Genomic DNA, 57,671 nt, shown 5'->3' with positions numbered 1-57,671 from the left:
GGAGTACGCCACGCCGAACAGCACGATGCCGAGCACGAACAACAGCGCGTACGAGCCGATCGAGATGGACCACAGGTACGGGAAGATCAGCAGCCCGCAGGCCAGGCAGCCGGCGATGAACACCGGTTTGCGCCCGATGCGGTCGGCGAGCCGGGCCAGCAGCGGGATCGCCGCCAGCGCGACGACGTTCGCCAGCACGCCGACCCAGAGCATGGGGGCGCGGGCCAGGCCGATCGTGTTCACCGCGTAGCTCAGTGCGTAAACCGTGAAGATGGTGCTCACCGAGGCGATGGTCGCCGCGGCGATCACGCGCAGGACGTCCCCCCAGTGGTGGCGGAACAGCAACACGACCGGCAGTTTCGCGACCTCGGTGCGGGCGAACACCGGCGTCTCGTCGAGCTTGCGCCGGATCACGAAGCCGACGACCACCACGAGCGCGCTGCCCCAGAACGGCAGCCGCCAGCCCCAGGACAGCAGGTCCTCCGCCGGGAGCGCGGCGACCGGGAGGAAGATCGCGGTGGCCAGGATCTGGCCGGCCTGCGTGCCGCTCAACGTGAAGCTGGTGAAGAAGGCACGCCGGTGCTCCGGGGCGTGTTCCAGCGACATCGAATTCGCGCCCGCCTGCTCGCCGGCCGCGGAAAGGCCTTGCAGCAGGCGGAGAACCACCAGCAGGACCGGGGCGAGGACGCCGACGCTCGCGTACGTCGGCAGGCAGCCGACGCAGAACGTCGTGAACCCCATGAGCAGCAGGGTGAAGACGAGCACGCGCTTGCGGCCGAACCGGTCGCCGACGTGGCCGAGCACGAACGCGCCGACCGGCCGGGCGAGGTAGCCGACGCCGAAGGTGGCCAGCGCGAGCAGGGTGCCGGTGGCGGGGGAGGAGGCGGGGAAGAACACCTTGCCGAACACGAGCGCGGCGGCGGTGCCGTAGATGAAGAAGTCGTAGTACTCGAGTGCGCTGCCGATCCAGGCGGCCAGCGCCGCCTTGCGGGGCATCGATCCGGTCACGGGCACGATCTCCTGACGTCCGTGCTTCGTTGCGCAGAGTTCGGCGGAGAAGCAATGTACGGTCTAGTTAGTTAATAGAGAGTGCGAGACCGGGGCGCCGGGTGTCAAGAGATCCTTTTTCGCCGGGTGGGTGCGGGGCTCAGCGAGCCGTCAGGTACTCGATCAGCAAGTCGCCCAGCATGGTGCGGTAGTGCTCGCGCCGGGCCGGGTCGAGCAGGTCGCGGGCGAAGATCGCGCGGAACGTGTGGCGGTTCGCCAGCCGGAACACGCAGAACGAGCTGATGACCATGTGGACGTCGAGCGGGTCGGCGTCCGCCCGGAACAGGCCGGCCTCGCGGCCGCGCTCGAGGATGCGGGTGATCCCGCCGAGGGCCGGGTCGGCCAGTCCGGTCAGGATCTCCGACTGCGCGAGGTGTTCCGCGTGGTGGATGTTCTCGATGCTGACCAGCCGGATGAAGTCCGGGTTGGCCTCGTGGTGGTCGAACGTCAGCGCGGCCAGCTGCCGCAGCGCGTCCTCCGGCTCGAGGTGTTCGACGTCGAGCTGCTGTTCCGAGGCCCGGAGCGCGGAGTACGCCCGCTCCAGGACGGCGATGTAGAGCTGTTCCTTGCCGCCGAAGTAGTAGTAGATCATCCGCTTGGTGGTGCTGGTGCGGGCGGCGATCTCGTCGACGCGGGCGCCGGTGTAGCCCTTGTCCGCGAACTCCCGCGTGGCGACCGCGAGGATGTCGGCGCGAGTCCGTTCCTTGTCGCGCTGGCGCTCGGCCTCCGACGATGGTGCGGCCACCGGGCTCCCTCCGCTGCAGGTGAACGCCCCCCACTCTAGTCCAGCCCTTCCGCCGGGACGGACGCCGCGCTACTGTGAACGTACTAGTTCGTACATTAGCGGCCGGAGGGCGACGCGTGACCAGCTACCTGATCGGACTCGTCGGCACCGGCATCGGGCCGTCCGCCAGCCCGGCCCTGCACGAACGCGAGGCCGACGAGCTCGGCCTGCGCTACGTCTACCGCCTGCTCGACCTCGACGTGCTGCGCCGCCCGGTCGCCGACGTCCTCGCCGCCGCCCGGCTCGCCGGCTTCGACGGCCTGAACGTCACCCACCCGGCCAAGCAGGCCGTCGTCGCGCACCTCGACGAGCTCTCACCGGAGGCCGCCGCCCTGGGGGCGGTCAACACCGTCGTGTTCGACCGGGGACGCGCCGTCGGCCACAACACCGACGCCACCGGGTTCGCCCGCAGCCTCACCCGCGGCCTGCCCGACGCCCGGCTGGACGACGTCGTCCTGCTCGGCGCCGGGGGAGCGGGGGCCGCGGTCGCCCACGCGCTCCTCTCGCTGGGCACCGGGCGCGTCACGGTCCACGACGTCGACGGCATCCGGAGCGCCCGGCTGGTCCAGGCGCTGGAGCGGAAGTTCGGCCCGGGCCGCGCGAAGACCGGCGGAACCGACGCCCTCGCGCACGCCGACGGGCTGGTGCACGCCACGCCGACCGGCATGGCCGCCCACCCCGGCTCGCCGGTCCCGGCCGAGCTGCTGCACGAAGACTTGTGGGTCGCCGACATCGTCTACCGGCCGCTGGAGACCGCGCTGCTGGCCGCCGCCCGCGCCCGCGGCTGCCGGGTGCTGCACGGCGGCGGCATGGTCGTGCTGCAGGCCGCCGAATCGTTCCGGCTCTTCACCGGCGCGGAGCCCGACCCGGCCCGGATGCTGCGCCACTTCGACGCCCTGGAAGGGGAGGCCGCCCGTGCTGCCTGAACCGCGCACCGCGATCGCCACCGTCTGCCTCTCCGGCACCCTGGAGGACAAGCTCGCCGCGGCCGCGGCGGCCGGGTTCGACGGCGTCGAGCTGTTCGAGAACGACCTGCTGGTCTCCCCGTCGAGCCCCGCCGAGATCCGCCGCCGCTGCGCCGACCTCGGCCTGTCGATCGACCTCTACCAGCCGTTCCGCGACTTCGAAGCCGTGCCGCCGGACCTGCACCGGGCCAACCTGCGCCGGGCGGCGTACAAGTTCGACGTCATGGCCGAGCTGGGCACGGACACGATCCTGGTCTGCTCGTCGGTCTCGCCGGAGGCGATCGACGACGACGAACTGGCCGCCGAACAGCTGCGCGCCCTCGCCGACCTCGCGGCGTCGCGCGGGCTGCGGATCGCCTACGAAGCACTGGCCTGGGGCAAGCACGTCAGCGGGTACGAGCACGCCTGGCGCATCGTCCGCCGCGCCGCGCACCCCGCGCTCGGCGTCTGCCTGGACAGCTTCCACATCCTGTCGAAGGGCCACGACCCGGCGCCGATCCGCGCGATCCCCGGCGACAAGATCTTCTTCCTCCAGCTCGCCGACGCGCCCGAGCTGCCGATGGACGTGCTGCCGTGGAGCCGCCACCACCGGCTCTTCCCCGGCCAGGGCGACTTCGACCTGACCGCGTTCACCGGGCACGTGCTCGCGGCGGGCTACCGCGGGCCGCTGTCGCTGGAGGTCTTCAACGACGTGTTCCGCCAGGCCGACCCGCGCCCGGCGGCGGTCGACGCGCTGCGGTCGCTGCTGGCGTTGCAGGAATCCCTCGGCGTGCTCGACCTGCCGGCCGCGCCGGCCCTGACCGGGCACGCGTTCGCCGAGGTCGTCACCGACCCGGGCGGCGGGCGCGTCCTCGCGAGCCTCGGGTTCGCGCGCACCGGCGTGCACCGCACCAAGCCGGTCGAGCTGTGGGAGCAGGGCGACGCCCGGGTGGTGGTCAACGAAGGCGGCGGGGCGCACGGTGCCGTCGGCGCGGTCGCGCTGGCCAGTACCGACCCGGTCCGCTCGGCGCGCCGGGCCGAAGCGCTGCGGGCGCCGGTCCTGCCACGGGTGCGCGGCCCGCACGAGGCGGACCTGGCGTCGCTCGCGGCGCCGGACGGCACCCAGGTGTTCCTCTGCGGCGACGACTGGCGCGACGACTTCGTGCCGACCGGGGAAACGGCAGGCGGCGCCGGCGTCGTCGGAATCGATCACGTGGCGCTCACCCAGCCCTTCGACCACTTCGAGGAGGCGGCGCTGTTCTACCGCTCGGTGTTCGGGCTGGCACCGTCGCCGGTGACGGAGTTCGCCGCGCCGTTCGGGCTGGTGCGCAGCCGCTCGATGGCGGCGGGGGCGGTCCGGCTGACGCTGGACGCGGCCGTGGTCCGCCGCGGCGAATGGGCGCCCGCGGTCCCCGAACCGCAGCACGTGGCGTTCGCCTGCACGGACGCACTGGCCGCGGCCGCGGCGATGCGCGCGGCGGGCGCCCCGCTGCTGGACATCCCGGGCAACTACTACGACGACCTCGAAGCCCGGCTGGAGCTGCCGCCGGGACGGCTCGCCGCGCTGCGGGAGCACTCGGTGCTCTACGACCGCGACGAAGCAGGGGAGTTCCTGCACTTCTACACCGCACTGGCCGGGGCGCGGGTGTTCTTCGAGGTGGTGCAGCGGATCGGCGGGTACCGCGGCTTCGGCGTGGCCAACGCACCGGTGCGGATGGCCGCCCACCGCGCTCGCCGACATGCGGCCCCACCGGTGAAAACGCCGGCCTGACCCCATCACCGCCCCGGGAAGTTCTTTCCCGGGGCGGTTTTCGTCGCGGCAGGTCACCGCGGGCGCACCGGAATCCGGTGCCCCGACGGTGAAAAACGGCCGGGACGCCTTCCTATCCGGACGATTTCTGGCGCGCCCCTCCCGTCGCGCGTAACGACCCGGCTACTCCTCGCATGCGTTTACAACGTTCCGGCAACCGCCTTGACAGGGCCTGTGGTACGTACCACTCTAACCCCAACATTGGTCTACACCATTTGGGGCGTCCGGCCGCGGTGGCCGGGCATGGAAAGGACGGCATCGAGTGAAACGCTGGCTCAAGCTGGCGGCGGGCGCCGCCGCACTCACGCTCGCGACCGCGGGCTGCGCGGGCTCCGGTGGCTCGGACACCGCGGCCTCGTCGAGCGGCAATGCACCGCTGAGCGGGACCGTCACGGTCTGGCTGATGACCGGCTCCGCGCCGGAGAAGCTGACCGACGCGCTCAACAAGGAGTTCGAGGCCGCGCACCCCGGGGTCAAGGTCAAGTACGAAGTCCAGCAGTGGGACGGCATCCAGCAGAAGCTGACCACCGCGCTGGCCAGCGGCGCGCCGCCGGACGTCATCGAGATCGGCAACACGCAGACCGCCGCGTTCGCCTCGCAGGACGGCGTCCTGACCGACCTGACCGCCGACAAGGACAGCTTCAACGGCGCGCAGTGGCTCAAGGGTCTCGCCGACTCCGGCAGCTACGACGGCAAGACCTACGGCATCCCGTTCTACGCGGCCAACCGCGAGGTCATCTACCGCAAGGACATGTTCGAGCAGGCCGGCATCGCCAAGCCGCCGGCCTCGAACGACGAGTGGATCGACGCGATCGGCAAGCTGAAGACCAAGTTCGGCTCCGACCCCGACTTCCAGGCGCTCTACATGCCGGGCCAGAACTGGTACGCGCTGCTGTCGTTCATCTGGGACAACGGTGGTGACATCGCCAAGGCCGACGGCAAGAACTACAAGGCCACGCTGGACACCCCCGAGGCCAAGGCCGGCCTGGAGTTCTACAAGAAGCTCGTCGACACCTCCGGCACCAAGGCGCCGAAGGACGCCGACGAGGCCAAGCCGCAGCAGGCGACCGTCTACGGCGCCGGCAAGGTGGCCATGATGATCGGCCTCCCGTGGGAGCTGGCGACCGCGGCCAAGACCGACGCGAGCCTGACCGACAAGACCGCCGCCTTCCCGATCCCGGGCAAGACCGCCGGCCAGAGCGCCCCGGTCTTCCTCGGTGGCTCCAACCTGGCGATCCCGGCCAACAGCAAGAACGTGGCCGCCGCCAAGGAGTACATCAAGCTGCTCTCCAGCTCGAAGTACCAGAGCCAGCTCGCCGCGGCCGGCGTCGTGCCCGGCACGTCGACCGACCTCACCGGCCTGGACAAGGACCCACTGGGCAGCGTGATGGCCAAGGCCTCGGCCAACGGCAAGGCCGTGCCGGCCAGCCCGAAGTGGGGTGACGTGGAGTCCGGCCAGAACCCGGTCAAGGACATGCTGACCGCGTACCTGACCGGCAAGAAGACGCTCGACCAGGCGACCGCCGACGCCAACGCAGCGCTGAACAAGCTCATCGGCGGATGACCGCGACCGCGAATGTGACGATGCCGGCGGGGGCGACCCCGCCGGCATCGCCGCGCGACACCCGGGTCAAGAAGCGCAGGCGGGGCCGGTTCGGCGACCGGGTGCTCCCGTACCTGCTGCTGCTCCCCGCGTTGGCGGCCATCCTGGTCCTGCTGGCCTGGCCGCTGGTCCAGGTGCTCGCGATCAGCTTCCGCAAGCTCGACATCGGGCAGCTCGTCTCCGGCAAGACCATCTGGATCGGCTTCGACAACTACACGAACACCCTGTCCGACCCGGAGTTCTGGACCATCACCGTCCGGACGCTGGTCTTCACCGCCGCCATCGTGGCCGCCACCATCCTCGGCGGCCTGCTGCTGGCGGTGCTCATGCGCCACCTCGGCCCGGTCGTGCGGATCATGGTGCAGGTGACGCTGGTCCTGGCGTGGGCCACGCCGGTGATCGCCACGACCACGGTGTTCCAGTGGATCTTCGACGAGCAGTACGGCATCCTCAACAAGACCCTGGACCGGCTGGGCTTCCACGGCTTCATCGGGTTCTCGTGGTTCTCCAGCGGCGCGAGCACGCTGACCGTGATCGGCCTGCTCATCGTGTGGCAGGCCGTGCCGTTCGTGACGTTCTCGCTGTACGCGGGCATCATCGGCGTCCCGCGCGAGCAGTACGAGGCCGCGGGCATCGACGGCGCCGGTCCGTGGCAGACGTTCCGCGCGGTCACCTGGCCCGCCATCCGGCCGATCACCACCATGGTGACGTTCCTGTCGGTGCTGTGGGACTTCAACGCCTTCGCCCAGATCTGGGCGATCCGCGAGGGCGGTCCGGACGGCGGGAGCACCACGCTGGCCGTCGTGCTGTACCTCAAGGGCATCGCGGGCAACCACTTCGGCGCGGCGGGCGCGATCGCCACGCTGATGCTGATCGTGCTCGCGCTCATCACCGGCCGGTACATCCAGCTGCTCGTCCGGACCCCGGAAGGTGATCTCAAGTGAGGAAATCGCTGCCGCAGCGGATCGCGCTGTCGGTCGTCGGCGTCCTGGTGGCGCTGGCGATCGCGTTCCCGACGTACTGGATGTTCGTCACGTCGCTCAGGTCGCCCGGCGAGATCCTCTCGCCCAAGTACGACCTGATCCCGACGTCGTTCTCGTTCGGCAACTTCGCCACCGCGCTGGGCAAGGACAACTTCCCGGTCTACCTGATGAACAGCCTGATCGTCACCGTCGGGTCGGTGCTGTGCGCGCTGGTCGCCGGGACGCTGGCGGCGATCCCGCTGTCGCGGCTGCGGTTCACCGGCCGCAAGGGCTTCCTGGTGCTGGTGATGGTGGCGCAGCTGGCGCCGGTGTCGGCGCTGTTCATCCCGCTGTTCCTGCTGATGCGGGACGCCGGGCTGCTCAACACGCTGCCGTCGCTGCTGCTGATCTACTTCGCCACCACGCTGCCGTTCACGGTCTGGATGCTCTACGGCTTCGTCAACGGGATCCCGTACGAGCTGAAAGAGGCCGCGATGATCGACGGCTGCAGCCAGACCGGCGCGTTCCGCCGGGTGACGCTCCCGCTGCTCGGGCCGGGGCTGGTCACCACCTCGGTGTTCAGCTTCATCACCGCGTGGAACGAGTACCTGTTCGCCCTGGTGTTCATCCGTGACAAGCCGAAGGAGACGCTGCCGGTGTGGCTGGCGTCGTTCCGCACCGCGTTCGCCACCGACTGGGGCGGCGTCATGGCCGCGTCGGTCATCTACGCGATCCCGGCGCTGATCTTCTTCCTGCTCGTGCAACGCAAGCTCGTGTCCGGCGCGACCGCCGGCGCCGTGAAGGGGTAGCCGTTGTCTTCACCCGAGAAGCTCGCCGAAGCCGTCCTCCTGCCCGGGTTCGCCGGCACGACCGCCCCGGACTGGCTGCGCCGCCGGGTCGCTGACGGCCTGGGCGGGGTGGTGCTGTTCGGCCGCAACGTCGTGGACGACGAGCAGGTCGCGGCGTTGACCGCGCAGTTGCGGGGTGAGCGCGACGGCGTGGTCGTCGGCATCGACGAGGAGGGCGGCGACGTCACCCGCCTCGACGTGAACACCGGGTCGTTCGTGCCGGGTCCGCTCGCCCTCGGCGCGGCCGACGACCCGGAGCTGACGACGGCCGTCGCGGCCGCGCTCGGCGAACGGCTCGCGGCCTGCGGCGTCACGGTGAACCTCGCGCCCTGCGCGGACCTGACCCTGGCCGCCGAGGACCCGATCATCGGCGTCCGCGCGTTCGGGTCCGACCCGGCGAAGGCGTCGCCGCACGTCGCGGCGTACGTGACCGGCCTGCAGAAGTACGGCGTCGCGGCGTGCGCGAAGCACTTCCCAGGCCACGGTGCGGCGACCGAGGACTCACACGTGGCGCTGCCGGTGCTGCCGCGCAGCGTCGAGGAGCTGCGGGCGATCGAGCTGGTCCCGTTCGCCGCGGCGATCCGGGCCGGGGTCCGCTCGGTGATGTCCGGGCACCTGGTCGTCCGGGCCTGGGGCGACGAGCCGGCCACGGTGAACCGGACCGCGCTCACCGACGTCCTGCGCGGCGAGCTCGGCTTCACCGGCGCGGTGATCACCGACGCCCTGGAGATGGGCGCGGTGTCGGGGGCGTACGGACGGCACGACGGCCTCGGCCGCTCGGCCGTGCGGGCCCTGGCCGCGGGGGCGGACGCGCTGTGCCTGGGCGGCGCGGCCTTCGAGGCCGAACACCTGGACGCCTGCGTCTCGGCGATCGTGGCCGCGGTCGCGGCGGGGGAGCTGCCCCTGGAACGGCTGGCGGAAGCGGCTTCGCGGACGGCGGCGCTCGGGACGGATCCGGCGCCGGCTTCGGTGGGCCCGGTCGACCGGCGGCTCGGCCTCGAAGCGGCCCGCAAGGCGCTCCGGGTGCGGGGTGAGCCGCGGCTCGCCGGGCCGCCGCTGGTGGTCGACGTCCAGACCGAACCGACCATCGCGGCCGGGCCGATGCCGTGGGGCCTCGGCGCGCACCTGGCCGAGCTCGTGCCGGGCACTCGGGTGGTGACCGCGACGCCAGACGACGCCGCGGCGGTGCTCGAAGCGGCCCGGGACTTCCGGAGCGTCGTCGTGGTGACGCGGGAGGCGCACCGGCACCCGGAGGTGCGCGCGCTGCTCGACGCGTTGTCGGCGGTGGACTTCATCCGCGTGGAAACCGGTGTGCCCGGCCCGGGTGGCGGCACCGGCCCGCGGATCGACACCTTCAGCGGCTCCTGGGTGAGCCTGCGCGCCGCGGCGGAATATCTGGCCTGAACCGGACGAAACCCCGCAATTCTGCCGGGGTTTCGTCCGCTTTGCCGTATCTCCAGAACCGCGGCCGCGGTTTGTACGGGGCTTGTACCAGCGGTCCCCATTCTGTCCCCACACCGGAAAACTGGAGGACGGAAGAATGAACTTGGGGATCGTGAAGCGGCTGGCCGGGGTGGCCGGCATCGCCGCGACGATCGCGGTCGTCGGGGCGAGCCCGGCGTTCGCGGCCACGGGCACCGTGCACACCGACTCGGGCGCGGCGCTGACCGTGCGGTCCAGCCCGAGCGCCACCGCGGGCGCCGTCGGCAGCATCGCCGACGGCACCGCGGTGACCATCACCTGCCAGACCAACGGCTCCACCGTGGACGGCAAGTACGGCACCTCGGACATCTGGGACAAGGTCGGCGACGGCTACGTCAGCGACGCCTACGTCTACACCGGCTCCGACGGCCGGGTCGCCCCGGACTGCGCCGGCTCGACCCTGACCTGCTCCACCGCGGGCCTCGGCGACCACCGGACCTGTGACGAAGCGGTCGCCTACGCCAAGACCCGCATCCACACCGACAACAAGGACTCCTACGACGGCTGGTGCGACCGGATCAACGCGCAGAACTACGGTTTCTCCGCGTCCGGCTCGGAGACGGCCTACATCCACTGGACCCAGATCCCGACTTCGTACAAGCACGCGGGTGACTACCAGGTCCCGGCCGGCGGGCTCGCCTTCTTCAAGAGCAGCGGTGCCGGCCACACGATGATCTCGATCGGCGGCGGCGAGTTCCTGTCGAACGACATCCACGGCGCGGGCACCTACACCAAGACGACGATCGCGGAGATCAAGCAGAAGTGGGGCCAGACCTACCTCGGCTGGGCGCAGCCGTGGTTCAAGGTGAACCACTGACGCGCTGACCGTGCACGGGCCCCTGTCCACCTCCCCCGGACAGGGGCTCGTTCGCGTGCTCGGCGGTCACACCTTCTTGATCTGGTGTCCCGGATCCGCCAGGTAGGTGAGCAGGTTCGCGGGCCGGTACGGTGGCTGCATCCGGTCACGGCGGTTCACCGCGCAGGACGACACGAACTCCATTGCCGGGTCCACCCCGCCGAGGGGGCGGTCCATCGAGCCGAACCACCGGAAGAACTTGGCGGGCGATGGGTGCAGTTCGCCGAGTTCGTCGCGGGCGGCCAGGTGCGCGAAGGCGGTTTTCTCGAAGGCGAGGCCGCATTTCTCGGCGCAGTCGGCCATCCATGACCGAGCGATGTCCGACAGCGCCCGCTGCCGATGGCCGCCTCCGACGTCGCAGTGGTCGCCGGCGAACCAGACCTGTTCGCGTTCCTGCCCGTCCGGCCGGTCCGACGGCTTCCAGACGGCCGGGACGAACGACTTCCGGTGCTCGTCCACGGCCAGTGCCTGGAACGCCGACTGCACGATCGACGACAGTTCCGTGTCGTGGAACTGCCAGCGCTTGTTCAGCAGGTGCAGCACCCGGCCGCCGCTGAGCGGGATACCCAGTGCGCCCACGGTGTCCCAGACGCCGACGAACCGGATCGGCGTCCGGTCTTCGTGGGCGTACGCCGCACGGAACTCCCGGGCCCGCGGGCTCTCCGGGCCGGTGGTCTTCTTGTCCTGACCACGGTAGAGCCGGTAGGCGTCCTCGATCCGGCCCACCTCGCCGGGCCGCAGGACGCCGCAGTTGCGGATGAAGCCCACGGTGCTGCGCGCGGTGTAGGCACCGCGGCTGAAGCCGAAGAAGAAGAGTTCGTCGCCGGGTTCGTAGTTGTCGACGATGAACCGGTAGGCGCCCCGCACCTTCTTCGAGAGGCCCACGCCGAACGCGCCACCGGTGAGGTGGTCCCACAGCTTTCCGGTGCCGACCCCTTCGCAGTAGTACACCCGCTGTTCCACCCCGGCCGGGTCGGCGGGCGCCACCACCGCCTGGAGCTGCCCCACGTTCGTCGGAGCCGGCTGGCGGAGGGTGTTCCAAGTGCCGTCGCAGCAGATCACCAGGCGTTTCGCCATGTTTCCTCCCCGGATCCGGACCCTCGTGAGTCGCAGTCGGGGGGTGCCGCGTTACGCCGTGGCGGCCACCCGGAAAGGTGACGTTTCGGAGGTCGTCAGAGGGGGTGGGTCTCCAGGTAGGCGGCCCCGACCTTCTTCGGCACGCACATCCGCCAAGCCTCCACGACCAGCTCGCGCATCTCGTCGGCGTCGATCGCGGCGAGGCGGCAGCGCAGCCACCGGAAGCGCAGGTCCGACGGCTCGGGGAGCAGGAACTTGCCGGGTTCGGCGGCGATCAGCGCGTCCCGCTGTTCCCGGGGGAAGGCGAAGCCCATCAGGGTCTCGTCCGCCGACAGCGCCACGAACACGATCTGTCCCACCCGGAACTTGATCCGGTCGCGCACGACCGCCTCGTAGGCGCGCGGGAGGGTGACCGCGAACGCCCGGACCTCGTCACCGGTGACCATGCCGCCATTCTCGCGCGGAACCGGCGGCGCACCATCCCCGGGTGCGCCGCCGGTCCGCCCGTCACGCCCGGCAGGTGCGGCCGCGGTTCACGCAGTTCACCAGGCCGTTCATGATCCGCTGCGACATCACGTTCGCGAAGTCGTCGTGGTCGGACAGCGGGTTGTGCTTCTCCTGCGGGAAAGCGTCCACTTTGTACTGCTTCTTGACCTGGATGTCGTGCGGGATGTCGTAGGTCAGCGAGATCTGCAGCTGCGGCACCGCCTTGAAGCCGTTGCCGCACCGGCCGAACCGGTCCGGGAACACGATGTGCGTGCGGTGGTTGGCACTGTCGGTGTTCTTGCCGTCCCAGCAGCTCGGGAACGTGTGGACGCGCTTGACCTTGCTGCCGTCGGGGCAGATCGGGTACTTGTCGGTGAGGCGGTTCTCGAACCCGGTGCACGTCCAGCTCGCCTTGGCGTTGGCCGGCCCGTTGGTCGAGACCTTCGCGTCGCCGTAGAGCACGCGCAGGAAGCGCGGCATCGCCACGACCTTGCCGACCGGGCTGCCGCGGAAGGTGATCTGCACCCGCTGCGGCCGCAGGATCTTGCCGTCGTTGCCGGGCAGCTCGTTGTTCTCGTCCTGCCCGGGCAGCGCGCCGCCGGCCGTGGTGCTCGGGGGCGGTGTCGGGGTTCCGGTGTCCTTGCCCGGCTTCGTCGAGCAGGGCGCGAGGCCGCCGAGGTCGCCCGGCTTCTGCGTGAAGCGGCCGATGGCGGTGGCGATCCGGTCGATGATGGCGCTGCGGCGGTCCTTCAGCGGGTCCAGGATCGCGTTGCGCACGAAGTCCTGGCCGCCCTGGCCCTGCGTCGCGGCGATGCGCTGGTTGGCCTCGTCGGCCTGCGTGTCGAGCTGGTCCAGGTTGCTGTCGACCTCGGCCATGGCCTGGTCGGGGATGTCGGTGAGCTTGCTGGCGACGTCCGGGCAGGCGACCTGGACGGTCTTCGCCTCGCGGTCGGCCTGCGCCCGGTCGCCGTCGGGCTTCTTGGCGGGCTCGTTCTTCTCCTCTTCGCCGGTGTCGATCCGGACCACGGGCCAGAAGTAGGCGGACTTGTCGCCGTTGCGGCAGGTGGTCCCGGCCTTGACCAGGCTCTTGTTGTTCGAGTCGGCGTTCGTCGACAGGTTGCCGACGTAGTCGTGCAGGTGCTGGGCGCCGTTGCGGACCCCGGGCTGGGCGATGAAGTTGTCCGGGTTGAAGTGCTGGTTTTCGTTGCGGCCGCAGTCGACGGTGAACGTGCCGGTCGCGGCGCCGCTGACCGGGCGCGGGTCGAACTGGTTCGGCTTCACCTTGAGGATGTCGACGAAGAACGCGGGGTTGGCTTCGTCGGCGCTGGCTTCACCGGTGTGGCCGGTGGTCGTCGCGACGACGATGCCGCCGACGGCGATCGCGAGGGCGAGGCCGCCGGTCGCGATCTTCGTCCGGCGGGAAAGGCGATGCCGTCCTTGGGTGCGGGACATGGGAAAATCCTCCGGTGTCGGGCTGGCGGGAACGCGCGACACTGAGCCGGAACGAGCCCAGGCTCGTCCCGATCAGGCGGGGTTCTGTCACGGGTTTCTTCGATGTGTCGGCAAGGCACGATGCCCGGCTGGTCCACTGACCCGACATCAGTGGGGTGCGCGGTCACCTGCCCGTGGCCGCGCCGTCAACCGGCTGGTTATCGTTCCGTTATGGAAGCTACACGGTCGCTTGACACCGGGCAAGAAGTTCTTTTCGACAGTTACAACCCGTCAGGCCGGGTTCGCGTTTACGTAGTGGAAGAAGGTCCTGACCTGGGGATTGTCTCGGTTGGGCGTGCCACCGGAAAAAACTTTGAACCGAAGTGAACCGGCAGCCGTATCCCTCGGTGAGACCGGTGGAATGCCCGCAGCCCGCCGTCGCGGTGAATTGACGGGCAATCCGTGAATGGCGGCCTCGATTTCCCATTCACGGCGGCGGCCCGTGGAAAGCCGTCAGGACGCTTCTTTGTGCGCGTTCAGACTCCGCCGGAGGGTCGCGAGGGCACGGTGCTGGGCGACGCGAACCGCGCCCGCGCTGCCGAGGCCGACCGCGGCCGCCGTCTCCTCCGCCGTCATGCCGAGGATGATGCGCAGCACGAGGATTTCGCGCTGGCGCGGCGGGAGCGTGTCGAGCAGCCCGGACGACCAGTCGAGCGCCGCGGACCGCTCGACCTCGTCGCCCGTCGGGTCCGGGCCACCGGAGCGGCCGGCCGGCGGCTCGGCGACCGGGCTGGTGCGGTCGCGGGCCCGGCGCCGGTGGAAGTCGGACACCTTGTGCGCGGCGATGCCGAAGACGAACGGCACGAAGCCGTCGGGTTCGAGGCGGTACCCCGGCAGGGCGCCGACGATCGCGAGCAGCACGTCCTGCGCGCAGTCCTCGGCGTCCGACGAACCGTCCTGCCACGTGCGCAGCCGGCCGAGGCAGTAGCGGAAGACGATCGGGCGCAGCGCGCGCAGCAGCCCGGCCACCGCGGCGTGGTTGCCCTGCACCGCCGACCGGACCAGCGCGGGGTCGAGGGAGAAGGTCGCCGCGGGCGTGGAACCACCCTCGGCGGAGTGCGGCGGCATCGGGCCCTCACCCCCTCTTTCGTGAAGATCGCAACGGACGGTCACGACGCTAGGTGACTGCGCGTGGCCGCCGCACCGGCCGGGCGGCCGTCCCGAACCAGGTCTTCCGGCCCTGGTCCGCACCGGCCGGCTGTGCCTGTCCGCCGCCGCCCGAGGTGGCCGGGCCGAACGGCCCTATCGGCGGACCGGGTGAGCCGATCACGCTGGTGGCCGGGGAAATCACAGGAGAAACACAGGGACGCGATGGTGGACGACGTGGGCTTCGGGCTGCTGCTGGACCGGCAGCAGTGCCTCGCCTTGCTGCGGACGGCGAGCCTCGGACGGGTGATCTACACCCACCGGGCCATGCCGGCCGTGCGTCCGGTGCGCTTCACGGTCGTCGACGACGCCGTGGTGTTCGCCGTCCCGCCCGGCAGCCCGCTGTACGCGGGCGCGCGCGACGCCGTCGTCGCCTTCGAGGTCGACGAGTTCGCCGCCGACATGGGCGCCGGCTGGTACGTCAGCCTGCTGGGGCGCGCCACCGAGTCCGTGGCCGTCGACCTCGGCTGCCCCTGCCCGGCGCCCGCCCGCGCCGGCCACCGGTTCCTGCGCGTCCCCGCGGAGACCATCAGTGGTCACCGCCTCGCCTGCCACGCGGAGTGAGCTCCCGATCGCCGTAACGGAGTGACGCCCGTCATCGACCCACCGGATGGAGCAACCGGCTTGGGCCGACACGGGCAGTGACCTGTGGGACCCTTGACGGCCCGGGGCAGGCCCGGGATATCGGCGGAACCGACGGGGTCGACGGGAAGTGGCGGACGAAATCAGCATGCCGGCGATCCTGGCGGCGGTGGGCGGCATCGCCCGCGAGCTGGAGCTGCCGTCGCTGCTGGACCGCGCGGTGACGGTGGTCTGCGAGCTGCTCGGCGCCCGGCGCGGCCGGCTGGCGCTGGCCGAGGGCGGGACCGCCGAGTACGGCCGGGGCCCGCTCGGTGCCGGCGCGGTCGAGCTGCCGGTCCGCGCGGGACCGCAGACGTACGGGACGCTGACCGTCGAGCCCGGGGCCGGCGGGGAGTTCGGCCGCCGCGAGCGCGAGGTGCTCGGCGCGCTCACCGCGGCCACCGGGATGGCCGTCGAGAAGGCGCTGCTGGTGGACCAGATGCGCCGCCGCGAACGCTGGCTCGAGGCGTCCTACGACGTCACCCGCGCCCTGCTCGCGGCCCAGGACCTGCGGGCCACGCTGCGGCTGGTCGCCGAGCGCGCCCGCGTCGTCGCCGGCGGGACGGCCGGGGCGATCGCCCGGCCCGACGGTCCCGGCCGGCTCGTGTTCGACGTCGTCGAGCCGCCGGGTGAGGACGCCGACCGGCTCACCGGCCTGACCGTGCCGATCGAGGGCACCGCCACCGGGATGGCGTTCGCGACCCGGCGCCCGGTCGTCGTGCGCGACTACGGCGAGCGCGTGCAGGAGCAGCAGCGCAACCACGAAGGACCGCTGCCCGCGATGATCAAGGACCTCGACTCGGCGATCTCGGTCCCGCTGATCGTCGGCGAGGAAACCCTCGGCGTGCTGGTGGTCGCGAAGTTCCGCGACCGCTCGCCGTTCACCGACTCCGACGTCCAGCTGGCCGAGACGTTCGCCGGGCACGCCGCGCTCGCCGTCGAGTTCTCCCGTGCGCAGGAGGCGCGCCAGCAGCTGGCGGTGTTCTCCGATCGCGACCGGATCGCCCGCGACCTGCACGACCTGGTGATCCAGCGGCTGTTCGCGACCGGGCTCGGGCTGGAGGGCGTCAGCAGGCTGATCGCCGACGCCGGGGTCGCCGCCCGCGTGGCCGGGTTCGCCCAGGACCTCGACGGCACGATCCGGGAGATCCGCAACAGCATCTTTTCGCTCCAGGCACCCGCGCAGGCGCAGGGCAGCCTCCGTGCGGAGCTGCTGCGGGTGGCCGTGGACGCCCGGGACGCGCTCGGCTTCGAGCCGCGCGTCGGCTTCGACGGGCCGCTGGACGCCGCGGTGCCGGACGCGGTCCGCTCCGACCTGATCGCGTCGCTGCGGGAAGCGCTGACGAACGTCGCGCGGCACGCGGGAGCGAGGTCGTCGTCGGTCGAGGTCACCGTGGACCGGCTCGGCCGGCGGCTGACGCTGGTGGTGCGCGACGACGGGACGGGCCCGCCGGCGGAGGCGGGCCGGATCAGCGGCCTGGCCAACCTCGCTTCGCGCGCGGCCCGGTGGGGCGGTCACTGCGTGCTGGCGGCGGGCGAGGACGGCGGGGCAAGGCTGGAATGGACGGCGGAGCTGCCCGCGATGACGGGTGAGCAGGGGAGTGGACGATGACGATCGGTGTGTTCCTGCTGGACGACCACGAGCTGGTGCGGACCGGCCTGAAGACCGTCTTCGAGCCCGAAGCCGACATCGAGGTGGTCGGGGAGGCGGGGACGGCGGCCGAGGCGCTGGTGCGGATCCCGCAGGCGCGCCCGGACGTGGCCGTCCTCGACGTCCGGCTGCCCGACGGCGAGGGTGTGGCGGTGTGCCGGGAGATCCGGTCCACCGTGGACCCGCCGCCGGCCTGCCTGATGCTGACGTCCTATTCGGACGACGAAGCGCTGTTCGGCGCGATCATGGCGGGCGCGGCCGGGTACATGCTCAAGCAGGTGTCGGGCCGGTCGCTGATCGAGGCCGTCCGCACGGTCGCCGCCGGCGGCTCGCTGCTGGACGCCACGCTCACCGCGTCGGTGATGAACAAGCTGCGCGGCGAGGACGTCGCGGCCGCGGACCCGCGGTACGAGCAGCTGAGCCCGCAGGAGCGGCGGGTGCTGGACCTGGTGGCCGAGGGCCTGACCAACCGGCAGATCGCCGAGCGGCTGTTCCTGGCCGAGAAGACGGTGAAGAACTACGTCTCCTCGGTGCTGCACAAGCTCGGCGTCGAGCGGCGCACCTCGGCCGCGGTGTACATGTCCCAGCGGCGGGCCGAGCCCGGACGATCGGGCTGATTTTCCGACCGATCGGACGAAACCGGTGGGGCGTTCGACGTATCCAGCCGCCGATGGAGTACACCTGTCGGGTGACGCACGAGTTCGCGTGCGCCGGCAGAGGGGACGACATGGCGGGGTTGTCGGGCGGGGACTGTGTCACGCAGGACTATGTCACCGGGCAGATCAAGGCACTGGCGGACGCGGTGCGCCGCGAGGGGGCGGGCGGCGTCGGCACGCGCAGCTTCCAGCTGGCGGAGCACCTGGCGGCGGAGGGAGGCGTCCACCGCGGCGACATCATGACGGCCACGGCGACGCTGCTGGCGATGACGGCCTGGTGCGACGGCGAGGTGGAGGCGGCCCGCCGGTTCGCGGAGCTCGCGGGCGAACACGACGGGGAATCGCGCGAGCTGGTGACCCACCTGCTGCGCCTGGAGGCGGGCGCGGACCGCGGCTGGCTGCCGCGGGACCAGGCGGAGGCGTTGCTGGAGTACGCCCGCCGGGAGCGCCGGGGCGACCTGGCGACCCGGGTGCGCGCACTCGCCGGGGTCCGGCGCGGGCGGCACCGGCGCGAGGACTAGTCAGCCCGCCGGCTCGGCAAGTGCGCGTGATCGTCCGGACGGGACAGTGCCGGATGCGGGCCGTCATTACAGTGGGCGCATGAGCTTGCCGACGGTCGATTGGGAAACCCCCGGCACGGAGGGGCTCCGGGAGCGCAAGAAGCGGCTGCTGCGCCGGCGGCTGACCGACACCGCGACAGCCATGTTCCTCGAGCGCGGGTTCGACGCGGTCCGCGTCGCCGAAATCGCCGCGGCCTGCGAGGTGTCGGAGAAGACCGTCTTCAACTACTTCCCCAGCAAGGAAGCCCTCGTCCTCGACCGGCCCGAAGCCACGATGACCGCGCTGCGCGAGGGGCTGGCCCGGACCGGCCGCACCCCGGTCGAAGCGGTGCTGGACGTCCTGGACGGCGAACTGGACGCCCTGCTGTCCTGGTTGGGTGCCCAGCCGGACCGCGCCGAGGCGAGCGCCCGGGTCCGCGCGTTCGCCGAGCTGGTCCGGTCGACGCCCGCGCTGCGGGCGCACCACCGGGACATGACCGAGCAGCTGGAGGAAGTGGCCGCCGAGGCGCTGGCCGCCCGGACCGGCCGCGACGCCGACGACCCGCAGTGCCGGATCGCCGCGACCGCGCTGCTCGGGCTCTGGGGTGTCCAGTCCGCGGCACTGCGCCGGAGTCTCGACGGCGAACGCACCCCGGACCAGGTCCGCCGGTCGGTCAGCGCCGACGTGCGGCGCGCGGCCCGGCTCCTCGACACCGGCTTGGCGGGGTTGACCGGCACGCGCTGACCTCGCTGGTGGCCATCAGGCGCTCACGCCGGTCAGCGCGAAGAACTCCTGCCGGGTCTTGGGTTCCTCCCGCAGCAGGCCGTGCAGCGACGACGTCACGGTCAGCGCGCCGTTCGCCCGCACGCCGCGCAGGGACATGCACAGGTGCTCGGCCTCGATCACGACGCCGACGCCCTTCGGGGCCAGGTGCTCCTGCAGCCAGTCCGCGACCTGCTTGGTCAGCCGTTCCTGCACCTGCAGGTCGCGGGCGAACATCTCGACGACCCGGGCGAGTTTGGACAGCCCGAGGATCCGCTCGCCGGGCAGGTAGCCGACGTGCGCGACGCCGCGGAAGGGCAGCAGGTGGTGCTCGCACAGCGACTGCACCGGGATGCTCTTCGCCAGCACGAGCTCGTCGTAGCCCTCGTCGTTGGGGAAGGTCGTGAGCTGGAAGTCGCGCGGCTGCAGCATTTCCGCGTAGGCGTTGGCCACCCGTCGCGGGGTGTCGCCGAGGTGCTCCGACGACGGGTCCTTCCCCAGCGCCCGCAACAGGTCGGCGACGGCGCGCTCGGCCGCGTGCAGGTCGACGGCGTCGCGGTCGTGGACGACACCGAGGTGCCGCAGCGGGACCGGGGCGCTGACGGGTTCGACGGTCACGGGGTGCCTCCTTCTAAAACCAAGTCAGGCCGACGTTAGAAGCCTCCCGGGGTTTTCGTCAACAGATCTGTGTTTTAGAATGCAGTGATGCAGGAAACCCAGGCGCTGGCCGCGGTCGCGGCGCTCGACGAGCCCACCCGGCGCCGGTTGTACGAGTACGTGGTCCGCCGCCCGGAGCCGGTGAGCCGCGACGACGTGGCCGCCGCCCTCGGCGTGCCCCGGGCGACGGTCGCGTTCCACCTCGACCGCCTGGTCGAGGAGCAATTGCTCGCGGTGGGCCACGAGCGCCGCACCGGCCGCAGCGGCCCGGGGGCGGGCCGCCCGGCGAAGCTGTACCGGCGGTCCGACCGGCAGGTGAGCGTTTCCCTGCCGGAACGCCAGTACGAGCTGGCGGGCGGCCTCTTGGCGGCCGCGGTGGAGGAGGCCGACGAAACGGGCGGCCGGCCGCGGGAGATCCTGACGCGCCGCGCCCGGGAGCGCGGGGCCTCGCTGGCGGCCGGCGGCCAGGACATCGTGGCCGCACTGGAGGAGAACGGCTTCGAGCCACGCATCGACGGCGGCGAGGTGCTGCTCGCCAACTGCCCGTTCCACCGGCTGGCCCAGGCCCACACGAGGCTGGTGTGCGAGATGAACCTGGGGCTGGTCGAGGGGATGCTGGCGGGCGTCGGGGAGAGCCGGTTGCGGGCCCGGCTGGACCCGCAACCGCAAGCGTGCTGCGTACGCCTGGCGTCGGACTGACGGCCTCGAGCGCCCAATGTGGCCTTCGGGGGGTGTGACGCAACCCAGGCCGCCTTGGGGCGCTACCTCGCCGAGCCGTGCCACCACCGCCGTCGTGATGGCGCCGAGTTCCGTGCCCGGGTTGATCCACGGCTGGTCGGGGGGCGGGCCCCGCGATCGTGCGCTCGCCGATGAACCCGCCGGAACGTCGCGGTCCTGTTTGGAGTGTCGCAGCCGCCCGCGCTCGTCCCCGGTCGCTCGTCCGGATGAGACGCACGCCACATTCCTGGAACGGGCCGGGCCGCTGCGGACAACAGCCGGTATGCGCAGAGGGAACGCGATGCTGCTTGCGGGGACGTGCCTCGGCGCGGCGGCGACCGCCCTGGCCGTGGCGGCCGCGGTGCGGCCGCCGGTGCCTGCGGAGACGCTCCCGCCGCCCGCGCTGATCACCAGCGTGGCCACGACCGCCACCGCGGCCCCGCCGGCCTCCCCGCCCGCCGAGCTCGTGGAACGCGTGCCCGGAAGCTCGGTGTGCCCAGGCACGACCTCGTCACCGGCCGGCCGGGCGCGACCCGCCCCGCCGCGTCGCAGGCCGGGCTGCTGATCGCGCCCGGCAGGTCGTCCCGGGTGGGCTCCGGAGTCCGGCGGATGCCGCCCGGCACGCCTCGCCGGTCGTGAAAGCGCTCTCTGGTCCGCTCGAGTGGTCTGGACGCGGCGCGGGACGTCCGGAAAGCGCCGGTTCGGCGGTACCGTCTCGGAGGTGAGACGGCACGACGTGGAGGGGGCCAGGGTGGTGGACCGGGCGAAGCCGGGGGAGCAGACGAGGACCTCTCCGCCGGGGCCGCGGCAACCGAGCCTGGCCGACGTCGCCGGCATGGCCGGTGTCTCGCACATGACCGTTTCGCGCGTGGTCAACGAGAGCGGGCCGGTGCGCCCGGAGACCCGCGAGCGCGTTCTCGCCGCCGTGCAGAAGCTGGGGTACCGGCCCAACACGGCCGCGCGGGCCCTGGTCACCGGGCGGTCCGGCACGCTCGGCGTGGTGGCGCTCGAGTCCAATCTCTACGGACCGGCGAGCACGCTCTACGGCATCGAGAACGCGGCCCGCGAGGCCGGGTACGGCGTCGCGATCTGCAGCGTGACACGGCCGGGCCGGACGTCGATCGGCGACGCGGTGGAGAGCCTGCGGCGCCAAGCCGTGGAGGGGATCGTCGTGATCGCCCCGCACGTCACGGCCGGGCGCGCGCTCGAGGCGGCGCCTTCGGACATCGCGCTGGTGGCGGTCGGCGGCGGCGAGTCGGCGCCGGTGCCGGTGATCTCGGTCGACCAGTACGACGGCGCCCGCCGCGTCACCGAGCACCTGCTGTCACTGGGGCACCGGACGGTCTGGCACCTGGCCGGGCCGGAAGACTGGCTGGAGGCCCGCGACCGGGAGCGCGGCTGGCGCGAGACCCTGGAGAGCCGCGGCCTGCGGGTGCCGGCGGTGGTGCGTGGCGACTGGAGCCCCCGTTCGGGTTATGAGGCCGGCCGGGCGCTCGTCGGCAAGCGCGGGCTCAAGGCGGTGTTTTCGGCCAACGACCAGATGGCGCTCGGGTTGCTGCGGGCGTTCACCGAGGCGGGGATCCGGGTGCCGGAAGACGTGCACGTGGCCGGGTTCGACGATGTGCCGGAGGCGGAGTTCTTCACCCCGCCGCTGACGACGGTGCGGCAGGACTTCATCGAGGTCGGGCGGCGGACGTTCGGGCTTCTCGAGGAGCGGATGGCCGGTGGGGATGCCGGGGCTCGGCATCTTGTGCCTGCGGAGCTGGTGGTGCGGGAGAGTACTCGGCCGCGGTGATCCGGGGTTGCGCCGCTGGGGGCCGGTTCGGGTCGCTTCGTCTCGCGCGCCGCGTGGCCGCACGAGCGCCGGCGGTGCTGGTGCCGGTGAGCGCGCGTCGGCGATTCTGCCGGCGGTTTCACACTCGGATTCCCTTTCGCCCGAATGATGTTAGCGCTAACAAGACCACCGCACTGATCCATCTTGGTGTTGTATCTTGACCGCTTCTGTGCGGTCGGCAAAGGTTCGTGTTCGATTGTGGTCCCCGCCGCTCCAGGAGGCTCCGCATGCGCCGCCGCCGTTGCCGGACGCTGTTCACCGTCCTGCTCTCCGCCCTGTTCGCCCTCGCCGGAGTCGCCGTTCCCCAAGCTGCCGCGGCCGCGCCGGCGGCCGGCCACACCGTCACCTACGACGGCTACTCCTTCCTCGTCGACGGGAACCGCACCTACCTCTGGTCCGGCGAGTTCCACTCCTACCGCCTGCCCAGCCCCGACCTGTGGCTCGACATCTTCCAGAAGATGAAGGCCGCCGGCTTCAACGCGACCTCGCTCTACTTCGACTGGGGCTACCACTCTCCGCGCCAAGGCGTCTACGACTTCAGCGGCATCCGCGACCTCGACAAGCTCCTGGACATGGCCCAGCAGGCCGGCCTCTACGTCATCGCGCGGCCCGGGCCCTACATCAACGCCGAGGTCGACGGCGGCGGGTTCCCCACCTGGCTGTCCACCACGCCCGGGCACACCCGCAGCGCCGATCCCCTCTACCTGAAGTACTCCGACGAGTGGCAGACGCAGATCGACCGGATCATCGCCCGGCACCAGCTCACCAACGGCACCGGCAGCGTGCTCGCCTACCAGGTCGAAAACGAGTACTACAACGGCAACGCCGACGGCCGCGCCTACATGCAGCACCTCGAAGACAAGGCCCGCGCCGACGGCATCACGGTTCCCCTGGTGGGCAACAACAACGGCACCTTCAACGCCGGGGAGGCCGCGCTCGACGTCGACGCCGCCGACTCCTATCCGCAGGGCTTCGACTGCTCGAACCCGACCCGCTGGAACGGCGTCCCCGACATCAGCTACGACCACGTCCCCGGCAAGCCGCTGATCACCGCCGAGTTCCAGGGCGGCGCCTTCGACCCGTGGGGCGGCCCCGGCTACGAGAAGTGCGCGCAGCTGATCAACGACCAGTTCGCGAACGTCTTCTACAAGCAGAACATCGCCGTCGGCGCCACCGGCCAGAGCTTCTACATGCTGCACGGCGGCACGTCCTGGGGCTGGAGCGCGATCCCGCAGAACTACACCTCCTACGACTACGGCGCGGCGATCACCGAAGGCCGCCAGTTCGACCCGAAGTACTTCGAAGACAAGCTGATCGGGTACTTCACCCAGTCCGTCGCCCCGCTGACCAAGACCGACGGGCTCGCCGGCGCGCCGCTGACCGACGCGGCGCTCACCGACACCGCCCGGATCAACCCCGACACCCGCACGCAGTTCCACACCCTGCGCCACACCGACTCGACGTCCACCGCCACGAACACCACGAGCGTCGCGCTCGACCTCGCCGCGCACGCCGGGTACACCTACGACGATCGCGCCACCGAAGTCGGCTACACCGGCGGCTGGAGCCACGTCGGTCCCGAAGTCGACTACACCGGCGGCGACTACCAGCACACCGAGTCGTTCTCCGACACCACCGGTGACAGCGTCAGCATTCCCTTCACCGGCACCGGAATCCGGTGGGTGTCCTCCAAGGACGGCAACCACGGCATCGCCGACGTCTACCTCGACGACACCAAGGTCGGCACCGTCGACCTGTACGCCGGCAGCAAGCAGAACCAGATCGCCGGCTACGAGGTCCGCGGCCTGCCCGCCGGGGCGCACACGCTGAAGATCGTCGTCACCGGGCAGAAGAACCCCAGCGCCACCGGAACCTTCGTCGTGGTGGACGCCGTCGACCTGCTGTCCGGCAGCGCCGACTACTACCCGGTCGTGCCGCAGCAGCCCGGCACCGGCATCACGCTGAACGGGCGCCAGTCGAAGATCCTCGTCGCCGGCTACGACCTCGGGGCCACGCGGATGCAGTACTCGACGTCGGAGATCATGACGACCGCCGCCATCGGCGACCGGGACGTCGTGGTGCTCTACGGCGACAAGGGCGGAGCCGGGGAGACCGTGCTGCGGTTCGCGAAGCAGCCGGCAGTCCAGGTCCTCGGCGGCGCCGCGACGTCCACTTGGGACGCCGCGCGCGGCGATCTGCGGCTGAACTACACCCACGACGGCCTGGCCCGCGTGCTCGTCACCGCGCCCGGCGCGCGGCCGCTGCTCCTGCTGCTCGCCGACAAGGCGACGGCGGCGACGTTCTGGCGCCAGGACACCGCGGCCGGACCGGTCCTGGTCCGCGGCACCCACCTGGTCCGGACCGCGGCCGAGCAGTACGGGCTGCTGTCGCTGACCGGCGACACCGGGACCGACGGCGGTTTCGAGGTGTTCAGCACGGCGAAAGCCCTGCTGTGGAACGGTTCCCGGGTGGCGGCGCAGCCGACGTCGAGTGGCAGCCTCACCGGGACCGCGCCGGCCGCGAAGCCGGTGACGCTGCCGGCCCTCACCGGCTGGAAGCACCAGGAGGAGTCGCCGGAGAGCCGGCCCGGCTTCGACGACTCGGCGTGGCCGGTGGCGGACAAGGAAACCACCAACAGCTCGACCGCACTCGGCACCAAACCCGTGCTCTTCGCCGACGACTACGGCTTCCACACCGGCGACACCTGGTACCGCGGCCACTTCACCGGCGACGGCAACCAGACCGGGATCACCCTGTCGAGCCAGAGCGGCGGCCCGGCCGGCGCGTTCTCGGCGTGGCTCAACGGCGTCTTCCTGGGCAGCTCGACGAGCCCGCAGCACACCTTCCCCTTCCCGGCGGGTGCGCTGCACCAGGGCGACAACGAGATCTCCGTGCTGACCGTGAACATGGGCCACGAGGAGGACTACGGCGCCAGCAACGGCAACAAGGCCGCCCGCGGGCTCACCAACGCGCGGCTGACCGGCGCCCCGCTGACGTCGGTGACCTGGCGGCTGCAGGGTGTCCGCGGCGGAGAAACCGGCCTGGACCAGGTCCGCGGACCGCTCAACACGGGCGGGCTCTACGGCGAGCGCGCGGGCTGGTCGCTGCCCGGGTTCCCGGACCGAGGCTGGGCACCGGCTTCGCTCCCGGCGAAGGACACCACCCCCGGCGTCTCGTGGTACCGCACCACCGCGGACCTCGACCTTCCCCGCGGCCAGGACACCTCGCTCGGCCTGACCGTCACCGACGACCCGGCGCGGCAGTACCGCGCGCTGATCTTCGTCAACGGCTGGCAGCTCGGCCAGTACGTCAACTACCTCGGGCCGCAGCACAGCTTCCCGATCCCCGACGGCGTCCTGAACCCGAACGGGCACAACACGATCGCCGTCGCCGTGTGGAACCTCGACGGCAGCACGGGCGGCCTCGGCACGATCGCCTGGACGAACTACGGCAGCTACCGCTCGCCGCTGACCGTCCGGCCGAACGCCTCGCCCGGCTACGACCCGGTGCGGTACGCGATGCCGCCGGCACCCACCGCCGGGGTGACGCTGACCGCGCCGGACACCGCGTCCGCCGGGCAGCCGTTCACCGCCTCGGCGACCGTGCGGGTCCCGGCGGGCGCGCCGCCGGCGTTCGACGTCAAGCCGTCGCTCACCGCCCCGGCCGGGTGGGCGGTCGGCGCGGCCTCGCCGCCCTCGGTTCCCCGGATCGACGGCGGGAAGTCGGTGACGTTCTCCTGGACCGTGACGCCGCCGCCCGCGGTGGACACGGCCGCGCTCAAGGTCGCGGTGGCCTACCGGCAGGCGGGACGCGCGGGCTCGGTCACCGGCGAGCGGATCGTGGGGGCGGTGCCGGCCGCCCCGCCCGCGGGGCAGGTGGCGGTCAGCTCGCTGCCGTTCCTCACCGCCACGAACGGCTGGGGCCCGGTCGAGCGCGACACGAGCAACGGCGAAGCGAACGCGGGCGACGGCAAGCCGATGACCATCGGCGGCGTGGCCTACGCCAAGGGACTCGGCGCCCACGCGGCGAGCGACGTCCAGCTCTACCTGGCGGGCGCCTGCACCCGGCTGACGGCGTCGGTGGGTGTCGACGGCGAAACCGGCACCGGGGGCAGCGTGAGCTTCAGCGTGTCGGTGGACGGCGTGACCAAGGTGACCACCCCGGTGGTCCGCGGCGGCCAGGCGGCGGTCCCGATCGACGTCGACGTCACCGGCGCCCAGGTGCTCGACCTGCTGGTGGGCGACGGCGGCGACGGCAACGGGCAGGACCACGCCGACTGGGCGGTGCCGACGCTCACCTGCGTCACGCCGCCCGCCCGGTGACCGCCGGCAGCGGCCGGAGGACGAAGGTGGCGCGGACCTCCCGCCGTTCGCGCCACAGGTGGTACAGCGCGAGCCCGAAGATCACCGAGCCCAGGACGTTCGCGGTGAAGTGCCACCAGACGCGGTAGGTGGTCAGCCCCGGGCCGGGGTCCACGAGCCCGAAGAACGTGGACAGCCCGATCGCCCGGGGCGCGCCGAACCCGACCGACAGCGTGAGGACCAGGTGCTCCAGCCCGTGCAGGCCCTGCATCCACACGCCCATCCTGGCCCAGCGGCGGGTGCGGGTACCCGTCGCCCGGCGGGTGATCACCATGACGCCCGCCAGGCCGGCCAGGAAGAGGAAGTTGCCGGTCAGGTGCAGCAGTTCCATGCCGAACGTCGGCCGCCCGGGCAGGACCATCTGCAGGCCGCCGGCCAGGCCGGTGCCCCACGGCGTCATCCAGGCCGGGGCGTTCGGGTGGCCGAGCCAGTAGCCGACCTGGGCGACGTGCTCCTGGACGTGCCCGAGCTGCCCGAGGACGCCGAAGCCGATCACCGCCACCGCGCCGCGGAACACCCAGGGCCGCACCGGACCGCGGTTGGCGCAGGCCAGCACGCCGACCGCGGTCCACATGGCCAGCGCCCACAGCACCAGCAGCACCGCGCCCGCGGTGTCCCACCCCGACATCGGCATCGCCATGGCCGCCTCCCGAGTCCGTTTCCCCGACGCTAACCGGGGACGGCGACACCGGACGTCTTCCGGCGTGCGCCCGGGAATCGGACAAACCGTTACAGGGCAACGGTTTCCGGCTCAGGAGAGGACAAGGCGGACGGCGAGTGCGGTGATCACCGCACTCGACACGAGCGCCGTCACCAGCCGGCCACGCGGGCCGGTCAGGACCCGCCCGAGCAGCGCCCCGCCGCCGGCCAGCGCGGCTTGCCAGCTCGCCGACGCGGCGAACGCGGCGAGCACGAACACCGCCTGGTCGAGCACGGGGACGGCGGTGCCGGCGCGGTCGCCGACCACCAGCGCGGTGAAGTAGACGACCGTGGCCGGGTTGACGAGCGTGATGCCGAGCAGGCTGACGTAGGCGCGGCCGGGCGCCAGTGGCGTCACCGGCCGCGTGGCCGGGGCCCGGTGGGAGCGCAGCGCACGCACGGCACCGTGCGCGGCGAGCACGACCAGGATGGCCGCCGAGATCCACCGCAGCGGCCCGGCGACCGGGGCGATGAAGCCCGCGATCGCGGCCCCGCCCAGGACGGCGAGCAGCGCGTACACGCCGTCGGCCGTCGCGACCCCCATGGCCGCGGCCAGGCCGGTCCGGAGTGTGGTGCGGGCGGTGAGGGCCACCAGGTACGTCCCGACGGCGCCGACCGGGATCGCGATGCCATAGCCGGCGACCAGGCCGGCGAGCAGCGCCGCGCTCACGGCGCGGGAACGATCGGCCCCCGCGGACGGCACGGCTGCTGCTGGACCGGCGCGGTGGTGGCGGCGACGGTCGGCAGGAGCGGGGTGCGATACGTGGTCATGCGCAGATCGTGACCGCCGCCGAGGCGACGGGCAACCGGATTTCCCAGCCGGTGCGCTCCGGCGAGCTGTGCTTGAATCGCCCCGGGGAGGCACGCGAGCGAGAGAGGGTTTGCACGATGCGGGTCGACCTGAGCGGGAAGACGGCACTGGTCACCGGATCCACCCAGGGTATCGGCGCGGCGATCGCGACCGGCCTCGCGGCGGCGGGCGCGCGGGTCGCGGTCAACGGCCGCAGCGAGACCGGCGTCCACAAGGCCATCGCGCGGCTGCGCGAAGAGGTGCCGGAGGCGGACTTCCTGCCGGCCCCGGGCGACGTCTCCGAGGAGGCCGGCGCGGCCCAGGTGGTCGAAGAGGTGCCGGACGCCGACATCCTGGTCAACAACCTCGGCATCTTCGGTCCCAAGGAGCCCCTGGACATCACCGACGCCGAGTGGCGGCACTACTTCGAGGTCAACGTCCTGGCCGCGGTCCGGCTCACCCGCGCGTACCTGCCGGGCATGACCGACCGCGGCTGGGGCCGGATCCAGTACATCGCCAGCGATTCCGCGATCGTCATCCCGGCCGAGATGATCCACTATGGAGTGTCGAAGACGGCGCTGCTGGGCGTGTCGCGCGGGTTCGCCAAGCACGCGGCCGGCACCGGCGTCACGGTCAACGCCGTGATCGCCGGGCCGACCCACACCGGTGGCGTGGAGGACTTCGTCTACCAGCTGGTGGACAACGACCTGCCGTGGGAAGAGGCGCAGCGCGAGTTCATGAAGAAGCACCGCCCGCAGTCGCTGCTGCAACGGCTGATCGAGCCCGAGGAGATCGCGCACCTGGTGGTGTACCTGAGTTCGCCGTTCGCTTCGGCGACCACGGGCGCGGCCGTGCGGGTCGACGGCGGGTACGTCGACGCGATCGTGCCCTGAGGCGCCGTCACACTTTCCGGTGATGCGGAGCTGAACACGCGTCCGACGGGGAATTCTTCCGCCGAACCCCTTGACACACAGGGGAAAGCTCGGCGGAAGGAGAGCACGATGAACACCCGGATCGCTACTTGGGCAACGGCCGCTGCGCTCACGGTTTCCGCAGCCGTCGCCACGGCCGCCCCGGCCTCGGCGGACCCGGTGCCGGGCAGCTCGACCCAGTTCTACGCCTACTGCTCGGTCGACCTGTTCGGCGTGCCGGTCGCCTGCGCGCAGACGGACCAGGCGCACTCGTCGCACATCTGCCAGTACCTCGCGACACCGCTCGGCCTGGGCCTCGACTGCATCCAGCGCTCCGCGACGTGACCCGGCGCCCGCCGGGACCACCGGCCGGCCTGGGCCGAAGGGGCTCTCCTCGCGGCGGGTGAGGGGGGCCCTTCGGCGCGCCGGGCGTTGGTACAGGATCGGGACATTTCCGGGTCACACCTGTCGAACAAGCCCGACGAACCGGCGATCTTCTCCGGACAAAGTGACCGGTGTGCGCTCCACCGAGCGCACCCGGCACCCGGAGGAGACCCATGGCCCGTACCCGCATCCCGCCGACCGCCGCGGGGATCGGCGCCGCCGTGGCCGTCGCGCTCGCCGCCGCCTGCTGGGTCGTCTTCCCGCCCGAGACGGCCGGCCGGGCGCTCGCCGCCCGGCCCGTCGTCGACCTGCCGTTGCCGTGGCCCGCCGAGGGGCAGGCCAGCGTCGAGGTGCAGAACCTCGGCTCGCTCGGCACCCGCGGCGAGCAGCGGCCGGTACCGATCGCCAGCGTCACGAAGGTCATGACCGCCTACGTGGTGCTCAAGGACCATCCCCTCGGCCCCGGCGAGGCCGGCCCGGAGATCGCCGTCGACGAGCAGGCCGAAGCCGAGTCGGCCTCGGCCGAGGAGTCGAGCGCGCCGGTCCGCGCGGGCCACCGGTTCAGCGAACGCGACCTGCTCGCCCTCATGCTCGTCCCCTCCGGGAACAACGTCGCCCGCCTGCTCGCCCGGTGGGACGCCGGCAGCCAGGAGGCCTTCGTCGCGAAGATGAACCGCGAGGCCGCGGCGCTCGGCATGGCCGCCACCACCTACACCGGGGCCAGCGGCGTCGAGGACTCCACCACCAGCACCGCCACCGACCAGCTCCGGCTGGCCCGTGAGGTGATGAAGAACCCGGTGATCCGCGCGATCGCCGCCACCCCCAGCCTGCGGATCGACGGCGTGCCGGGCACGGTCGTCAACACGAACACCCTGCTCGGCCGCGACGGCGTGATCGGGCTGAAGACCGGCTCGTCGACCGCCGCCGGAGGCGCCCTGATGTGGGCCGCGCGGGCGGGCAACGGCGCCCTCATCCTGGGCGTCGTCCTCCACCAGAGCCCCGGCGGGACCCCGGCGGCCGGGCTGCGGGCCGCGCTGGAGAACAGCGGGACGCTGATCGCCGCGATCCAGCGCGCGCTGCCGGTGGCCACCCGATGACCGCGACGACCGAACGGCAGGTCACCACCCGTGGGACGTGGCGGCGGGGGCGCGTCGCCGCCGCCTTCGCCGTCCTGGCCGCACTGCCGCTGCTCGCGCACCCGCTGGTGCCCAACTGGGCGGGCAACGCCGGCAGCCTGCTGGAGACGTTCCTGCCCTGGACCGGCCTGCTCGTCGTGCCGCCGCTGGTCGCGGCCCTGGTCCGGCGCTCGGCGCTCGCCCTGGTGGCCCTCCTGCTGCCGGCGCTGGTCTGGGGCGGGTTCTTCGGCGGCCGGCTCTTCGACAAGCGCGAGCCCGGCGGCGACCTGACGGTCGTCTCGCACAACGTCAACGACGAGAACCCGGACCCGGCGGGCACCGCACGTGCCCTCGCCGCCGCGGGTGCCCAGGTGATCGCGCTCGAGGAGCTGAAGAAGTCCGAGGTCCCGAAGTACGAGGACGCCCTCGCCGCGGCGTACCCGTACCACTCCGTGCAGGGCACCGTCGGGGTCTGGAGCACCTTCCCGCTGCGCGACACGCGGCCGGTGGCGATCATGCCGTGGACCCGCGCGCTGCAGACCACTGTGGACACTCCGAAGGGCCCGGTGGCGGTCTTCGTGGCGCACCTGCCTTCGGTGCGCGTGCGGCTGGACGAAGGGTTCACCGCGGGCGGCCGTGACGCCGCGATGAGCCTGCTGGCCGACGCGATCGCCGGGGAATCCGCACCGCGGACCGTGCTCGTCGGCGATTTCAACGGCACCGCCGACGATCGCGCGCTGCGCCCGATCACCGCGCGGATGCGGTCCGCGCAGGAGGAAGCCGGCGACGGCTTCGGCTTCACCTGGCCGGCCGGGCTGCCGCTCGCCCGGATCGACCAGATCTTCGTCGCCGGCGTGCGGCCGGTGGCGGCCTGGACGCTGCCCGCGACCGGCAGCGACCACCGGCCGGTGGCCGCCACCGTGGCGTTCTGACCCCGGAACCGGGAGCTGCCGAAAGCGTGTGGTAGACGCCTCGCGGAAGCGGCGAACATGCGCTTGAACACCCGGCCGCGCTGACGGGCGGTGAATTTCAAACGACGCTCCGCGCAGGTCGCGCCGTCGAATTCGTCGGCGGGCCCGTGTGAAGGGCATGTGACTAGACCGTTACGCGACCCGGTCTTGACCGCGTGGGTGTTATCGCTAACACTAACTCCTCGTCGCCACCGGAACAGGTGACGCAGACCATGTCGGAGCGGACGGAAGGGGACGCCGGTGGCCGAACGACCCCGCTCCGGCGGCCCCCTGAAAGCGACCGCCGCCGGGACGCGGCAGCCCAGCCTGACCGACGTCGCGGGCGTGGCGGGCGTGTCCCACATGACCGTGTCCCGCGTGATCAACGGGACCGGTCCGGTGCGCCCCGAGACCCGGGCCCGGGTGCTCGCGGCGATCGAGGAACTGGGCTACCGGCCCAATTCCGCGGCCCGCGCGCTGGTCACCGGGCGGACCGGCACGCTCGGCGTCGTCGCGCTCGAGTCCAATCTGTACGGTCCGGCCAGCACGCTGTACGGCATCGAGAACGCCGCCCGGGAAGCCGGGTACGCGATCACCATCTCGAGCGTCAGCCGCCCCGGCCGGTCGTCGATCGCCGACGCGGTGGAGAACCTGCGCCGCCAGGCGGTCGAGGGGGTCATCGTGATCGCCCCGCACGTCAGCGCGGGCCGGGCCCTGGAAGCCGCACCCGCGGACTTCCCGGTCGTCGCGGTCGGCGGCGGGGAGGCGGCGCCGGTGCCGGTCATCTCCGTCGACCAGCGCGACGGCGCCCGCCGCGCCACCGAACACCTCCTGGCGCTGGGCCACCGCACGGTGTGGCACATCGCCGGGCCGGAGGACTGGCTGGAGGCCCGCGACCGCGAGCTTGGCTGGCGGGAAACCCTGGAACGCCACGGTGTCGGGGCCCCGCGGGTGATCCGCGGCGACTGGAGTTCGCGGTCGGGCTACGAGGCGGGGCGATCCCTCGCCAAGGAAAAGGATCTGGACGCCGTCTTCGCCGGCAACGACCAGATGGCACTGGGCCTGTTGCGCGCGTTCGCCGAAGCGGGCATCTCGGTGCCGCGGGACGTGCGCGTGGCGGGCTTCGACGACGTCCCCGAGGCGGCGTACTTCACGCCGCCGCTCACGACGGTGCGCCAGGACTTCATCGAAGTCGGACGGCGTACGTTCGGCCTGCTGGCCGGGCGGATGGACGGAGGCGACCGGCACGCGCGCGCCCTGGTCGTCCCCGAGTTGATCGTGCGCGAGAGCACCGGACCGCGTTAGCGCCGCGGCCGGCGGGACCGGTGGTTCCCGAGGGATTGTTAGCGCTAACACGCAATTCCCGGTTTTCGACCAGACGCAACACCCCCTGATAGTCCCCACAAAAGTTTTCCCACTGATCATCGTCGATCGAGGAGTGAACGTGCTGAAGAAGCGATGGGCCGCCGCGGCGGCCGCGGCGGCCGGACTCGTGCTGCTCACCGCCTGCGGGAGTGGCGGTTCGTCCGGCAGCTCGGGCGGCGCGACCACGCTCGGGTTCGCCCAGGTGGGCGCCGAGAGCGGCTGGCGGACGGCGAACACGAAGTCGATCCAGGAGTCGGCGAAGGCCGCCGGGATCGAGCTCAAGTTCTCCGACGCGCAGCAGAAGCAGGAGAACCAGATCTCCGCGATCCGCTCGTACATCCAGCAGAAGGTCAAGGTCATCGCCTTCTCGCCGGTCGTCGAGTCCGGCTGGGACACCGTCCTGAAGGAAGCCAAGACCGCCAACATCCCGGTCATCCTGACCGACCGCGCGATCGACTCGCCGGACAAGTCGCTCTACAAGACCTTCCTCGGCTCCGACTTCGTCGCCGAGGGCAAGAAGGCGGGGGAGTGGCTGACCAAGGAGTACGGCAGCGCGACCGGCGACGTGAACATCGTCGAGCTGCAGGGCACCACCGGCTCGGCGCCGGCGAACGACCGCAAGAAGGGCTTCGCCGACGTCATCGCCGCGGACCCGAAGTACAAGATCGTCGCCTCGCAGACCGGTGAGTTCACCCGCGCCAAGGGCAAGGAGGTCATGGAGGCCTTCCTGAAGTCCCAGCCCAAGATCGACGTCCTCTACGCGCACAACGACGACATGGCGCTGGGTGCCATCGAGGCCATCGAAGCCGCGGGCAAGGTCCCGGGCAAGGACATCAAGATCGTCTCGGTGGACGCCGTGAAGGACGGCATGCAGGCGCTCGCCGACGGCAAGATCAACCACATCGTCGAGTGCAATCCGCTGCTCGGCCCGCAGCTGATGGACCTGGTAAAGAAGGTCGCCGCCGGCGAGCAGGTGCCCGCCCGCATCGAGACCAAGGAGACCGAGTTCGACCAGGCGGCGGCCAAGGCCGCCCTGCCGTCGCGCCAGTACTGACAATCGCCTGCGGGTCGTGAGTGGTGAGCCGGGTTCCCACCCGGACTCACCACTCACGACCCCCGCGTCCACTCCGGAGCACACCAAATGCCTGAACCGCAACCCGTGGTGCGGATGAGCGGTATCCGCAAGGAGTTCCCCGGCGTCCTCGCCCTGGACGGGGTCGACTTCCGGATGTTCCCCGGCGAAGTCCACGCCCTGATGGGCGAGAACGGCGCCGGCAAGTCCACCCTCATCAAGGTGCTCACCGGGGTCTACGGGGTGGACGCTGGCACGATCGAACTGGGCGGCGACCAGGTCGCCTTCAGCGGGCCCGGAGAGGCCCAGCAGGCCGGCATCAGCACGGTCTACCAGGAAGTCAACCTCTGCCCGAACCTGTCCGTGGCCGAGAACGTCTGTCTCGGCCGCGAACCCCGCCGCTTCGGCCGCATCCAGTGGGGCCCGATGCGGAAGCGGGCCGAGGAGCTGCTGGCCCGGCTGGACGTCCACGTCGACGTCTCGGCCGAGCTCTCCACCTGCTCCATCGCGGTGCAGCAGCTGGTGGCGATCGCCCGCGCGCTCGACGTCGACGCGCGGGTGCTCGTCCTCGACGAGCCGACGTCCAGTTTGGACACCGGCGAAGTCGAACAGCTGCTGAAGGTCGTCCGGTCCCTGCGCGAAAGCGGGATGGCGATCCTGTTCGTCTCGCACTTCATCGACCAGGTCTTCGCCATCGCCGACCGGATGACCGTGCTGCGCAACGGAAAGCTGATCGGCGAGTACAAGACCGTGGACATCACCCCGGTCGAGCTGGTCACCCGGATGATCGGCAAGGAACTCCAGGTCCTCGAGGACCTGGAGAACTCCGGCCCCACCCGGGCCGAGGTCGCCGGCGCGCCGGTGCTGCTGGCCGCCGAAGGCCTCGGCCGCAAGGGCGGGGTCGCGCCGTTCGACTTCGCCATCCACGCCGGCGAGGTCGTAGGGCTGGCCGGCCTCCTCGGCTCCGGCCGTACTGAACTCGCCCGCCTGCTCTTCGGCGCCGACCACGCCGACAGCGGCACCGTGCAGGTCGACGGCGAGACCACGTCGCTGCGCACCCCGCGGGCCGGTCTGGACCACAAGATCGCGTTCCTCTCGGAAAACCGCAAGGCCGAAGGCCTGGTCGAGGAACTGACGGTGCGCGAGAACATCGTCCTGGCACTGCAGGCCTCCCGCGGCTGGGCGCGGCCGCTGTCCCGCCGCCGCCAGGACGAAATCGCCGAGAAGTACATCAAGGCACTCGACATCCGGCCCGCCAACCCCGAAGCTCTGGTGGGCAACCTGTCCGGCGGCAACCAGCAGAAGGTCCTGCTGGCCCGCTGGCTCATCACCGAACCGCGGCTGCTGATCCTCGACGAGCCCACCCGCGGCATCGACATCGGCGCCAAGACGGAGATCCAGCGGCTGGTCACCCAGCTCTCGGGCGACGGCATGGCCGTCGTGTTCATCTCCGCCGAACTCGAAGAGGTCCTGCGGCTCAGCCACCGGGTCGTGGTGCTGCGGGACCGCAAGGTCGTGGCGGAGCGGGAAAACCAGGCGCTCACCGCGGACGACATCATGGCCACGATGGCCGAGGGGGTGCAGGCATGACCCGCGTGACGAAACACCGGCTCTTCTGGCCCGTGGTGGCGCTGCTGGTGCTGCTGCTGGGCGACCTGATCGCGAGCCCGTCGTTCTTCAAGATCGAACTGCGCGACGGGCACCTCTACGGCAACCTCGTCGACATCCTGAAGAACGGCGCCCCGCTGATCCTCATCGCGATCGGCATGACGCTGGTGATCGCCACCCGGGGCATCGACCTCTCGGTCGGTTCGGTGGTGGCGATCAGCGGCGCGCTCGCCTGCCTTTGGGTCAGCGACAACCCGGACGGTGCCGGCACCACGCTGATCGCCTTCGGGCTCGCGCTCGGCCTCTCGCTGGTGCTCGGGGTGTGGAACGGCTGGCTCGTGGCGGCACTGGGCATCCAGCCGATCATCGCCACGCTGATCCTGATGGTCGCCGGCCGCGGCATCGCGCAGCTGATCACCGACGGGCAGATCATCACCGTCAACTCCCACTCTTTCGAGTGGATCGGCAGCGGGTTCCTGTTCACCCTGCCCAGCGCCATCCTCATCGCGCTGGCGGTGTTCGTGCTGGCGTCGGTGCTCGTCCGCCGCTCCGCGCTCGGCCTGCTCGTGGAGGCCGTCGGCGGCAACCCCGAGGCCAGCCGCCTGGCCGGCCTGCGCTCGGCCCGGCTGACCTGGCTCGTCTACGTCTTCTGCGCGCTGTGCGCGGGCATCGCCGGGCTGATGATCAGCGCGAACGTGCACAGCGCCGACGGCAACCACGCCGGCCTGTTCATCGAACTCGACGCGATCCTCGCGGTCGTCGTCGGCGGCACGCAGCTGACCGGCGGCCGGTTCTCCCTCGGCGGCTCGGTGATCGGCGCGCTGCTCATCCAGACGCTCACCACCACCGTCTACGCCCTCGGCATCCCGCCCGAGGCGATCATGCTGTTCAAGGCGCTGGTCGTGCTGGCGGTGTGCCTGCTGCAGTCGCCGGCCTTCCGCCGGAAGCTCCGGCGCCGCCGGGCCGCCACGCCGGGGCAGCCGGCACCCACGTCCGCTCCGGAGAAGGTGGAGGTCACCGCATGACCACCCTCGCCCGCGTCAAGGGCTACCGGCCGCAGCAGCGGCACCTGCCCATCCTGGCCACGATGGCGCTGCTGATCGGGGCGTACATCTTCGGCGCGTCGAGCTACGAGGCGTTCGGTTCCGGGCAGGTCATCCTGGACCTGTTCATCAACAACGCCTTCCTGCTCGTGGTCGCCGTCGGCATGACGTTCGTGATCCTCACCGGCGGCATCGACCTGTCCGTCGGGTCGGTGGTCGCGCTGTCCACGGTGATCTCCGGCGACCTGATGCAGAAGCACGGCTGGCCGGCGTACGCGGCGATCGCGGTGGTGCTGGTGGTCGGGGCGGTGCTGGGCGCCGGGATGGGCGCGCTGATCCACTTCTTCGAGATCCAGCCGTTCATCGCGACGCTGATCGGGATGTTCTTCGCCCGAGGCCTCTGCTACACGATCACCACCGAGGCCTACTCGATCGACAACGCGACGATCGCCACCCTGGCCCAGACGCAGATCCCGCTCGGCGGCGAGCTGCACATCTCGATCAGCGTGGTGGTCGCCCTGGTGGTCGTCGCCGCCGCGGCCTACGTCCTGGCGTTCACCCGGTTCGGGCGCACGGTGTACTCGATCGGGGGCAACGCGCAGTCCGCGATGCTGATGGGCCTCAAGACCGGCCGCACCAAGATCGCGGTGTACACGATCAGCGGGGTCTGCTCGGCGCTCGGCGGCCTGCTGCTGGTGCTCTACAAGTCCTCGGGCGACCCGCTCAACGGCGTCGGCCTGGAGCTGACGGCGATCGCGGCGGTCGTCATCGGCGGCACCATCCTCACCGGCGGGTCCGGCTATGTGCTCGGCACCGTCCTCGGGATCATGGTGCTCGGCATCATCCAGACCCTGATCACCTTCGACGGCACCCTCAACTCCTGGTGGACCTCGATCATCACGGGGGCTCTCCTGTTCGTCTTCATCGTCCTGCAGCGTCTCGTCACCCGACGGACCCGCTGAACCTCTCAAGGGAGACCCATGCTCCGCAGACTGCGGCGGCCCATGGCCGTGCTCGCCGCTTTGGCGCTGTGCTCCGCCGTCCCCATCGCGGCGGCGCCGGCCGCCGCGGCCGACACCGACCCGGCCCTCGCGGGGCACTGGACGTTCGACGACGGCAGCGGGACGACCGCGGCCGACACCGCGGGCAGCCACCCCGCGACGCTGAACGGTGGCGCGGGCTGGGGCCCGGGCATCCGCGGCGGCGCGTTGACGACCGACGGGGCGAACGGCTTCGCCGACGCCGGCGCGGGTGTGCTGGACACGACCAAGAGCTTCTCGGTGAGCAGCTGGGTGAAGCTGGACAAGACGTCCGGCTACCAGACGTTCGTGAGCGTCGACGGCACCCAGGTGAGCAACTTCTTCCTGCAGTTCCGGGACGACTCCCGCCGGTTCGCCTTCACCCGCCTGGCCGGCGACGCGCCGACCGACGGCGTCGTGGCGGGCGCGAACTTCGACCCGGTCGCGGGCCAGTGGTACCAGCTGACCGGGGTGTACGACGCGAGCGCGTCGACTCTGTCGCTGTACGTCGACGGCACCCGCCAGGCCACCGTCGCCGCGCCGACGGCGTGGGCGGGCACCGGGCACCTGGTGATCGGCCGCGGCAAGTACGGCGGCAACCCGGTGGACTTCGTCGACGGCACGATCGACGACGTCCGCGCCTACTCGGGCGCCCTGACCGCGGCCGACACCGCCCGCCTGGCCATCGCCGGGCACTGGGGCCTCGACGAGGGCACCGGCACCACGACCGCGGACGACTCCCTCGACGCGCGCACCGCCACCCTGACCGGGGGAGCGGCCTGGGGCGACGGCGTCGTCGGCGCGCACGGCGTCGCCCTGAACGGCACCGACGCCGCGGTCGACGTCCCGGCGCCGGTCGTGGACACCGCGCAGAGCTTCTCGGTGTCGGCGTGGGTGAAGCCCACCGCGGCGGGTGGCTTCCGCACCGCGGTGAGCGTGGACGGCAGCACCATCAGCGGCTTCTACCTGCAGCGCGCGGCCGACGGCCGGTTCGCCTTCACGCGCCGCGCGGGCGACGGTGACACCGCTTCGTCCTCGGCGGTGTCGACGCTGCCCGCGCAGGCCGGCCAATGGCAGCACGTGGTGGGCGTCTACAACCGGGCAGCCCGCACGCTTTCCCTGTACGTCAACGGGACTCTGCAGCAGAGCGTCCCGTTCACCACGCCGTGGACCGCGGCCGGGCACCTGGAGATCGGCCGCGGCAAGTGGGCGGGCAGCCCCGCCGACTGGTTCGACGGCGGCATCGACGACGTCCGCGCGTACCCGACCCCGCTGACCGCCTCCGCCGTCGCCGGGCTGGCCGCCAGCGGCTCGTGGCACTTCGACGAGGGCGCCGGCACGGTCGCCCGCGACGCCTCGGCGAACGCCGCGGACGGCACGCTGAAGGGCGCGACCTGGACCGCCGGGGCGGCCGGCAAGGCCGTCCAGTTCGACGGCAAGTCCACTGTGGACATAGGGACGTCGCCCGCGTTCGACACCGGGACCGGCTCGCTGGCACTGGCCGCGTGGTTCCGGACCACCGCGTCCGGCACCCTGGTCGACCACGGTGACGGCTACGCGCTCGGCGTCACCGGCGGCAAGCTCACCGCCCGCGTCGGCACGATCCAGGTGACGACCACCGGCGGCGGGCTCGCCGACGGCAACTGGCACCACGCCGCACTGGTCCTCGACCGCGCGTCGCAGCGGCTCACCGTCTACGCGGACGGCGACGCGGCCGTGCTCACCAGCACCTGCGGTACCCCCACCGGCACGACCCTCGACGTCTCCGCCTGCCCGGCCTCGGGCACCGCGGCGGCGCCGTTCACCGTCGGCTCCGGGTTCACCGGCGCCGTCGACGAGGTCGAGCTGCGCCGCTTCCCGCTGACCGCGGCCCAGATCGGCACCCTCGCCGGGGCCAACCAGCTGGCCGTCGACGCCAACGTCGTCCGCGCCAACACCCGGCCGACGACGTACGGCTCGATCCTCGAGGACATCAGCCACTCGGTCGAAGGCGGGCTCTACGCCGAACTCGTGCGCAACCGCACCTTCAAGGAGGGCTACCAGCCCGGCAGCGGCGCGGGCAACACGCCGGTGCCGTACTGGTCGCTGCTCACCTCGGCGGGCGCGGCCGGGACCTACTCGGTCGACACCGCGAACCCGCTGAACACCGCGCTCGACCGCTCGCTCAAGCTGCACGCGGACACCGTCCCGGCCGCCGGCCGGGTTGCCGCCGCGAACGTCGGCTTCTACGGTATCGCGGCGAAGCCGTCCACGAAGTACACCGGCAGCTTCTTCGCCAAGGGCAGCTGGAAGGGCGCGGTGCGGGTCAGCCTGGAGAAGCCGGACGGCACCGTGCTGGCGAGCAAGGACGTCCAGCCGGTCGGCGACGCGTGGGCGCAGCAGGCCTTCAGCTTCACCACGTCGTCGACGATCACCGCCTCCACCGACAACCGGATCGTCGTCTCCCTGGTCAACAAGGGCAAGACGGCACTGAGCGGTGACGCCTGGTTCCAGCAGGTCTCGCTGTTCCCGCCGACCTTCAAGAACCGGCCCAACGGCGTCCGCGCCGACCTCGGGCAGAAGCTCGCCGCGATGAAGCTCGGCCTGTTCCGGGTCCCGGGCGGCAACTACCTCGAGGGCAACACGCTCGACACCCGCTTCGAGTGGAAGAAGACGATCGGCAAGCTCGAAGAGCGGCCCGGCCACCAGAACACCGCGTGGGGCTACTGGTCCACCGACGGCTTCGGCATCCTCGACTACCTGAAGCTGGCCGAGGACATCGGCGCCCAGCCGCTGCTCGCGCTGTTCGCCGGCTACACCCTCAACGGCCAGCACGTCGACCAGGCCGACTACCCGCAGTACGTCCAGGAGGCCCTCGACGAGATCGAGTACGCCATCGGCGACAGCTCCACGACGTGGGGCGCCAAGCGGATCGCCGACGGGCACCCGGCGCCGTTCGACCTGCACTACGTCGAGGTCGGCAACGAGGACTGGTTCGACGGCTCGGGCAGCTACGCCTGGCGCTTCACGGACATGTACAACGCCATCAAGGCGAAGTACCCGCAGCTGACCGTCATCGCCACCACCGGCGGCCTGCAGGGCGGGACGGCGTCGAGCACCTCGACGGGCGTGCGCCCGGACGCGGCGGACGACCACTACTACCAGTCGCCGCAGTGGTTCACCGACAACTCGACCCGCTACGACACCGCCGACCGCAGCGGCCCGGACCTCCTCGTCGGCGAATACGGCGCCCAGGACGGCCGGCCCACCGGCACCCTGGCCGCCGCCATCGGCGAGGCCGCGTTCCTCACCGGGCTCGAACGCAACAGCGACGTGGTCATCGGCTCGATGTACGCGCCGGTGCTGGTGCAGGAGAACCAGTCCAACTGGCCGGTCAACCTGATCGGCTTCGACGCTCGCACGAGCTACGCCTCGCCGTCGTACTGGGTGCAGCAGATGTTCTCCAGCACCCTCGGCAAGCAGATCGTCACCAGCCGCCTGAACCAGGGCAGCCCCCTGCGCCAGGTGGTCAACGTGACCACGAAGAGCGGAAGGAAGACCTTTACGGTCAAACTCGTCAACCCCACCGGTCAGGTGCAGACCGCCCGGCTTTCGCTCACCGGCGTCACCGCCGTCGACGGCACCGGGACACTCACCACACTCACCGGCGATCCGGCGGGGCGCAACAGCCTCGCCGCGCCGACCGCCATCGTGCCGCAGACCAGGGAGATCACCGGGCTGGCCGCGACGTCGAAGCTGACGCTGCCGGCCAACTCGGTGACGACGCTGGTCCTCACCGGCCGCTAAGACCCCGGGACGCGGCGCGTACACCGCCGCCCGCGCCGCGTCCCGGTCACCAACCAGGAGGGAAGACACCGTGGGAGAACCACTCACCGTCGGCGTCGACTTCGGCACCCTGTCCGGCCGCGCGGTGGTCGTGCGCGTGGCTGACGGGGCCGAACTCGGCTCCGGCGTCTTCGAGTACCCGCACGGGGTGCTCGACGAGACACTGCCCGCCACGGGCCGCGCGCTGCCGCCGGAATGGGCGCTGCAGGTGCCGGCGGACTACGTCGGCGTGCTGCGCAACGCCGTCCCGGCGGCGCTGCGGGACGCCGGCGTCGACGCGGCCGACGTCGTCGGGATCGCCACCGACTTCACCGCGTGCACGATGGTGCCGACGACCGCGGACGGGACGCCGCTGTGCGAACTGCCCGAGTTCGAAGGCAACCCGCACGCGTACGTGAAGCTCTGGAAGCACCACTCGGCGCAACCGCAGGCCGTGCGGATCAACGAGCTGGCGCGCACCCGCGGCGAGAAGTGGCTCCCGCGCTACGGCGGGCTCATCTCTTCGGAGTGGGAGTTCGCCAAGGGCCTCGAGGTGTTCGAAGAGGCGCCCGAGGTCTACGCCGCCATGCGGCACTGGGTGGAGGCGGCCGACTGGATCGTCTGGCAGCTCACCGGCAGCTACGTCCGCAACGCCTGCACCGCCGGGTACAAGGGCATCCTGCAGGACGGCCAGTACCCGAGCCGCGACTTCCTCCGCGAGCTCGCCCCCGGCTTCGAGGACTTCGTGGCCGACAAGCTGGAGCACCCGCTGGGCCAGCTGGGGTCCCGCGCGGGTTCGCTGACCGCGGAGGCCGCGGCCTGGACCGGGCTGCCCGAGGGCATCGCGGTCGCGGTCGGCAACGTCGACGCGCACGTCACCGCCCCCGCCGCCCAGGCCGTCGAGCCCGGGCAGATGGTGGCGATCATGGGCACCTCGACCTGCCACGTGATGAACGGCGGCGAGCTGCACGAGGTCCCCGGCATGTGCGGCGTCGTCGAAGGCGGCATCGTGCCCGGGCTCTGGGGGTACGAGGCGGGCCAGAGCGGTGTCGGCGACATCTTCGGCTGGTTCGTCGAGCACTTCGCCGATGCCTCGCACGAGGAGCTCACCCGGCTCGCGGCCCAGCAGGAGATCGGCGAACACGGCCTGATCGCGCTCGACTGGCACAGCGGCAACCGGTCGGTGCTGGTCGACCACGAGCTGTCCGGCGTGATCGTCGGGCAGACGCTGGCCACCCGCGCTCAGGACGTCTACCGCGCCCTGCTGGAGGCCACCGCCTTCGGCACCCGGAAGATCATCGAGACGTTCAACGCCGCCGGCGTCCCGGTCACCGAGCTGATCATCGCGGGCGGCCTGGCGAAGAACGCGCTGCTCATGCAGATCTACGCCGACGTCACCAACCTGCCGCTGTCGGTGATCGGCTCGGCGCAGGGCCCCGCGCTCGGGTCGGCCATCCACGCGGCCGTCGCCGCCGGGGCCCACGCGGACATCCGCGCGGCCGCCGCCGCGATGGGTTCGGTCGAGCGGGCGGTGTACCGGCCGGTGCTCGCCCACGTCGTCGCCTACGACGAGCTGTACGCGGAATACACGCAGCTGCACGACTACTTCGGCCGCGGCGGCAACGATGTCATGCACCGCCTGGCGGCCCGCCGCCGCGAAGTCGCGAAAGGACGGTCCTGATGTCGCTGACCGGTGAAGTGCTCGACACCGTCGCCGAACTGCGCGAGACGGTGGCGAAGCTGCACGGCGAGCTGACCCGCAACGAGCTGGTCATCTGGACCGCGGGCAACGTCTCGGCCCGCGTCCCGGGCCGGGACCTGCTGGTCATCAAGCCCTCGGGCGTGTCCTACGACAACCTGTCCGCGGACACGATGGTCGTCACCGACCTGCACGGGGAGCTCGTCGAAGGCGACCTCGCGCCGTCGTCGGACACCGCCGCGCACGCCTACGTCTACCGGCACATGCCGGAGATCGGCGGCGTCGTGCACACCCACTCGACCTACGCCACGGCGTGGGCGGCCCGCGGCGAGCCGATCCCGTGCGTGCTGACGATGATCGCGGACGAGTTCGGCGGGGAGATCCCGATCGGGCCGTTCGCCCTGATCGGCGACGACTCCATCGGCCGCGGCATCGTCGAAACGCTTCGCTCCAGCCGCTCGCCGGCGGTGCTGATGCGCAACCACGGCCCGTTCACCGTCGGCCGCACCGCGCGCGACGCGGTCAAGGCCGCGGTGATGGTCGAGGACGTGGCCCGCACCGTCCACAAGGCCTTCGAGCTCGGCACGCCCGAACCCCTCCCGCCCGAGGACGTCGACCGGCTCTACGCCCGGTACCAGAACGTCTACGGCCAGCACTGATCTTCCAAGGAGAACGATGACGCGCGCGTCGAAACCCGAAGTCTGGTTCCTCACCGGCAGCCAGGGCCTCTACGGTGAGGAGACCCTGGAGCAGGTGGCCGGCCAGTCCCTGCGCATCCAGCAGCTGCTGGCCGCCTCCGGCGGGCTGCCCGCCGAGATCGTCGGCAAGCCGGTGCTGACCGAGGCCTCCGCCATCCGGCGGGTGCTGCAGGAGGCCAACGCCGACGCTTCGTGCGTGGGGGTGATCGCCTGGATGCACACCTTCTCGCCCGCGAAGATGTGGATCACCGGCCTGGACGCCCTGCGCAAGCCGCTGCTGCACCTGCACACGCAGCTCAACGAGGCGCTTCCGTGGGCCACCATCGACATGGACTTCATGAACCTCAACCAGGCCGCGCACGGCGACCGGGAGTTCGGGTTCATCCAGACCCGCCTCGGCGTGCCGCGCAAGACCGTGGCCGGGCACGTGTCCGACCCGGCGGTGGTCGCGCGGATCGACGCGTGGGTGCGCGCCGCGATCGGCGCCGACCACCTGCGCAACCTGCGGCTGGCCCGGTTCGGCGACAACATGCGCGACGTCGCCGTGACCGAAGGCGACAAGGTCGAGGCCGAGCTGCGGTTCGGCGTCTCGGTCAACACCTACGGGGTCAACGACCTGGTCGAGCTGGTTGATAGTGTGTCCGAAAAGGACACAGTGGACTCGCTGGTGGGGCGTTACGCCGATGAATACAACGTTGTGCCGGACCTGGCGGCCGGGGGAGCGCGGCACGAGTCGCTGCGCTACGCGGCCAGGATCGAAGCCGGGCTGCGGAAGTTCCTCACCGACGGCGGGTTCGGCGCGTTCACCACGAACTTCGAGGACCTCGGCGGGCTGCGGCAGCTGCCCGGCCTCGCGGTGCAGCGGCTGATGGCCGACGGCTACGGCTTCGGCGGCGAGGGCGACTGGAAGACCTCGGCGCTGCTCGCCGCGGTCAAGGCGATGAGCGTGGGCCGCGAGCGCGGCACGTCGTTCATGGAGGACTACACCTACCACTTCGGACCCGGCAAGCCGAAGATCCTCGGCGCGCACATGCTGGAGGTCTGCCCGAGCATCGCCGCCGCGAAGCCGTCCTGCGAGATCCACGCGCTGGGCATCGGCGGCCGCGAGGACCCGGTCCGGCTGGTGTTCGACGCCGCCCCCGGCCCCGGTGTCGTGCTCGGCCTGGTCGACCTCGGCGACCGGTTCCGGCTGGTGGCCAACGAGATCGACGTCGTCGCGCCGGACGAGCCGCTGCCGAACCTGCCGGTCGCGCGGGCGGTCTGGGAGCCGGCGCCCTCGCTGGCGACGTCCGCGGAGTCGTGGATCACCGCGGGCGGCCCGCACCACACCGTGCTCACCCAGGCCGTGAGCACGGAGACCCTGCGCGACTTCGCGAATCTGCTCGGAGTAGAACTGCTGGTCATCGACAAGGACACGACCCCGCACGACTTCGCCGATCGCATCCGCTGGAACCAGGCCTACCACCGGCTCGCCCAAGGTTTCTGACGCCGCACCTTCACGTGAAAGTGCGGGGTCGTTGAGAAAGGAAGAAAGAACGATGAAGTTCACCAGAGGAATCGCGGCCCTCGCCGCGGCGGGGCTCGCGCTCACGCTGTCCGCGTGCGGCTCGAGCCAGAAGACCGCGGACCAGACGGCCGCGCCCGGCGCCGGAGCCGAGGGCGGCCTGGTCGGCGTCACTATGCCGACGAAGTCGTCGGAACGCTGGATCCACGACGGCGACAACATCAAGGCCGCCCTGGAGAAGCTCGGCTACAAGGTCGACCTCCAGTACGCCGAGAACGACATCCCCACCCAGGTGAACCAGATCGAGAACCAGATCACCAAGGGCGCCAAGCTCCTGGTCATCGCCTCGATCGACGGCACCGCCATCACCACCCAGCTGCAGGAAGCGGCCGACAAGAAGATCCCGGTCATCGCCTACGACCGGCTGATCCGCAATTCACCGAACGTCGACTACTACGCCACCTTCGACAACTTCAAGGTCGGCGTCGAGCAGGCGAACTCGCTGGTCAAGGGCCTGGGTGACGGCGCCGGTCCGTTCAACATCGAGCTGTTCGCCGGTTCGCCGGACGACAACAACGCGACCTTCTTCTTCAACGGCGCGATGTCCGTCCTCAAGCCCCTGATGGACAGCGGCAAGCTGGTCGTCAAGAGCGGCCAGACCGACTTCGCCCGCGCGGCGATCCTGCGCTGGGACCCGGCCACCGCGCAGCGGCGCATGGAAGACCTCCTCACCAAGACCTACACCGGTGGCGCGAAGGTCCAGGGTGTGCTCTCGCCGTACGACGGCCTGTCGATCGGCATCCTGTCGGCGCTGAAGAGCAACGGCTACGGCACCGCCGGCCAGCCGTACCCGATCGTCACCGGGCAGGACGCCGAGGTCGCCTCGGTCAAGTCCATCATCGCCGGTGAGCAGTACTCGACGATCTTCAAGGACACCCGCAAGCTCGCCGACACCACCGTCAAGATGGCCGACGCGGTGCTCAAGGGCGGCAAGCCCGAGGTCAACAACACCAAGGACTACGACAACGGCAAGAAGGTCGTCCCGTCCTACCTGCTGCAGCCGGTCACCGTGGACAAGACGAACTACCAGAAGGAACTCGTCGACTCGGGCTACTACACGGCAGGTCAGCTGAAATGACCGAACTGCTCGGCATGCGCGGGATCACCAAGACCTTCCCCGGGGTCAAGGCGCTGTCGGACGTCAATCTTTCCGTGCGCCGCGGGGAGATCCACGCGATCTGCGGGGAGAACGGCGCCGGGAAGTCCACCCTGATGAAGGTGCTCTCGGGCGTCTACCCCCACGGGACGTACGACGGCGAGATCACCTTCGACGGGCAGCGGTGCGAGTTCGGGTCGGTGCGCGACAGCGAACGGCGCGGGATCGTGATCATCCACCAGGAACTCGCGCTGTGCGGCCAGTTGTCGATCGCGGAGAACATCTTCCTCGGCAACGAGCAGCAGAAGCGGGGCTGGGTCGACTGGAACCGCACCAACCACGAGGCCGACGCGCTGCTCAAGCGCGTCGGCCTCGCCGAAAACGCCACGCGGGCGGTGCAGGAACTCGGTGTCGGCAAGCAGCAGCTCGTCGAGATCGCCAAGGCACTGTCCAAAGAGGTCAAGCTGCTGATCCTCGACGAGCCCACCGCGGCGCTCAACGACGACGACTCGGCCCACCTGCTCGAGCTGCTGCGCGGGCTGCGGGACGACGGCGTCACGTGCGTGATCATTTCGCACAAGCTCGGCGAGGTGACGGCGATCGCCGACACCGTCACGATCCTGCGTGACGGCAAGACGATCGAAACGCTCGACGCGGCGGGGCTGACGGAAGAGCGCATCATCACCGGGATGGTCGGCCGCGACCTCGAGCACCGGTTCCCGCCGCGGGAGCCGGACATCGGCGAAGAGGTGCTGCGGATCGAGGACTGGACCGTGCACAGCCCCACCCAGGCCGGGCGGGTCGTCGTCGACCGCGCGTCGCTAACGCTCCGGCGCGGGGAGATCGTCGGCCTGGCCGGGCTGATGGGCGCGGGCCGCACCGAACTCGCGATGAGCGTGTTCGGCCGCTCGTGGGGCAAGGACATCTCCGGCCGGATCATCAAGCACGGCAAGGAGATCGAGGTCCGGTCGGTGCAGGAGGCCGTCCGCCACGGCATCGCCTACGCCACCGAGGACCGGAAGCGCTACGGGCTCAACTTGATCGAGGACATCCAGCGCAACGTGTCCGCGGCCGGGCTGGGCAAGCTGGCCAAGCGCGGCTGGGTCAACGAGCACGCCGAGCACGACACCGCGAACCGCTACCGTCGTGATCTGCGGATCAAGGCCCCGAGCGTGCAGAGCGTGACCGGCAAGCTCTCCGGCGGCAACCAGCAGAAGGTCGTGCTGGCCAAGTGGATCTTCACCGATCCGGACGTGCTGATCCTGGACGAACCGACCCGCGGCATCGACGTGGGCGCGAAGTTCGAGATCTACACGATCATCAACGAGCTGGCCGCCCAGGGGAAGGCCGTCCTGGTCATCTCCTCCGAGCTGCCGGAGCTGCTCGGGCTCTGCGACCGGATCTACGCGCTTTCGGCGGGGCGGATCACCGGCGAGGCCAAGCGCGAAGAAGCCACTCAGGAACTGCTGATGCAGTACATGACTAAGGAACGGGAATGACCACGACCGAAGCGCGGCCCGCCGTGCCCCCGGTTGAGCGCTCCAAGCGGAGGATCTCGATCAACCCGCGCCAGAGCGGCATCTACGTCGCGTTCGCGCTGATCGTGGTGCTGTTCGAGGTGCTCACCGGCGGCGCGCTGCTGGAACCGCAGAACATCTCCAACATCATCGTGCAGAACAGTTACGTGCTGATCCTCGCGATCGGGATGATCCTGGTGATCATCTCCGGGCACATCGACCTGTCCGCCGGGTCGGTGGTCGCGATGACCGGCGCGGTGTCGGCGGTGCTGATGGTGAACTCGCACGTGCCGTGGTTCCTGGCGGTGCTGATCACCCTCGTCGTCGGCGCGGCGATCGGCGCGTGGCAGGGCTACTGGGTCGCCTACTTCGGCATCCCGGCGTTCATCGTGACGCTGGCCGGCATGCTGGCGTTCCGGGCGCTGACCCTGACCGTCCTGGGCAACCAGGGCATCGGCCCGTTCCCGGACGCGATCCGCACGCTGTCCAACGGCTTCACCGACGGCTACCTGGGCAACATCGGCCTCGGCCCGCTCGGCGGCGCCGACCTGGTGTCGCTGCTCGCCGGCGTCGCCGCGGTGGCCGGGATCGTGTTCACCCAGTGGCGCAAGCGGATGGGCCGGCTGGGCTACGGCCAGGACGTCGACCCGTTCGGGATCTTCGTGCTGAAGCTGGCCGGCATCGCGGTGCTGGTGCTGGCGCTCGTGGTGCAGCTGGCCCGGTTCAAGAACCTGCCGTGGGTGCTGATCCTGCTGGCGGCGCTGGTGCTCGGCTACTCGCTGGTGGCCGGGAAGTCGGTGTTCGGCCGGCACATCTACGCCGTGGGCGGCAACCTGCAGGCCGCGACGCTCTCGGGCGTCAAGGTCAAGCAGGTGACGTTCTGGATCTTCGTCAACATGGGCGTCCTGGCGGCGCTGGCGGGCATCATCTTCGCCGGCCGGCTCAACCAGGCGGGCCCGACGGCGGGCGTCAACTTCGAGCTCGACGCGATCGCGGCGGCGTTCATCGGCGGCGCGGCGGTCCAGGGCGGCGTCGGCAAGGTGGTCGGCGCGATCACGGGCGGCCTGATCATGGCGGTGATCAACAACGGCATGTCCCTGATCGGCGCCCCGAGCGAGCGGGTGATGCTGGTGAAGGGCGTGGTCCTGCTGGCCGCGGTGGCGTACGACATCTGGACCAAGCGCCGCGCGGCTTCCTGAGCCGGGTGGGTTTTCGAGGGGGCCTCTCCCGTTCGCGGGCGGGGCCCCCTCCGCCGTCGACACACGTGATTGAAGGGTCGACACGAGGGCCGCGCCGGGTTCCGGCGCGGCCCTCGTCGGTCACTGGTTGCAGCGCTTGCCGGTGTTGATGCAGTTGACGACCTGGTTCATCAGGCGCTGGCCCATGACGTTGGCGAAGTCGTCGTGGTCCGAGCGCGGGTTGTGCTTCTCCTGGGCGAAGGCGTCCACTTTGTACTGGCCCTTGACCTGGATGTTCCGCGGGATGTTGTAGACCAGCTTGATCACCAGCTGGGGCACGTTCTGGAAGCCCTTCGGGCACTTGCCCTGCTGGTCGGCGAACACGATGTGCGTGCGGTGGTTGGCGCTGTCGATGTTCTTGCCGTCCCAGCAGTTCGGGAAGGCGTGGATGCGCTCCACCTTGCTGTTCTGCGGGCAGATCGGGTAGTGGTCGGTGAGCCGGTCCTCGAAGCCGGTGCAGGTCCAGCTGGGCCGGGCGTTGGCCGGGCCGTTGGTGCTCTGCTTGGCGTCGCCGTACAGGATCCTGAGGAACTGCGGCATCGCGACGACCTTGCTCGCGCCGCCGCTGGTGAAGGTGATCGTCGCCGACTGGACGCGCTGGATCTCGCCGTCGTTGTCGCCGACCTCGTTCTTGTCGTTGACGCCGGGCAGTTCCGCCGGCTGGCCGTTGCTGTTCTGGCCGCCGTTGTCGAGGCCGCCCTTGCCGTTCTGCTTGAGCGCGCACTGCGCGAGCCCGCCGAGGTTGGTCGGCTTCGCGGCCCGGCGGCCGATCGCGATGGCGATCCGGTCGATGGTGGCCGCCCGCTTGTCCTTCAGCGGGCCGACGACGGCGTTCTGGATGTCCTGCGGGGTCTTCAGGTCGCCGTTCGCGATCCGCTGGTTGGCCTCGTCGATCTGCTTGTCGAGCAGGTCGAGGTTGCGGTTCACCTCGTCCATGGCCTGGTCCGGGACGTCGGGCAGCTTGCTCGCGACGTCCGGGCAGTCGACCTGCGCGCTCGCCTTGTCCTTGGCGCTGCCGGCGCGGTCGGGCTGCTTGGCCGGCGGGTTCTTCTCGGCGTCGCCGGTGTCGATGCGGACGACGGGCCAGAAGTAGGCGGACTTGTCGCCGTTCTTGCAGGTGGTGCCGGCCTTGACGAGGCTCTTGTTGTTGGAGTCGGCGTTGGTGGAGAGGTTGCCGACGTAGTCGTGCAGGTGCTGGGCACCGTTCTTGATCCCGGGCTGGGCGATGAAGTTGTCCGGGTTGAAGTGCTGGTTTTCGTTGCGGCCGCAGTCCACGGTGAACGTGCCGCGAGCGCCCTTCTGCTGCAGCGCCTTGTTCACGTTGATGCCGGAGGGGACCTTCGCGATGTCGATGAAGAACGACGGGTCGGCCTCGTCGGCGCTCGCCTCGCCGGTGCGCCCGACGGTGGTCGCGACGACGATGCCGCCGACGGCCAGCGCGAGAGCCAGGCCGCCGGTCGCGATCTTCGTGCGGCGGGTGATGCGATGTCTGCCCGTGGCGGGGGTGCGGGAAGTATTCCGGGCCATGTTCACCTCGTTCGGTTGTCCGGGCACGCCGAAATAGCCCTGCGTACCCGGTCTGGAGACGCGCGGAACCCGGGGAGTGAGCATCGGGCGCGGGTATCGGGGGAACCCGCCCGGTGTCACTGGTTCCGGCATTGGGGGGAACGGACCCGGTTCAGGACCGGTTCAAGCCGCGATCCCGCCGTTACCTTTTCGTTATTTATGGAAGGTGAACAAAGTTCACGTCCGACCCTGTGATCGCTAACATCGACCCATGCCCGTGGACGACGCAGGTCCCGACGGCCCGTTCCGCGCGCGGCCCGTCCAGCGCCGGGGCACGCTGGGGGTGATCGCGACCGGCGCGTCGGCGTCGGGCCCGGTGTTGCACGGTCTCCGCGCGGCCGCCCGCGAGCAGGAGTACGTGCTCAGTGTCTTCAGCGTGTCGGGCAAGAGCGGCGCGGCCGTGCTCGCCGCGGTGGCCGGCCTGCAGCTGCAGGGGGTGGCCGGGATCGTGGTGCTCGACGGGCACCTGCTGGCCGAGCTGGCCCCGGTCGCCGGTATCCCGCTGGTGCCCGCGGCGTCGACCGACCAGTACGCGGGCGCCCGCCGGGCCACCGAGCACCTCCTGCAGCTCGGCCACCCGACGGTCTGGCACCTCGGCGGCCCGGAGGAAGGCCCGGTGGCCCGCGCCCGCGAGCGCGGCTGGCGCGAGACGCTCGAACGCCACGGCGCGGAGGTCCCCCCGGTGGTCCGCGGCGACTGGTCCGCCCGGTCGGGGTTCCGGGCCGGCCAGTCCCTGGCGGTCGAATCCGGCGTGGGCGCGGTGTTCTCGGCGAACGACCACATGGCACTGGGGCTGCTGGCGGCGTTCGCGGAGGCGGGCATGCGAGTCCCGCGCGACGCCCACGTCGTCGGCTTCGACGACGTCCCCGAGGCGGCGTACTTCGCCCCGCCGCTGACGACGGTCCGCCAGGACTACCTGGCGGCGGGCCGCCGGACACTGGCGACGCTGGCGGCCCGGATCGACGGCGTGGCGACGCCGGCCTGGGGAACGGTCGAGGCCGAGCTGGTCGTGCGGGAGAGCAGCCGTTGCCTCAAGGGCGCCTGAGCCACCTCCGGCGCCGCACCCGGGTTCGGCTCGCTTCGCCGGGGACGCGGAGTTCCGCGGTGCGGCTTTCACCGGCAACGCCAGGTTTTGCGGGAACACCGAGTTCCGCGGCGCCGGCTTCGCGCAGCCGCCTCGCGTCGCCGCCGGCCAGTTCCCGGGTGGCGTCCCGCCGGAACTGTCCGGGGTGACCGTTCCCGGGTGAGCGCGAGCCGGGCCGCCGCCATCCCGCGCAGCGCCGGGTTGGGGCGGCGCTCCACGTCGCCGCCGATCTGCAGGGCCGGGAACCGCTTTCCCAGCTGTTCGAGCAGCACGGTCATCTCGAGCCGCGCCAAGGCCGCGCCGAGGCACAGGTGCAGGCCGTGGCCGAAGAACAGCCCGCGGCCGCCGTCGCGGGTGATGTCGAAGCGGTCCGGGTCGGCGAAGCGCGCGGGGTCCCGGTTCGCCGCTCCGGAGAGGATCACCACGGCTTCGTCCGCCGGGATCTCCCGGCCGTCGAGCATCGCCGGCCGGGCGGCCGCGCGCTGGCTCATCTGGGCGGCCCCGTCCCACCGCAGGATCTCCTCGACCGCGCCCGCCGCCAGCCCTGGATCGCCGGCGAGCAGGGTGAACTGGTCCGGGTGGGTCAGCAACGCGTGGATGCCGTTGCCGAGCGCGCCCGCGGTGGTCTCGTAGCCGCCGCCGAACAACACCAGCAGCGCGTTGAGCACCTCCTCCTCGGACATGAGCTCGGCGCCGGTGGCGGGCCGGGACAGGAGCGCGGAGGTCAGGTCGTCGCCGGGTTCCGCGCGCCGCAGGGCGATCAGCTCCACGAAATAGGCCCGGTATTCGACGGCGGCCGCGTCGACCTCGGCGCGCAGGTCGGGCGACATCGCGGGATCCATCTGCTTGCCGATCAGGTCGGTGACGCGGCGAAGCCGGTCGTGGTCGGCTTCGGGCACGCCGACCAGGTCGCCGATCACGGCCATCCCGAGCGGGTAGAGGACCGTGCCGACGAACTCGGCCGCGGTCCCGTCCGCCGTGGCGTCGGCGAAGCGGTCCAGCACCCGGTCGACGGCCCGGCGGACGGCGGGCTCCAAGGCCTGGACGCGCCGGACGGTGAAGTCGCGCACGAGCAGGCGGCGCTCGCGCGTGTGTTCCGGCGGGTTCTTCCACGGCAGGAGGTCGGTCAGCATGGCCATCGCGGCGTTGTCGCGCCAGCCGGGCCGGTGCCGGTCACGCCACTCGGCGTCCAGCACCCGGAAGGTGTCGCCGTCGGCGAGCACCTGCTGGCAGTCCGCGAACCGGCTGACGACCCAGCCGTCGAAGACTTCGCTGTGGAAGATCGGCGTCTCTTCGCGGAGCTGCGCGTAGATCGGGTACGGATCGGCGAGCCCGGCCGGGGTGGACAGGGACAGCAAAGCCTGGTCGGCGGCTGCGGACACGGGTGCTCCCTCCGGTGGCGAACAGCGGTGCCCGCAGTCTTCTCCCCGGCGCCGGTTCCGGGGCAGGGGTGCGGACCCGGCTTCACCCGGATGGCAGCGCTTTCGGGCGGCGGCACGCCGCGTCAGAGCTTCAGGCGGTCGCCGAGTCCGCGGACGTGGTCCGCGCCGCCGCAGCCGAGGTCGAGCTGGCGGCGGCGTTCCGCGACGAACGCCCGGCCCAGCCCCGTCCGGTCCGAAGTGGACATACTCCGGCGCAGTTCGTTCAGCAGCCCGCGTTCCTCGCCACGGACGTGGGCGTCCACGGCGTTTTCCAAGCGCAGCAACGCCTTTTCGAAGTCGTCGCCGTCCAGGACCGCCAGCAGGTCCTCGGCGAACGGCTCACCCGCCGCCTCCGGACGGACGATCCGCTCGGTCGCCGTCGCGTGGGCGACGAGCAGCGCCGAAAGCTCCGCCACCAGCGCGGGCCGGTCGGCCTCGCTGTTGCGCAGGTCGCGCAGCAGCTGCTCGAACCGGCGGTGGTCGGCCAGCAGCACCTCGACCAGGTCCGAACCCGGCGCCGCCGCGGCGGGGGCCGGGCGCATCCAGCCGAACGTCAGCTCCACCGCCTGGCGCCAGTGCGCGTACTCGGAGTCGCGGCGGGCCGGGTCCATCGCCGGCAGCCACTGGCCGGCCCGGTGCCAGTTGCGCCGTAGCCCCTCCAGATCCGGCCAGTACCCGACGGACAGCCCGGCCGCGTAGGCCGCGCCGAGCGACACCGTCTCCGCCACCATCGGGCGCACCACCGGGACGTCGAGGACGTCGGCGATGAACTGCATCAGCAGGTTGTCCGCGGTCATGCCGCCGTCGACCTTCAACGTCGAGAGCGCCAGCCCCGAGTCGGCGTTCATGGCGTCGACGACTTCCCGGGTCTGCCAGCCGGTCGCCTCCAGCACCGCCCGCGCGAGGTGGCCCTTCGTGATGTACGACGTCAGCCCGGCGATCACCCCGCGTGCCTCGCTGTGCCAGTGCGGCGCGAACAGGCCGGAGAACGCGGGCACGATGTAGCAGCCGCCGTTGTCCTCGACCGTCCGGGCGAGGGTCTCGATCTCGGGCGCGCTGCCGATCAGCTCCAGGCCGTCGCGGAACCACTGCACCAGGGACCCGGTGACGGCGATCGACCCTTCGAGGGCGTACACCGCGGGCTCGTCGCCGATCTTGAAGCCGACCGTGGTGAGCATCCCGTGGGTGGACAGCACCGGCGTCGGGCCGGTGTTGAGCAGCAGGAAGCTGCCGGTGCCGTACGTGCACTTCGCCTCGCCGGGCGCGAAGCAGGTCTGGCCGAACAGCGCCGCCTGCTGGTCGCCCAGCGCCGCCGCGATCCGGATGCCGGGGACCACGCGGGACGTCGTGCCGTAGACCTCCGTCGACGACCGGATCTCCGGCAGCATCGCCTTCGGGACGTCGAAGAACTCCAGGAGCTCGTCGTCCCAGCTGAGCGTGCGCAGGTTCATCAGCATCGTGCGCGAGGCGTTGGTGACGTCGGTGACGTGCACACCGCCCTCGGCGCCGCCGGTCAGGTTCCAGATCAGCCAGCTCTCGATGGTGCCGAAGAGGACGTCGCCGCGTTCGGCGCGCTCGCGCAGCCCCGGCGTGCGTTCGAGCAGCCAGCGGATGCGCGGCGCGGAGAAGTACGTGGCCAGGGGGAGCCCGCACAGCTTCCGCACGCGGTCGGCGCCGGGTTCGCGGGCGAGCTGTTCGAGCATGGCGTCGGTGCGGGTGTCCTGCCAGACGATCGCCCGCCCGACCGGGTTGCCGGTGCGCCGGTCCCAGAGGACGGTCGTTTCCCGCTGGTTGGCGATCCCGAGCCCGACGACCTGTTCGGCGGTCGCGCCGGCGTCGGCGAGGGCCTGCGGGACGATCCGCGAGAGGTTCCGCCAGATCTCGGTCGCGTCGTGCTCGACCCAGCCGGGCCGCGGGAAGTGCTGCTGGTGTTCCCGCTGCACGACGGAGACGAGCCGGCCGCGGGCGTCGAACAGGATGCACCGGGTGGAGGTGGTGCCCTGGTCGATGGACATCACGTACCGCTGGACCATCGTCCTCCCTTCACCATCGGGACGCCCCGAGGTCGCGGGACACCGCACGCGCCGCGTCGCGGACCTGGGTCAGCAGTCTCGGGCTCGGGCCGCCGTCGGGCTCGCAGATCCGCTCGGCCGCGCCCGACACCCCGATCGCGCCCACCACGATGCCGCCGTGGCCGCGGATCGGGGCCGCGATCCCGGCCTCGCCGGCGATCATCTCGCCGTTCTCGACCGCCCAGCCCGCCTCCCGTACCTTCGCACACGCCCGCTTGATCGCCGTCTGGGTGACCAGGGTGCGGCGCGTGTACGGCTCCGGGGTCGCCTTCAGCGTCGTGTCGTAGGCCAGCAGGACCTTCCCCAGCGCCGTCGCGTGCAGCGGCAGCAGCGTGCCGACGTCGAGGGTCTGCAGGCTGTCGTCCGGGCGGAACACGTGGTGCACGACGAGCACCCGGCCCTCCAGGGGCGCACCGATCCGGACCGCCTCGCCGCTGCGGGCGGCCAGCGCGTCCGCCCAGTTGATCGCCCGGGACCGCAGCTCGTTGACGTCCAGGTAGCTCGTGCCCAGGTGCAGCAGGGCCGCGCCGAGCTGGTACTTGCCCGTGTCGCGGTCCTGCTCGACGAACCCGACGCCCTGCAGCGTGCGCAGGATCCCGTGCGCGGTGCCCTTCGCCAGTTCGAGCGACTCGGCGATCTCGCCGACGCCCAGGCGCCCCGAGCCGCGCGCCAGCAACCGCAGGATCGCGGCGGCGCGCTCGATGGACTGGATCGGACCGGGCACGGCGCGACCCTAACCCGACCGGCCCTGATTCGACAATGTCGAACATCCACTCGGAGCGTTCGACAATGCCGACCGTCGTCCGTTGACCCTCCCGACCCGCGAACTTAACTTTCCTTCACCAATAGGGGGACAAGGTCCTTTGTGGAGGAAAGCAATGGTGCGAAGCCTCAAGGCCCGTGGACTCGCCGGCGAGCTGGCCGCCGAGTTCGTGGGGACGATGATCCTCATCCTGTTCGGGTGCGGGGTGGTGGCGCAGGTCGTCGCCGCGGGCATCGGGGACCACGACAGCATCGCCTGGGCCTGGGGCCTGGGCGTCACCCTGGGTGTGTACGTCGCTTCGCGGATCAGCGGCGCGCACCTGAACCCGGCCGTGACCATCGCGCTCGCGGTGTTCAAGGGCTTCGAATGGCGGAAGGTCGCCCCCTACGCCCTGGCCCAGACCGCCGGCGCGTTCCTCGCCGCCATGCTGGTGCGCTGGAACTACACCGAGGTCCTCAACGCCAAGGACCCCGGCCTCACCATCAAGACCCAGGGTGTGTTCTCCACCCTTCCGGGTAACGGCACGCTGCCTGTCGGTGACTGGGGCGCCTTCCGCGACCAGATCATCGGCACCGCCATCCTCGTCCTGGTGATCTTCGCGATCACCGACCTGCGCAACACCGCCCCGGCCGCGAACCTCGCCCCGGTCGTCGTCGGCTTCCTCGTCGTCGCCATCGGCATGGCCTGGGGCACGAACGCCGGCTACGCGATCAACCCCGCCCGCGACTTCGGCCCGCGCCTCGCGTCCTGGCTGACCGGCTACGACACCGCGTTCACCGACCAGTACGGGTTCCCGTACTGGTGGATCCCGATCGTGGCGCCGGTCATCGGCGCGGTCATCGGCGGCGCGATCTACAAGTACCTGATCGAGCGGCACCTGCCCGCCGACGCCCCGCTGGACAGCATGCCCGCCAAGGACCTCGAGCCCGCCAACTGAGTAGGAGCCAGACCATGCCGGACTTCGTCGGTGCCGTGGACCAGGGCACGACCAGCACCCGCTTCATGATCTTCGACCACGGCGGCAACGAGATCGCCCGCCACCAGCTCGAGCACGAGCAGATCCTCCCCAAGCCGGGCTGGGTCGAGCACGACGCCACCGAGATCTGGGAGCGCACCCGCTCGGTCATCGCGACCGCACTCAACAAGGCCAACCTGACAGTCAACGACCTGGCCGCACTGGGCATCACCAACCAGCGCGAGACCACCGTGGTGTGGAACCGCCGCACCGGCCGCCCGTACGGCCACGCGATCGTCTGGCAGGACACGCGCACCGACCGGATCGCCTCCGCGCTGGAGCGCGAGGGCAAGGGCGACATCATCCGCCGCAAGGCCGGCCTGCCGCCCGCCACCTACTTCTCCGGCGGCAAGCTGCAGTGGATCCTCGAGAACATCCCGGGTGTGCGCGAGGACGCCGAGAAGGGTGACGCCCTGTTCGGCACCACCGACTCGTGGCTCATCTGGAACCTCACCGGCGGCCCGGACGGCGGCGTGCACGTCACCGACCCGACCAACGCCTCCCGCACCATGCTGATGGACCTCGAGACCCTCGACTGGGACGACGAGCTGCTTTCGTTCTTCAACGTCCCGCGGCAGATGCTCCCGGCGATCCGGCCGTCGTCCAACCCGGGCTTCGGCACCACCCGCGCGGACGGGCCGCTCGGCGGCGAGGTCGCCATCACCGGCGTCCTCGGCGACCAGCAAGCCGCCACCGTCGGCCAGGTCTGCTTCCGGCCCGGCGAGGCCAAGAACACCTACGGCACCGGCAACTTCCTGCTCCTCAACACCGGCCAGGAGCTGGTCCGCTCGCAGCACGGCCTGCTGACGACGTTGTGCTACCAGTTCGGCGACGACAAGCCGG

General features: G+C 71.3%; 48 protein-coding genes (2 of these 48 only partly in view). 35 read left to right on the top strand and 13 right to left on the bottom strand.

Annotation, left to right across the window (positions count from 1 at the left end; all coding sequences use genetic code 11):
* On the bottom strand, nt 1-1,008 hold the 5' portion of the coding sequence (locus ACWED2_RS04095; protein ID WP_449688958.1) for an MFS transporter. The gene continues 312 nt to the left of window position 1, outside the view; only the first 1,008 of its 1,320 coding nucleotides appear in the window; the start codon lies at nt 1,006-1,008; its stop codon lies off the left edge, out of view.
* A gap of 139 nt (nt 1,009-1,147) precedes the next feature.
* Nucleotides 1,148-1,792, bottom strand: coding sequence for a TetR/AcrR family transcriptional regulator (locus tag ACWED2_RS04090; protein ID WP_449688957.1), 645 nt, complete (start codon nt 1,790-1,792; stop codon nt 1,148-1,150).
* Nucleotides 1,793-1,908: 116 nt separating this feature from the next.
* On the opposite strand from ACWED2_RS04090, the gene ACWED2_RS04085 reads away from it, so the two are divergent.
* From ACWED2_RS04085 to ACWED2_RS04055, 7 genes are all read left to right on the top strand, one after another.
* Nucleotides 1,909-2,757: a shikimate dehydrogenase gene (locus tag ACWED2_RS04085; RefSeq protein ID WP_449688956.1), complete on the top strand. Its 849-nt coding sequence runs from the start codon at nt 1,909-1,911 to the stop codon at nt 2,755-2,757.
* Complete coding sequence (locus ACWED2_RS04080; RefSeq protein ID WP_449688955.1) at nt 2,747-4,546, top strand: TIM barrel protein; 1,800 nt, start codon at nt 2,747-2,749, stop codon at nt 4,544-4,546. Before ACWED2_RS04085 ends, ACWED2_RS04080 begins: the two co-directional genes overlap by 11 nt.
* 301 nt (nt 4,547-4,847) lie before the next feature.
* Nucleotides 4,848-6,149, top strand: a complete 1,302-nt coding sequence (locus ACWED2_RS04075) for a sugar ABC transporter substrate-binding protein (protein WP_449688954.1) — start codon at nt 4,848-4,850, stop codon at nt 6,147-6,149.
* On the top strand, nt 6,146-7,132 hold the full coding sequence (locus ACWED2_RS04070) for a carbohydrate ABC transporter permease (protein ID WP_449688953.1): 987 nt from the start codon (nt 6,146-6,148) through the stop codon (nt 7,130-7,132). The genes ACWED2_RS04075 and ACWED2_RS04070 overlap by 4 nt, the downstream gene beginning before the upstream one ends.
* Nucleotides 7,129-7,959: a carbohydrate ABC transporter permease gene (locus ACWED2_RS04065; protein ID WP_449688952.1), complete on the top strand. Its 831-nt coding sequence runs from the start codon at nt 7,129-7,131 to the stop codon at nt 7,957-7,959. The genes ACWED2_RS04070 and ACWED2_RS04065 overlap by 4 nt, the downstream gene beginning before the upstream one ends.
* Before the next feature lie 3 nt (nt 7,960-7,962).
* A complete protein-coding gene (locus ACWED2_RS04060) occupies nt 7,963-9,402 on the top strand; it encodes a glycoside hydrolase family 3 protein (RefSeq protein ID WP_449688951.1) in 1,440 nt (479 codons plus the stop codon).
* Nucleotides 9,403-9,538: 136 nt separating this feature from the next.
* A complete protein-coding gene (locus tag ACWED2_RS04055; protein ID WP_449688950.1) occupies nt 9,539-10,297 on the top strand; it encodes a hypothetical protein in 759 nt (252 codons plus the stop codon).
* Between the two features lie 66 nt (nt 10,298-10,363).
* Here ACWED2_RS04055 and ACWED2_RS04050 read toward each other — a convergent pair whose 3' ends face one another.
* The 4 genes from ACWED2_RS04050 to ACWED2_RS04035 form a co-directional block, all read right to left on the bottom strand.
* The gene (locus ACWED2_RS04050; protein WP_449688949.1) at nt 10,364-11,413 is read right to left on the bottom strand and encodes a DUF2235 domain-containing protein; all 1,050 of its coding nucleotides are present in this window, start codon (nt 11,411-11,413) and stop codon (nt 10,364-10,366) included.
* 95 nt (nt 11,414-11,508) lie between these two features.
* On the bottom strand, nt 11,509-11,859 hold the full coding sequence (locus ACWED2_RS04045) for an MmcQ/YjbR family DNA-binding protein (RefSeq protein WP_449688948.1): 351 nt from the start codon (nt 11,857-11,859) through the stop codon (nt 11,509-11,511).
* Nucleotides 11,860-11,920: 61 nt separating this feature from the next.
* Nucleotides 11,921-13,351 (bottom strand): DUF1996 domain-containing protein, encoded by a 1,431-nt coding sequence (locus ACWED2_RS04040; protein WP_449688947.1) that lies wholly within the window; start codon nt 13,349-13,351, stop codon nt 11,921-11,923.
* 492 nt (nt 13,352-13,843) lie between these two features.
* Complete coding sequence (locus ACWED2_RS04035; RefSeq protein ID WP_449688946.1) at nt 13,844-14,458, bottom strand: sigma-70 family RNA polymerase sigma factor; 615 nt, start codon at nt 14,456-14,458, stop codon at nt 13,844-13,846.
* 243 nt (nt 14,459-14,701) lie between these two features.
* On the opposite strand from ACWED2_RS04035, the gene ACWED2_RS04030 reads away from it, so the two are divergent.
* The 5 genes from ACWED2_RS04030 (at nt 14,702) to ACWED2_RS04010 (ending at nt 18,748) form a co-directional block, all read left to right on the top strand.
* The gene (locus ACWED2_RS04030; RefSeq protein ID WP_449688945.1) at nt 14,702-15,100 is read left to right on the top strand and encodes a pyridoxamine 5'-phosphate oxidase family protein; all 399 of its coding nucleotides are present in this window, start codon (nt 14,702-14,704) and stop codon (nt 15,098-15,100) included.
* A 166-nt stretch (nt 15,101-15,266) separates the two neighbouring features.
* Nucleotides 15,267-16,769 (top strand): GAF domain-containing sensor histidine kinase, encoded by a 1,503-nt coding sequence (locus tag ACWED2_RS04025; RefSeq protein ID WP_449689001.1) that lies wholly within the window; start codon nt 15,267-15,269, stop codon nt 16,767-16,769.
* Nucleotides 16,766-17,425 carry a response regulator gene (locus tag ACWED2_RS04020; RefSeq protein ID WP_449688944.1) on the top strand — a complete coding sequence of 220 codons (660 nt, stop codon included), beginning with the start codon at nt 16,766-16,768 and terminating at the stop codon, nt 17,423-17,425. Before ACWED2_RS04025 ends, ACWED2_RS04020 begins: the two co-directional genes overlap by 4 nt.
* A 53-nt stretch (nt 17,426-17,478) precedes the next feature.
* On the top strand, nt 17,479-17,985 hold the full coding sequence (locus ACWED2_RS04015) for a hypothetical protein (protein ID WP_449688943.1): 507 nt from the start codon (nt 17,479-17,481) through the stop codon (nt 17,983-17,985).
* Nucleotides 17,986-18,064: 79 nt separating this feature from the next.
* Nucleotides 18,065-18,748, top strand: a complete 684-nt coding sequence (locus ACWED2_RS04010) for a TetR family transcriptional regulator (RefSeq protein WP_449688942.1) — start codon at nt 18,065-18,067, stop codon at nt 18,746-18,748.
* A gap of 15 nt (nt 18,749-18,763) precedes the next feature.
* Here ACWED2_RS04010 and folE read toward each other — a convergent pair whose 3' ends face one another.
* Nucleotides 18,764-19,384: a GTP cyclohydrolase I FolE gene (folE, locus tag ACWED2_RS04005; RefSeq protein WP_449688941.1), complete on the bottom strand. Its 621-nt coding sequence runs from the start codon at nt 19,382-19,384 to the stop codon at nt 18,764-18,766.
* Between the two features lie 87 nt (nt 19,385-19,471).
* Between folE and ACWED2_RS04000 the strand changes: the two genes are divergently transcribed.
* From ACWED2_RS04000 to ACWED2_RS03985, 4 genes are all read left to right on the top strand, one after another.
* Nucleotides 19,472-20,122, top strand: coding sequence for a helix-turn-helix transcriptional regulator (locus tag ACWED2_RS04000; protein WP_449688940.1), 651 nt, complete (start codon nt 19,472-19,474; stop codon nt 20,120-20,122).
* A gap of 301 nt (nt 20,123-20,423) precedes the next feature.
* Nucleotides 20,424-20,705: a hypothetical protein gene (locus ACWED2_RS03995; protein WP_449688939.1), complete on the top strand. Its 282-nt coding sequence runs from the start codon at nt 20,424-20,426 to the stop codon at nt 20,703-20,705.
* A gap of 186 nt (nt 20,706-20,891) precedes the next feature.
* On the top strand, nt 20,892-21,935 hold the full coding sequence (locus ACWED2_RS03990) for a LacI family DNA-binding transcriptional regulator (protein ID WP_449689000.1): 1,044 nt from the start codon (nt 20,892-20,894) through the stop codon (nt 21,933-21,935).
* A gap of 266 nt (nt 21,936-22,201) precedes the next feature.
* Nucleotides 22,202-26,296, top strand: coding sequence for a beta-galactosidase (locus ACWED2_RS03985; protein WP_449688938.1), 4,095 nt, complete (start codon nt 22,202-22,204; stop codon nt 26,294-26,296).
* Here the strand turns inward: ACWED2_RS03985 and ACWED2_RS03980 are convergent.
* Nucleotides 26,277-26,975, bottom strand: a complete 699-nt coding sequence (locus tag ACWED2_RS03980; protein ID WP_449688937.1) for a DUF6008 family protein — start codon at nt 26,973-26,975, stop codon at nt 26,277-26,279. The genes ACWED2_RS03985 and ACWED2_RS03980 overlap by 20 nt on opposite strands.
* A 111-nt stretch (nt 26,976-27,086) precedes the next feature.
* A complete protein-coding gene (locus ACWED2_RS03975) occupies nt 27,087-27,704 on the bottom strand; it encodes a LysE/ArgO family amino acid transporter (RefSeq protein WP_449688936.1) in 618 nt (205 codons plus the stop codon).
* A 218-nt stretch (nt 27,705-27,922) separates the two neighbouring features.
* Here ACWED2_RS03975 and ACWED2_RS03970 point away from each other — a divergent pair, with 218 nt between their 5' ends.
* The 16 genes from ACWED2_RS03970 (at nt 27,923) to mmsB (ending at nt 48,868) form a co-directional block, all read left to right on the top strand.
* A complete protein-coding gene (locus ACWED2_RS03970) occupies nt 27,923-28,717 on the top strand; it encodes an SDR family NAD(P)-dependent oxidoreductase (protein ID WP_449688935.1) in 795 nt (264 codons plus the stop codon).
* 108 nt (nt 28,718-28,825) lie between these two features.
* Nucleotides 28,826-29,080: a hypothetical protein gene (locus ACWED2_RS03965; RefSeq protein ID WP_449688934.1), complete on the top strand. Its 255-nt coding sequence runs from the start codon at nt 28,826-28,828 to the stop codon at nt 29,078-29,080.
* Nucleotides 29,081-29,292: 212 nt separating this feature from the next.
* Nucleotides 29,293-30,216, top strand: a complete 924-nt coding sequence (locus tag ACWED2_RS03960) for a D-alanyl-D-alanine carboxypeptidase family protein (RefSeq protein ID WP_449688933.1) — start codon at nt 29,293-29,295, stop codon at nt 30,214-30,216.
* Nucleotides 30,213-31,166, top strand: coding sequence for an endonuclease/exonuclease/phosphatase family protein (locus tag ACWED2_RS03955; RefSeq protein ID WP_449688932.1), 954 nt, complete (start codon nt 30,213-30,215; stop codon nt 31,164-31,166). Before ACWED2_RS03960 ends, ACWED2_RS03955 begins: the two co-directional genes overlap by 4 nt.
* 279 nt (nt 31,167-31,445) lie before the next feature.
* Nucleotides 31,446-32,489, top strand: coding sequence for a LacI family DNA-binding transcriptional regulator (locus ACWED2_RS03950; RefSeq protein WP_325149067.1), 1,044 nt, complete (start codon nt 31,446-31,448; stop codon nt 32,487-32,489).
* Nucleotides 32,490-32,622: 133 nt separating this feature from the next.
* The gene (locus ACWED2_RS03945; RefSeq protein ID WP_449688931.1) at nt 32,623-33,603 is read left to right on the top strand and encodes an ABC transporter substrate-binding protein; all 981 of its coding nucleotides are present in this window, start codon (nt 32,623-32,625) and stop codon (nt 33,601-33,603) included.
* A gap of 87 nt (nt 33,604-33,690) precedes the next feature.
* Nucleotides 33,691-35,211 carry a sugar ABC transporter ATP-binding protein gene (locus ACWED2_RS03940; RefSeq protein WP_449688930.1) on the top strand — a complete coding sequence of 507 codons (1,521 nt, stop codon included), beginning with the start codon at nt 33,691-33,693 and terminating at the stop codon, nt 35,209-35,211.
* Complete coding sequence (locus ACWED2_RS03935; protein WP_449688929.1) at nt 35,208-36,254, top strand: ABC transporter permease; 1,047 nt, start codon at nt 35,208-35,210, stop codon at nt 36,252-36,254. Before ACWED2_RS03940 ends, ACWED2_RS03935 begins: the two co-directional genes overlap by 4 nt.
* The gene (gene yjfF / locus ACWED2_RS03930; RefSeq protein WP_449688928.1) at nt 36,251-37,234 is read left to right on the top strand and encodes a galactofuranose ABC transporter, permease protein YjfF; all 984 of its coding nucleotides are present in this window, start codon (nt 36,251-36,253) and stop codon (nt 37,232-37,234) included. Before ACWED2_RS03935 ends, yjfF begins: the two co-directional genes overlap by 4 nt.
* 18 nt (nt 37,235-37,252) lie before the next feature.
* Nucleotides 37,253-41,077, top strand: a complete 3,825-nt coding sequence (locus ACWED2_RS03925) for a LamG-like jellyroll fold domain-containing protein (RefSeq protein WP_449688927.1) — start codon at nt 37,253-37,255, stop codon at nt 41,075-41,077.
* 70 nt (nt 41,078-41,147) lie between these two features.
* A complete protein-coding gene (gene araB, locus ACWED2_RS03920) occupies nt 41,148-42,776 on the top strand; it encodes a ribulokinase (RefSeq protein ID WP_449688926.1) in 1,629 nt (542 codons plus the stop codon).
* A complete protein-coding gene (locus ACWED2_RS03915; RefSeq protein WP_086850157.1) occupies nt 42,776-43,453 on the top strand; it encodes an L-ribulose-5-phosphate 4-epimerase in 678 nt (225 codons plus the stop codon). Before araB ends, ACWED2_RS03915 begins: the two co-directional genes overlap by 1 nt.
* A 16-nt stretch (nt 43,454-43,469) precedes the next feature.
* Entirely contained in the window at nt 43,470-44,978 is a 1,509-nt protein-coding gene (gene araA, locus ACWED2_RS03910) for an L-arabinose isomerase (RefSeq protein ID WP_449688925.1), read from the top strand.
* Nucleotides 44,979-45,030: 52 nt separating this feature from the next.
* Nucleotides 45,031-46,134 carry a multiple monosaccharide ABC transporter substrate-binding protein gene (gene chvE / locus ACWED2_RS03905; RefSeq protein WP_449688924.1) on the top strand — a complete coding sequence of 368 codons (1,104 nt, stop codon included), beginning with the start codon at nt 45,031-45,033 and terminating at the stop codon, nt 46,132-46,134.
* Nucleotides 46,131-47,651 carry a multiple monosaccharide ABC transporter ATP-binding protein gene (mmsA, locus tag ACWED2_RS03900; protein ID WP_449688923.1) on the top strand — a complete coding sequence of 507 codons (1,521 nt, stop codon included), beginning with the start codon at nt 46,131-46,133 and terminating at the stop codon, nt 47,649-47,651. The genes chvE and mmsA overlap by 4 nt, the downstream gene beginning before the upstream one ends.
* Nucleotides 47,648-48,868, top strand: a complete 1,221-nt coding sequence (mmsB, locus tag ACWED2_RS03895; protein ID WP_449688922.1) for a multiple monosaccharide ABC transporter permease — start codon at nt 47,648-47,650, stop codon at nt 48,866-48,868. The genes mmsA and mmsB overlap by 4 nt, the downstream gene beginning before the upstream one ends.
* Before the next feature lie 120 nt (nt 48,869-48,988).
* On the opposite strand, the gene ACWED2_RS03890 is transcribed toward mmsB, so the two are convergent.
* Entirely contained in the window at nt 48,989-50,434 is a 1,446-nt protein-coding gene (locus tag ACWED2_RS03890; RefSeq protein WP_449688921.1) for a DUF1996 domain-containing protein, read from the bottom strand.
* A 250-nt stretch (nt 50,435-50,684) separates the two neighbouring features.
* On the opposite strand from ACWED2_RS03890, the gene ACWED2_RS03885 reads away from it, so the two are divergent.
* Nucleotides 50,685-51,518 carry a substrate-binding domain-containing protein gene (locus ACWED2_RS03885; protein ID WP_449688920.1) on the top strand — a complete coding sequence of 278 codons (834 nt, stop codon included), beginning with the start codon at nt 50,685-50,687 and terminating at the stop codon, nt 51,516-51,518.
* A gap of 68 nt (nt 51,519-51,586) precedes the next feature.
* On the opposite strand, the gene ACWED2_RS03880 is transcribed toward ACWED2_RS03885, so the two are convergent.
* The 3 genes from ACWED2_RS03880 to ACWED2_RS03870 all read right to left on the bottom strand — a co-directional run bounded on the left by ACWED2_RS03880 (nt 51,587) and on the right by ACWED2_RS03870 (nt 55,774).
* Nucleotides 51,587-52,939 carry a cytochrome P450 gene (locus ACWED2_RS03880; protein WP_449688919.1) on the bottom strand — a complete coding sequence of 451 codons (1,353 nt, stop codon included), beginning with the start codon at nt 52,937-52,939 and terminating at the stop codon, nt 51,587-51,589.
* 122 nt (nt 52,940-53,061) lie between these two features.
* Nucleotides 53,062-55,011 carry a glycerol kinase GlpK gene (glpK, locus tag ACWED2_RS03875; protein WP_449688918.1) on the bottom strand — a complete coding sequence of 650 codons (1,950 nt, stop codon included), beginning with the start codon at nt 55,009-55,011 and terminating at the stop codon, nt 53,062-53,064.
* Nucleotides 55,012-55,021: 10 nt separating this feature from the next.
* Complete coding sequence (locus ACWED2_RS03870; RefSeq protein ID WP_449688917.1) at nt 55,022-55,774, bottom strand: IclR family transcriptional regulator; 753 nt, start codon at nt 55,772-55,774, stop codon at nt 55,022-55,024.
* A 154-nt stretch (nt 55,775-55,928) separates the two neighbouring features.
* Between ACWED2_RS03870 and ACWED2_RS03865 the strand changes: the two genes are divergently transcribed.
* Together ACWED2_RS03865 and glpK (ACWED2_RS03860) are read left to right on the top strand one after the other, a co-directional pair.
* Entirely contained in the window at nt 55,929-56,750 is an 822-nt protein-coding gene (locus tag ACWED2_RS03865; RefSeq protein WP_449688916.1) for an MIP/aquaporin family protein, read from the top strand.
* A 14-nt stretch (nt 56,751-56,764) separates the two neighbouring features.
* A protein-coding gene (glpK, locus tag ACWED2_RS03860; protein WP_449688915.1) for a glycerol kinase GlpK crosses the window boundary here: on the top strand, nt 56,765-57,671 show its 5' portion. It continues 608 nt past the right edge of the window; only the first 907 of its 1,515 coding nucleotides appear in the window; it begins with the start codon at nt 56,765-56,767; its stop codon lies off the right edge, out of view.

The sequence above is a fragment of the Amycolatopsis sp. NPDC005003 genome (genome assembly GCF_053600695.1).
Note: the sequence above shows the minus strand (reverse complement) of the source record. Positions and strands in the feature narration are given on the sequence as shown.

Bases quoted from the DNA above. Each gene is read 5' to 3' on its own strand.
- ACWED2_RS03960 (WP_449688933.1), top strand. From the start codon at position 29,293: ATGGCCCGTACCCGCATCCCGCCGACCGCCGCGGGGATCGGCGCCGCC.
- ACWED2_RS04000 (WP_449688940.1), top strand. From the start codon at position 19,472: ATGCAGGAAACCCAGGCGCTGGCCGCGGTCGCGGCGCTCGACGAGCCC.
- ACWED2_RS03865 (WP_449688916.1), top strand. From the start codon at position 55,929: ATGGTGCGAAGCCTCAAGGCCCGTGGACTCGCCGGCGAGCTGGCCGCC.
- ACWED2_RS03965 (WP_449688934.1), top strand. From the start codon at position 28,826: ATGAACACCCGGATCGCTACTTGGGCAACGGCCGCTGCGCTCACGGTT.
- ACWED2_RS03925 (WP_449688927.1), top strand. From the start codon at position 37,253: ATGCTCCGCAGACTGCGGCGGCCCATGGCCGTGCTCGCCGCTTTGGCG.
- ACWED2_RS04040 (WP_449688947.1), bottom strand. From the start codon at position 13,351: ATGTCCCGCACCCAAGGACGGCATCGCCTTTCCCGCCGGACGAAGATC.
- ACWED2_RS03915 (WP_086850157.1), top strand. From the start codon at position 42,776: ATGTCGCTGACCGGTGAAGTGCTCGACACCGTCGCCGAACTGCGCGAG.
- ACWED2_RS03885 (WP_449688920.1), top strand. From the start codon at position 50,685: ATGCCCGTGGACGACGCAGGTCCCGACGGCCCGTTCCGCGCGCGGCCC.
- mmsA (WP_449688923.1), top strand. From the start codon at position 46,131: ATGACCGAACTGCTCGGCATGCGCGGGATCACCAAGACCTTCCCCGGG.
- ACWED2_RS04015 (WP_449688943.1), top strand. From the start codon at position 17,479: ATGGAGTACACCTGTCGGGTGACGCACGAGTTCGCGTGCGCCGGCAGA.
- ACWED2_RS04035 (WP_449688946.1), bottom strand. From the start codon at position 14,458: ATGCCGCCGCACTCCGCCGAGGGTGGTTCCACGCCCGCGGCGACCTTC.
- chvE (WP_449688924.1), top strand. From the start codon at position 45,031: ATGAAGTTCACCAGAGGAATCGCGGCCCTCGCCGCGGCGGGGCTCGCG.
- araA (WP_449688925.1), top strand. From the start codon at position 43,470: ATGACGCGCGCGTCGAAACCCGAAGTCTGGTTCCTCACCGGCAGCCAG.
- ACWED2_RS04055 (WP_449688950.1), top strand. From the start codon at position 9,539: ATGAACTTGGGGATCGTGAAGCGGCTGGCCGGGGTGGCCGGCATCGCC.
- ACWED2_RS04050 (WP_449688949.1), bottom strand. From the start codon at position 11,413: ATGGCGAAACGCCTGGTGATCTGCTGCGACGGCACTTGGAACACCCTC.
- ACWED2_RS03980 (WP_449688937.1), bottom strand. From the start codon at position 26,975: ATGGCGATGCCGATGTCGGGGTGGGACACCGCGGGCGCGGTGCTGCTG.
- ACWED2_RS04070 (WP_449688953.1), top strand. From the start codon at position 6,146: ATGACCGCGACCGCGAATGTGACGATGCCGGCGGGGGCGACCCCGCCG.
- ACWED2_RS04010 (WP_449688942.1), top strand. From the start codon at position 18,065: ATGAGCTTGCCGACGGTCGATTGGGAAACCCCCGGCACGGAGGGGCTC.
- yjfF (WP_449688928.1), top strand. From the start codon at position 36,251: ATGACCACCCTCGCCCGCGTCAAGGGCTACCGGCCGCAGCAGCGGCAC.
- glpK (WP_449688918.1), bottom strand. From the start codon at position 55,011: ATGGTCCAGCGGTACGTGATGTCCATCGACCAGGGCACCACCTCCACC.
- ACWED2_RS03940 (WP_449688930.1), top strand. From the start codon at position 33,691: ATGCCTGAACCGCAACCCGTGGTGCGGATGAGCGGTATCCGCAAGGAG.
- ACWED2_RS04030 (WP_449688945.1), top strand. From the start codon at position 14,702: ATGGTGGACGACGTGGGCTTCGGGCTGCTGCTGGACCGGCAGCAGTGC.
- ACWED2_RS03970 (WP_449688935.1), top strand. From the start codon at position 27,923: ATGCGGGTCGACCTGAGCGGGAAGACGGCACTGGTCACCGGATCCACC.
- ACWED2_RS03985 (WP_449688938.1), top strand. From the start codon at position 22,202: ATGCGCCGCCGCCGTTGCCGGACGCTGTTCACCGTCCTGCTCTCCGCC.
- ACWED2_RS03890 (WP_449688921.1), bottom strand. From the start codon at position 50,434: ATGGCCCGGAATACTTCCCGCACCCCCGCCACGGGCAGACATCGCATC.
- ACWED2_RS04020 (WP_449688944.1), top strand. From the start codon at position 16,766: ATGACGATCGGTGTGTTCCTGCTGGACGACCACGAGCTGGTGCGGACC.
- ACWED2_RS03935 (WP_449688929.1), top strand. From the start codon at position 35,208: ATGACCCGCGTGACGAAACACCGGCTCTTCTGGCCCGTGGTGGCGCTG.
- ACWED2_RS04025 (WP_449689001.1), top strand. From the start codon at position 15,267: ATGCCGGCGATCCTGGCGGCGGTGGGCGGCATCGCCCGCGAGCTGGAG.
- ACWED2_RS03955 (WP_449688932.1), top strand. From the start codon at position 30,213: ATGACCGCGACGACCGAACGGCAGGTCACCACCCGTGGGACGTGGCGG.
- mmsB (WP_449688922.1), top strand. From the start codon at position 47,648: ATGACCACGACCGAAGCGCGGCCCGCCGTGCCCCCGGTTGAGCGCTCC.
- ACWED2_RS04045 (WP_449688948.1), bottom strand. From the start codon at position 11,859: ATGGTCACCGGTGACGAGGTCCGGGCGTTCGCGGTCACCCTCCCGCGC.
- ACWED2_RS03995 (WP_449688939.1), top strand. From the start codon at position 20,424: ATGCGCAGAGGGAACGCGATGCTGCTTGCGGGGACGTGCCTCGGCGCG.